This window comes from Plastoroseomonas hellenica, from assembly GCF_018129085.1.
Classification (GTDB): Bacteria; Pseudomonadota; Alphaproteobacteria; order Acetobacterales; family Acetobacteraceae; genus Plastoroseomonas; species Plastoroseomonas hellenica.
Genome location: NZ_JAAGBB010000024.1, coordinates 56,485 through 112,011, shown reverse-complemented (window position 1 = coordinate 112,011; position 55,527 = coordinate 56,485). Strand labels below are relative to the sequence as shown.

Below are 55,527 nucleotides of genomic sequence, written 5' to 3'. Positions count from 1 at the left end.
TGTGCCCGGCATGGGCGCCGACCACCGGGCCGCGCCTGGCGTTGATCGCGAAATGATTGGCCCAGAACGATGCCAGCCGCTCCCGGAAAGGTGTCTCGGTGGTCAGCAGCAGCGCCGCCTGTGCCCGCTGCTCGGCCTGTTCGAGGAGAATCGCCCGCGGCGGGCCAATCCGCGCCATGGCCTGCACCGGGGGCGGCTCGGCGGCGGCGGCGAGCGCCACCCGGTCATTCCGGTCCTCGGCGAAGGCGGCCGCGATTGCAGCGAAATCCGGGAGGTCCGGCGCTTCCTCCGGCAGCGGCGCGGCCTGCAGCTGGCCGGTCAGCCAGGCCTCGGGGTCGCCGGGCACCGGCTCGCCCGGCCGGCGCCCGAGCCCGAAGCGGATCGCGGCGATGGCGGCGCGGGGCTGCATGGCGCTAGGATACCAGCGGCTCGGGGCCGCGGTCCTGTGAGGAAACATTAAGGACCGTCACAAGATCTGAGTTCCGGCCGGGGCAGGGATGCGGCCGAATTGGCGGAGCCGGCTTGCAAAATGGTCGCGGACAGAGCATTTAGCGCGCCGACCGGACGATTCTGACTATGTGACCCTCTCGCGGCCGGCTCGGGCGAAAGCCAGGGCCCGGGCCCGTTCATGCTTATGGAGGCCCATCGTGGCGCGCACACCGCTCGACAAGATCCGCAATATCGGCATCACCGCACATATCGACGCGGGCAAGACGACCACGACTGAGCGGATCCTCTATTACACCGGCAAGTCGCACAAGATCGGTGAGGTCCACGACGGCAACACCACCACCGACTACATGGACCAGGAGCGCGAGCGGGGCATCACCATCACCTCCGCGGCCGTGACCGCGGTGTGGAACGACACCCGCATCAACGTCATCGACACCCCGGGCCACATCGACTTCAACATCGAGGTGAACCGGTCGCTGCGCGTGCTCGACGGCGCGGTCTTCATCATCGAGGGCGTGGCCGGCGTGCAGCCGCAGTCCGAGACCAACTGGCGCCTCGCGGACCGCTACAACGTCCCGCGCATCATCTTCATCAACAAGCTCGACCGCACCGGCGCCGATTTCTATCGCGCGGCCGCGACGCTGACCGAGAAGCTCGGCATCAACTGGATCGCCTTGCAGCTTCCGATCGGCATCGAGGATACCCTGAAGGGCATCGTCGACCTCGTCACGATGAAGGCGCTCATCTGGGAAGGCGACGATCTCGGCGCCCAGTACCATGAGGAGGAGATCCCCGCGGATCTCAAGGACAAGGCCGCCGAATACCGCCAGCTCCTGCTCGACACCGCGCTCTCCGTCGATGACGAGGGCATGGAAGAGTATTTCGACAAGGGCGACGTCTCGGTCGAGACCCTGAAGCGCGCGATCAAGAAGGGCACCATCTCCGGCGCCTTCCGCCCGGTCTTCTGTGGCTCCGCCTTCAAGAACAAGGGCGTGCAGCCTCTCCTTGATGGCGTCGTCGATTATCTGCCGAGCCCGGTCGACATTCCCGGCATCAAGGTGGCGCTCGAGGAAGGCCAGGAAGAGGCTGATAACCCCGACCGTCGCATCATCCCCGCGAAGGAGGATGCGCCCTTTGCCGGCCTCGCCTTCAAGATCATCAACGACAAATACGGCAACCTGACCTTCGTGCGCGTCTATGCCGGCGTGCTGAAGCAGGGCGACATGGTCATGAACACGACCAAGGGCCACCGGGAGCGCATCGGCCGCATGTTCCAGATGCATGCCGACAAGCGCGAAGAGATCAAGGAGGTCAACGCCGGCGACATCGCCGCCTTCGTCGGCCTGAAGGACACCGGCACCGGTGACACTCTGGCGTCGTCCGACGATCCGGTGGTGCTGGAGCGCATGGCCTTCCCGGTGCCGGTCATCGACATCAGCGTCGAGCCGAAGACCAAGGAAGGCGTCGAGAAGATGACGCTCGGCCTGCAGAAGCTGGCCGGCGAGGATCCCTCGCTCCGCCTCAAGACCGACCAGGAAACCGGCCAGACCATCCTGTCCGGCATGGGTGAGCTGCACCTCGAGATCATCATCGACCGCCTGCGCCGCGAGTATGGCGTGGACGCCAATATCGGCGCCCCGCAGGTTGCCTATCGCGAGACGATCACCAAGGCGCACACCGAGGTCTATACCCACAAGAAGCAGTCGGGCGGCTCGGGTCAGTACGCCGAGGTGAAGATCACCTTCGAGCCGAAGGAGCGGAACACGGGCATTGAATTCGTGAACGCGATCGTGGGCGGCTCGGTGCCGAAGGAATATATCCCGGCGGTCGACAAGGGCATCAAGGTCCAGGCCGACACCGGCGTGCTGGCCGGCTTCCCGACGGTCGACTTCAAGTACAGCCTGATCGACGGCAAGTACCACGACGTCGACTCGTCGGCACTGGCCTTCGAGATCGCCGCCAAGGCCTGCTTCCGCGAAGGCATGAAGAAGGCCGGCCCGGTGATCCTGGAGCCGATCATGGACGTCGAGGTGACGACGCCGCAGGACCATGTCGGCGATGTGGTCGGCGACCTGAACCGCCGCCGCGGCGTGATCCAGAACCAGGAGATGGCCGGCACCTCCGTGCTGGTGCGCGCGCATGTGCCGCTGAAGGAGATGTTCGGCTACATCTCCAACCTGCGCGGCATGACCAAGGGCCGCGCCTCCTTCTCCATGCAGTTCCACCACTACGATCCGGTGCCGCGCAACGTCGCGGAAGAGATCATGAAGGCCAGCGCCTGACACTGGCATTGCGGGAGGGCGCCGCCCTCCCGCATGGATCGCTTCGCAGGACGGCCGGCCCGGTTTCGGGCCGGCCGTCTTCGCGTTGACAGGGTATGCGTCGCCCCCCAGTCTGACGGCAGAGCGCTTCGGGGCGCCTCCTGTCCGCGGCAAGGGAGCCTGCTCCCACCCGATCGAAACGGCCCGACCTTTTCGAACCCTTCTTCCGGCCTGATTCAGCGGACGCCAGGCGAACGGAAGGAAGGACGCCCATGAGCCGCCGGCTCACCCCTGATTCCAGCCTCGAGACCTTGCGGAAGGAAGCCAAGCGCTGGCTCCGCGACCTGCGCGCCGGCGATGCCGAGGCGCGGCAGCGCCTGGCCGCGGCGCTGCCCGCCGCGCCCGCCATGCCTGGCCTCCGCGACGTGCAATGGGCACTGGCGCGCGAGCATGGCCTGCCGGGCTGGCCAGCGCTGCGGGAGGCGCTGGCCGATCTGGCGCTGGCGCGGCGCTCGCTGGCGGAGCAGGCCGAGATCCTGCTCCGCTCCGCCTGGGAGGGTGACCCGGTGGCGGCGGCGCGCCTCCTGGCGCGCTCTCCGGAGCTCCGGGCGCATAGCCTCTACACTTCCGTCGCGACCGGCGACCGTGCCGCGGTCGAACGTCGCCTCGCCACCGATCCGGCCGCGGCCGGCCGCAAGGGCGGGCCGCTCGGCTGGGAGCCGCTGCTCTACCTCGCCTATGCGCGGCTGCCGGGCGGGGATGCCGAGGCCCTGGCCATCGCGCGGATGCTGCTCGACCGCGGCGCCGATCCCAATGCCGGCTTCTCCGATGGCTGGGACAATCCCTTCACCGTCCTCACCGGCGTGATCGGCGAAGGCGAGGGCGACAAGCCGCCGCATCCGCAGGCGGCGGCGCTGGCCACGCTGCTGATCGAGCGCGGCGCCGATCCCTATGACACTCAGGCGCTCTACAACACCTCGATCACCCGTGACGACACCACCTGGCTGGAGTTTCTCTGGAGGCACTGCGAAAGCCGCGGCAGGACCGCGGACTGGCTCGCCGAGCCGTCGAAGCTCGGCGGACGGGTGCCGATGGCGGCCATCGACTACCTGCTCGGCAATGCCGTGGCCTACAACCATGTACGGCGCGCCGAATGGCTGCTGGCGCATGGCGCCAAGGCGGATGGCGTGCATGCCTATTCCGGATCCCCGCTGCGGGAGGAGGCGCTGACCTACGGCCATGCTGCCATGGCCAATCTGCTGGAGCGCCATGGCGCGGCCGCGGCGCCGCTGGAAGGTCTGGCGGGGTTCCGGGCGGCCTGCATGCGGCTCGACCGCGACGCCGCCCAGGCGCTCGCGGCGCAGCATCCCGAATGCCTGCAGGATGCCTGGACCATGCTGACCGCGGCGCGGCAGGGAAGGGCGGATGTCGTCGCGCTGCTGCTCGAACTCGGCGTCGATGTCGATGTCTGCGATGCGACGGAACAGCGCGGCCTGCACAATGCCGTCGCCAGCGGCGCCATGGAGGTGGCGAAGCTGCTGATCGCTGGAGGCGCCGACATCGACCGGCCGACCACGCAGTTTGGCGGCCCGCTCGGCTTCGCCGCGCATTTCGGTCGGCGCGACATGGCCGAGCTGCTGGCGCCGCTCAGTCGCGATGTGCTCGATCTCACCTGGCTCGGCATGACGGAGCGGCTGCGCGCGCTGCTGACTGCGGAACCGGGGCTCGCCAACCATGCCGATCCGCGCGCCGGTGTCACGCCGCTCTTCACCCTGCCCGATGACGAGGATATGGCGGTCGAGATGGCGGAGCTGCTGCTCGCGCATGGTGCCGACCCGTCCCTGACCAACAAGGACGGCCTGACCGCCGAGCAGGTCGCCCGCCGGCGCGGCCTGGTCGACGCCGCCGAGCTGATGCACGGCGGCGGCGCTGCGTCAGGATAGCGGACCGACGACCGGCGCGTGGGCTACTCACCTTCCCAGTAGTCCACGCCCTGGCCCTCCCGACCGATCACGGCGAAGCTCCGCGGCTTGCCATCGGCGCCGGGCGCGAGTTCGGCGAGGATCCCGTATTTGCCGCTGTCCGGATACTCGCAGATCTCGGGCGTCACTTTGGTGCTGATCGCGAGGTAGCGCAGCTCCTCCTCCCCCGTATTGATGATCTGGTGCGCGGTCTCGGGGCCGCCGGGCGGGCAGGCGATGACGTCGCCCTGGCGGATGGGGTGGGAGCTGTCGCCGATGCGGAGCGTGCCGGTACCCGCGAGTACGAAGAACATCTCCTCGTTCACCTGGTGATTGTGGAAGGGGAAGGCGCGCTTGCCGGGCGGCACCGCGGTCAGGTTGTAGCCGAGCTTCCGGGCGCCGATCCGCGCGCCGATGACGCCCATCCTGGCGTCGTAGCGCTCCGCCGCGGCGCCGGTTGGCGCGAAGTGCGGCGGGCGCGGCTCAGGGTCGATATCGGTGATGTTGATGATCGGGTGCGTCATGATGCTTGCCTCCTGCCGTGTGCGGATGCGCCGCCGTTACCAGAGGTTCTTCCCGTCGATGACGGAGACCGGCACCGCCTCGAGATCGAAGTCATCGAAGAGGCGCGCATTCACGCCAATCTTGGGGTTGCTGCGGTCGGGCCGGCCGGTCGACCAGTCGGGCGATTCCGAGAAGGTGCCGCAGCCGCAGACCGAGCAGAAATTATGCGCCACGAGCTTGGTCTGCCAGCGATAGGTGGCGACCTGCTCGTGCGGGGTGGTCAGCCGGAATTGCACGGGCGTGTAATAGGCCCAGAGCGCGCCGCGCTTCGAGCAGAGGGAGCAGGTGCAGCGCACGACCTGCTCCGGTGCCTCAGCGACCTCGAACCGCGTCGCGCCGCAGTGGCAGCTTCCCTTGATCGTCATCAGCACCCCCTCTCTGTCTGTGGATCAGTGTGTGAGGATACGCGCCCATACCTGTCAGTTTCTGTCAGGTTGGGGCATCATGCGCGCGTCATGCGGGCGAGCCGGCTGCTCTCCATACTCACCACCCTGCAGGCGCGCGGCCGGGTCACGGCCCAGGCGCTCGCCGATGACTGCGAGGTGTCGCTCCGGACCATCTATCGCGACATCGAGGCCCTGAGCGCCGCGGGCATCCCGGTCTACAGCGAGCGTGGGTCGGAGGGCGGCTACCGCCTGCTCGACGGCTATCGGGTCCGGCTGAACGGGCTGTCGCCGCAGGAGGCCGAGGCGCTGTTCCTGACCGGCCTCTCGGGCCCCGCCGCCGATCTCGGCCTCGGCGCGGTGATGGCGGCGGTGCAGGTGAAGCTGCTGGCGGCGCTGCCGCAGGAATTGCGGATGGGGGCCGAGCGGATGCGCGCGCGCTTCCATCTCGATGCCCCCGCCTGGTTCGGCGAGGCCGAGCAGCCGGCGCATCTGCCGGCGATCGCCGATGCGGTCTGGCGGCAACGCCCGATCCGGATCCGCTACCGGAGCTGGAAGGCGGAGAAGGAGCGGCGCGTCGAGCCGCTCGGCATCGTGCTCAAGAGCGGCGCCTGGTATCTCGCCGGCCAGGTGGAGGGCAGCGTGCGGACCTACCGCATTGCCCGCATCCTCGATCTCGCATCGCTCGACGGGCATTTCGAGCGGCCGCGGGATTTCGACCTGGCTGCCTTCTGGAAAGCAACGACCGAGCGCCTGGATGCCGAACTGCATCCGGGCACGGCGAAGCTCCGGCTGTCATCCTTGGGCGTGAAGCTGCTGGCGGCCTTCAGCTCCCCCTATGTCCGGGCGGGCACCCGGATCGAAGCGGCGGCGGATGCGGATGGCTGGCGCATCGCGACGCTGCCGATCGGCACGCTCTGGGAAGCAGTGGTCGATTGCCTGCGCCTTGGCGCGGAGGCGGAGGTGCTGGACCCGCCGGAACTGCGTGCGAAGATGGCCGAGGTCGCGGCCGGCATGACAGCGCTCTACCGCGAGCCGGGGGCCGGCAATGCATCGCGCGGGTGACGCTCCCGTCTCTGGCAGGTTGAACCGGGCCCGGCCCGTGTCCAAGCTGCGTCCGAGCAACATGCATCAACCGCAACACCGATCGCCGGCGGCTTGTTGGCCCCGGCCCGGAATGCACCCTGTGGGGCCGCGCCATGACCAGCCGGATCATCGTCACCGAGCCGTTCGACTATGTCGTCTTCGGCGGCACCGGCGACCTCGCCCGGCGCAAGCTCATGCCGGCGCTCTATCATCGCGATCTGGCCGGGCAGTTGCCGCCCAGCGCGCGGATCATCGGCGTTTCGCACCGGCCGGGCTCCACCGACGCCTATCGCGAGGAGATCGGCAAGGCGCTCACGGAAGCCAGCGCGCGCACCGATGATGCCCGCGCCGCGATCGACCGCTTCCTGCAGCGGCTGTTCCTGGTGACCGCGGATGGGCGCAGCGACGACGGCTGGGCCGAGCTGCGCGTCCTGTTGCAGGCGCGTCCCGACAGCATCCGCGCCTTCTATCTGGCGACCGCGCCCGATCTCTTCGACCAGATATGCCGCCGCATCGGCGCCCATGGGCTGGTGAGCGAGCGCGCCCGGCTGGTGGTGGAGAAGCCCTTCGGGACGGACTTCGCTTCGGCGCATGCGCTGAACGAGGCGATCGGCCACATCTTCCACGAAACCCAGATCTATCGCATCGACCATTATCTCGGGAAGGAGACGGTGCAGAATCTGCTCGCGCTGCGCTTCGCCAATGCGCTGTTCGAGCCGCTGTGGAATGCGGGCCACATCGACCATGTGCAGATCACGGTGGCCGAGGCCTTGGGCGTCGGGCAGCGGGTCGGGTACTACGACACCGCGGGCGCCATGCGCGACATGGTGCAGAACCATCTGATGCAACTGCTGTGCCTGGTCGGCATGGAGCCGCGCAGCGCGCGCGATGCCGATGCGCTGCGCGACGAGAAGCTGAAGGTGCTGCGCTCGCTGAAGCCCATTGATGGCAGCCTGGTGCCTGCGCTGACCGTGCGCGGCCAGTACCGCGCGGGCATGGCCGATGGCGCCGCGGTGCCGTCCTACCTGGAGGAGCTCGGCGAACGCGCGCAGCCGAGCCAGACCGAGACCTTCATCGCCCTGAAGGCGGAGATCGCCAATTGGCGCTGGGCCGGTGTCCCCTTTTATCTGCGCACCGGCAAGCGGCTGCCCGAACGGGTCTCGGAAATCGTCATCACCTTCCGCGCCATCCCGCATTCGGTCTTCGATGGCGCGGCCGGGCCGATCTCGCCCAACCGCCTGGTGATCCGGCTGCAGCCCGATGAAGGCATCAAGCTGGAGCTGATGATCAAGGATCCCGGGCCGGGCGGTATGCGGCTGCGCCAAGTGCCGCTCGACATGAGTTTCTCCGACACCTTCGGCGTACATGTGCCGGAGGCCTATGAGCGCCTGCTGCTGGATGTGATCCGCGGCGACCAGACGCTGTTCATGCGCCGCGACGAGGTCGAGGCGGCCTGGGGCTGGGTCGATCCGATCATCGCAGCGTGGCAGGCGAGCGGGGAACCGCCGCGGCCCTATCCGGCCGGCACCTGGGGCCCGTCGGCTGCGATCGCGTTGATCGAGCGCGATGGTCGTACCTGGCACGAGGACGGCGCGTAAGGGCCGCCCGGCGGCTCCGGATGGCCACGCGATCGTTCTGCCATTGTCATCCCACTGACCCTTGCCATGCGGTACCCGTCGCGGGTCACCGGCTGGGGAGCGCGCCATGAAGCCCGATCGCGATATCGACAAGATCTATCCGCTGCCTGACTTCATCGCGAAGCTGCGCCGTCTCGCCGATGCGCTCGAGGCGGACGAGCCCTTCGAGATTCAGATCGCCGGCGAGAGGATCTACGTGCCGGCGCGCGCGGTGGTCTCGATCGAGCATGAACGCGACGAAGGGCGTGAGGAGATCGAGTTCCAGGTGAGCTGGCGGAGCCGGGAAGCCTGAACAGATCCCGATCGCGTGGCCGCCGCAGGATGTCGGGTTTTCGTAGGGCCCGGCCGCCACACGGAGCGTGCCGCCGGTCGGCCGACTGACACGACGTGAGGTCAGGCAAGCGCGGGCGACGCCGACATCCATGATGTCGGCCGGCGCCGCCCGGCGGGCGCTGTCGGCGATGGAGCGTCACTGGCGCTGCCGGTAGCGGACGACACGTGTGCGCGAAGCGTTGGGCGGAGTGATTTCCATCACTGCGAGACAGTAGAGATTCCAGGAGACTGCATCAATCAGAGGGCGATTCATTCGGGAGCGTCGCGATGGTCGAACCATTCGATTCCGCAGGCGCCGCAATGTTCAGGACCACACTCGCGGAACTTGGCTTCACGATCGGCGGCTTTGCCAAATTCATGATCCGCAATGGCGACTGCCGGCCGGCATCGAACATCAAGCGCCGCCTGCGGCGAATGGCCACCGGCGAGGTCCATGTGAGCGGCGAGATGCACGTCATTCTCGGGATGCTGCGCAATGGCCGTGCAAGGGCCGTCAGGCGGGACGCGGAAATGCAGGAGTGCCCGCCACCGACCAATGAAGAAGCCTGTCGTGATATGGATTGATGGCGAAATGGGGCGCATAAAATAAATCCACTCTACCATAAGTAGAGTCGTGCGGCCTTTGGCTGACACCATTCCCGCACCGGAGGCAAGCGGCCGCCCATTGCACCTGCCGGCTGCCAACCGGCACTGGATCATTGCCCGAGAGGGGATTCATGCCGCGGAAATCACGTCTGCCGCGCCCTGAGCCAGGGATTCGCGCGGTTGGAGACGTATTGTCCGCCAACCAGGAATCGTATACCGATTTTCTTCGTCCGCCGGAGTTGGCGAGTGTCGCCGCTATTGATCTGCGTGGCTTGCGCCGGCGCGGCGGTGCCGGAAGTCCCTCTGTCTCAGCACCGCAGGGGTGGGCGACGGTAAGTGCCGATACGTCGACGGACAGCAGCCGATCAGCCTGCATCGCGCGCCGACCGCAGGCCGCGCGACGCCGCCTGGGAGGAATTGCGGCGCCTCTGGCGCAGGCTCGACCCGCAGGGGCGGAAGATGGTGCTGTGGTTCGCCCAGGAGATGGCCCGCCAGCCACAGGCGACATCCGCCGCCGGTCAGGTGCGGCAGGGGCCGGCGGCAGGCGCGGCCCAGGCGACCGGGCGCAAACGGCGGGCGGGTCCCGGGAAGGCCTGATCACGTGGAGGAGGCGCCCGGGTGCGATCAGCTCTCGCGGCTGCCCCTGCGTTTTCGGCGACGGCCCAAGCTGCTGCAACGTCGCGAACCGTGGCGATCCTCACGGCGACGACGCGTCCGGCTGTCAGATCGAAGACCAGATAGCTGCCGAACGGCGTCGCCGGGCCGCGGCAGCTACGCTGGAGCATGCTCGCTTGGAGACGGGCGCATCCGTGGCTCGGCGGCGAAGGGGCTGAGGCCGAGCCATTGCTGCATGGTCTTCGCGAGCTGGATGTCGCCGAGTAGCTCGAGGCGCCCTGCCGCGACCTCCCGCGGGACCGCCGAGATCCCCATCCAGATCGCCGTCATGCTCCGGAGCGAGCCGGTCACGAACAGGTCGACCTCGAAGCCCGGATCGAAGCTGCAGAGATCGACGGTGCCGCGATCCACCACCAGCCACCATTTGCGCCGGGCTTCGGAAAGCTCGGGGTACTGAAACTGTATCGTGCAGCGCTTCTCCGGCAGCGGCTTCGGATCGAGGTTCCGGCGCATGTCCCACATCAGCAGCGAAGGATCGAGGTTCTTCAGGGACAATTCGGATTCCACCCAGCGCTGGCCCCACTGGCCCATGCCGAGCACGATCGGGCGCAGATCCTCCCCCGCCTGGGACAGGCGGTATTCGGTCAACCCCCGGCCGTCCGGCCGCGCGACGATGACGCCGGCGCGCTCCAGCTCCTTGAGCCGCTTCGACAGCAGCGTCGGCGACATCCGGGGGACGCCGCGGCGCAGGTCATTGAAGCGGGTCGTGCCGCAGAGAAGCTCGCGGATCAGCAGCACCGTCCAGCGCGAGCACAGGATTTCCGAGGTCATCGCCACCGGACAGAACTGGCCGTAGCTGCCTTGATCGCCCATGGACCCCTCCGTCGCCGGACGCCCTCCGCATCATAGCGCCAAGCGGGCCGGGACAGGGGTCATATCGATACAGTTCCTGCACTGGTTGCGCCCGAAAGCACTTGCCACGGTCCCCCAAGGCCAGACCAAAAAGGGAGACGACCATGAGCGCCGCGGAAATGACCGGGACTATCGAGAGCAGCGCCGAAATCCTTGCCGACAGGGTGGGCCGGCTTGTGCCGATGCTGGCGGACCGGGCGGCGGAATTCGACGCGGCCGACGGCTTCGTCGCCGACAACTACGCCCTGCTGAAAGAGGCCGGGCTGATCGAAGCCGGGGTGCCGCAGGAGCTCGGCGGCATGGGCGCCGGGGTGCGGGATCTGGCGGAGATGCTGCGCCTGCTGGCGCATGGCTGCAGCTCGACGGCGCTCGCTTTCTCCATGCACACCCACCAGGTCGCGATCCCGGCCTGGCGCTGGCGTCACCAGAATGTGGCGGCCGTCGAGCCGCTGCTGCGCCGCGTCGCCAAGGACCGCATCATCCTGCTCTCCAGCGGCGGCTCCGACTGGATCGGCGGATCGGGCGAGGCGGTGAAGGTCGAAGGCGGCTATCGCATCTCCGGCAGGAAGGTCTTCTCCTCCGGCTCGCCGGCCGGCGACCTGCTGGTCACCGGCGCGATCCTGCGCGACGGCGCCGATGACAAGGTCATCCACTTCGCAGTGCCCATGAAGGCGCCGGAGGTCACGGTCCTGGACAACTGGCGCGCGCTCGGCATGCGCGGCACGGGATCGAACGACATCGTCATCGACGGGCTCTTCGTGCCGGACGCGCAGGTCGCCTTCCAGCGCAAGGCGGGCGAATGGCATCCGGTGTTCCAGATCATCGCCACCATCGCCTTTCCCTTGATCTACGCCGCCTATCTCGGCGTCGCCGAACATGCGCGGGACATCGCGATCGGGATCGCCACGCAGAAGCCGCCCAGCGAAGACCTGCTCCATTGTGCCGGCCGGATGGAGACGGCGCTGCGGGCGGCGCGGCTGGCCCATGGCTGGATGATCGACACGGTCGAGCGTAACGCGCCCTCGGCGGAGAGCGTCAACGACGTGATGACCGGGCGCGCCCTGCTGGCGGAGCATGCGATCCGGACCGTCGAGCTGGCGATGGAACTCGCGGGAGGCGCGGGCTTCCAGCGGAAGCATGGGCTCGAGCGGCTGTTCCGCGACATCCAGGGCGCGCGCTTCCATCCACTGCAGGCGGGTCCCCAGGCCCGCTATGCCGGTGCGATGGCGCTCGGCTTGCCGGTATCGCAGATCTTCTAAGGGAGCTCCCGTTCGGGTGGCATCGCCCGAACGGGATGCGCATTCAACCCGCCGTCGCGAGCGACGGCCCGCGCGGGCGGCCGAGCGCGAAGCCGATCTGCACCACGCCGGCGAGCAGGCCGAGCCCGACGCCAGCGCGCCAGGCGAGGTCATAGGAGCCGAGCGCGTCGAAGATCAGCCCGCCGCCATAGGCGCCGAGGAAGCTGCCGAGTTGATGCGACATGAAGGCGATGCCGCTGATCATCGCCTGCCAGCGCAGCCCGAACATCTCGGCGACCGATCCCGCGACCAGCGGCCCGACGCCGAGCCAGAGGAAGCCCATCACCGCCGCGAAGACTAGCGTGCTCGCCTCGCTCGGCGGCCAGGCGAAATAGGCGCCGAGCGCCAGCGAGCGCAGCAGGTAGATCAGGCCGAGCAGCGCCTGCTTGTTCCAGCGCCCGCCGGCCCAGCCGAAGAACAGGCTGCCGAGCACGTTGAAGCCGCCGATCACGCCGAGCGCCTCGGCGCTCAGCATCGGGTCCATGCCGCAGATGGTCAGGTAGCTCGGCAGATGCGTGGTCAGGAAGATGAGCTGCATGCCGCAGACGAAATAGGCCGTCGTCATCACGACGAAGGCCGGCGTGCCGAGCGCGATCCGCGCTGCTGCCGCCGCGCCGCCCGATGCGGCAGCCGGGATCGCCTCGCCGCGCCCGGCTTCCGGTATCGGCACCCGATCGGCGCCGCCGGCCACCCAGGCCGCCGGCAGCATCAGCATGGCAAGGGCCGCGAAGCCGAGGATGCCGGCACGCCAGCCATGATCCTCGGCCAGGATCTGGCCGAGTGGCGCCGCGAGCAGCGATCCGAGCGAGCCGACGGCGGAGATGATGCCGAGCGTCGTGCTGCGCAGCGCCGCCGGCACCACCCGCGTGCCGACCGCGAGCGCGATGGCGATCGCCGAGCAGGCCAGCGACAGGCCGATCAGCAGGCCGGCACCCAGCACCACGCTGACCTGGCCCTGCGCGCCTGCCAGCAGCAGGAGGCCCGCCGCATGCGCGGCGGCACCAAAGACCATGACCGGCCGGAAGCCGAGGCGCACCACCAGCGCACCCGCGACCGGCTGCAGGAAGCCCCAGGCGAGGTTCTGCACGGCGATCGCCAGCGTGAAATCGGCGATGCTGATGCCGATGTCGCGGGTCAGCGGCTGCACGAAGATGCCGAGGCTCTGCCGCAGCCCCATGCCGATGCTCAGCATCAGCGACGCCCCGATCAGGATGGGAAGCACCGGCCGCAAGGCCGCCAACTTGCTCATGTGCATCCTTCCCTATCCGCTTGGGTGAAGGCCCTTGTTTATACCGGTCTGTGTTGGCATGTTTTCTCCATAAGGCCATAGAGTCAATACTAATTACACAGATCGGTGTATCAATGAAACTGCCCTCGGCGAAGCTCCCGATGAAGCAGCGGATCCTCGAGACCGCGGACCGGCTGTTCTATGGCCGCGGCATCCGCGCAGTCGGCGTCGACACCGTCGCGGCGGAGATCGGGATCAGCAAGCGCACGCTTTACAACCACTTCCCGTCGAAGGACGCACTGGTGCTCGCCTATCTCGAGCGGCGCCTGCAGCCGCTGCCGGATTCCGACCGGCCGCCGCTCGAGCAGATCCTCGGCACCTTCGACCGGCTGGGGCGCAGCTTCGGGACGGCGGAGTTCCGCGGCTGCGCCTTCGTCAACGCGGTAGCCGAGCTCGGCGAGGAGAGCGCGGCGGTGCGTGACCTCGCGATCGAGTTCAAGGAAGCACGCCGGCTCTGGTTCCGCGGGCTGCTCGACCGCCTCGGCATCGCGGACCCCGATGGGCTGGCGACGCAGCTTGCGCTGCTGGTCGATGGCGCCATTGCCGCATTTCTGGTGCGTCGCGATCCCGCCATGGCGCTTGCCGCCAAGGATGCCGCGATGGCGCTGCTGGCTCAGGCCGGCGCGCGGCAGGCGCCCGCCGACCGGTAGCTGCCGGCGCGGCAGCGCCGATGCCCTGACGCATGCGGGCTGTTCCCCCCGGAACATCGTCCCGGCCGCCGCCGTCGCCATGGTGCCGCCGCCCTGCGTTCCAGCCGGGCGGCGACAGCGAAGGATGCCAGCCATGGCAACGGACACCTCTTCCCGGCAGGCGCGCATGCGGCCGGCCGGTCCTCTCGACGGCCCTGAGGCGATGCCGCTCTTCGAGGCTGCGACTGTCCCGGTCGCCGCGGACGCGGCCGCCCCCGGCGGTATCGTGACCCGGGCTGTCACGGGCAGCTTCGCCAACGGCATCCTGACGCTGCTCGGCGACAGCCAGGACAATGCGGTGACCGTCAGCCGCAATGCGGCGGGGCAGATCCTGTCCAATGTCCCGGTCGCCGGGGCGCCGACCGTCGCGAACACCAGCCTGATCCAGGTCTTCGGCCAGGGCGGCAATGATGTCATCACCCTGGACGAGAGCAATGGCGCGCTGCCAAGGGCCAACCTGTTCGGCGGCGCGGGCAATGACACGATCACCGGCGGTTCGGGCGGCGACCAGCTCTTCGGGCAGTCCGGCAATGACGTGCTGCTCGGCAAGGGCGGCGTCGACTTCCTCTTCGGTGGCGACGGCGACGACGTGCTGACCGGCGGCGATGCCGACGATCAGATGTTCGGCGAAGCCGGCAATGACCGCATCATCTGGAATCCCGGCGACGACACCGACCTCGCCGAAGGCGGCAGCGGGACCGACACGCTGGAGGTCAATGGTGGCAATGGCGCAGAGAATTTCGCACTGACCACCAACGGCACCCGCTTGCGGGCGGACCGGCTGGATCCGGCGCCCTTCAGCATCGATGCCGGCACCATGGAGAAAGTGGTGATCAACGCCAATGGTGGCGATGACGTGGTGAATGCCAGCGCCCTCGCGGCGGCTTCCGCCACGCTCACCATCGATGGTGGCACCGGCAATGACACGATCACCGGAAGCCGGGGCGCGGATCTGCTCCTCGGCGGCGACGGCAACGACCTGGTGACCGGGGGCGATGGCAATGACGTCGCGCTGCTCGGCGCCGGTGATGATGGCTTCGTCTGGAATCCGGGCGACGACAATGACGTGGTCGAAGGCCAGGACGGTGTCGACCGGCTGATCTTCAACGGTGCCAATATCGGCGAGAGCATGGACATCTCCGCCAATGGCGGGCGCGCGCGCCTGTTCCGCGACGTCGCGGCGGTCACCATGGACCTCGATGACGTCGAGCGCATCGACATCGCGGCCTTGGGCGGTGCCGACAAGTTCCAGGTCGGCGACCTCTCCGGCACCGACGTCACCCAGGTGAACATCAATCTGGCGGGCACGCTGGGCGGCAGCACCGCGGACGGCCAGGTGGATCAGGTGACGATCGCCGCGACCAACGGCAATGACGCGGTCGATGTGGTGGGGGCCGGCGCCAGCCTGATCGTCACCGGCCTCGCGGCGGCGGTCAGCCTGTTCAATGTGGATGCCGGTACGGATGCGCTCCTGCTGAACATGGGCGCGGGCAACGATGTGATCAGCGCGGCGACGCTGCCGGCCGGTTCCGTCAAGCTCACCATCGACGGCGGTGCCGGCAATGACACGATCACCGGCGGGCAGGGCGCGGACGTGCTGCTTGGCGGCGATGGCAACGACCTGGTGATCGGCGACGACGGCGATGACATCGCGCTGCTCGGCGCCGGCGACGACGATTTCGTCTGGAACCCCGGTGACGACAACGACGTCGTCGAGGGGCAGGCCGGCTTCGACCGGCTGATCTTCAATGGCGCCAATATCGGCGAGACCATGAGCATCTCGGCGGTCGGCGAGCGCGCCCGCCTGTTCCGCGACGTCGCCGCGGTGACGATGGACCTCAACGATGTCGAGCGCATCGACATCGCGGCGCTCGGCGGCGCGGACCAGTTCCAGGTCGGCGACCTGTCCGGCACGGATGTGAAGCTGGTGCGCATCGCGCTGGCGGGTGTGCTGGGCGGCGCTGCGGGCGACGGCGCCGCGGACAAAGTGACGGTCTCCGGTACCGCCGGCATCGACCAGATCGATGTCGACGCCCTCGGGACCCAGGCCAGTGTGACCGGCCTCGCCGCAACGACCATCCTGGCCGAGGCGGAGGGCGCGAATGACCAGCTCGTCATCGCGGCGGGAGCAGGGGCGGATGTGATCGACGCCAGCGGCGTCGCGGCGGGGGCCATTCGCCTCGTGGTCGAGGCTGGCGCCGGGAACGACATCATCCTCGGCGGCGCCGGCGGTGATCTGGTGCTGGGCGGCGATGGCAACGACATTGCCCTGATGGGGGCCGGCGACGATACCTTCGTCTGGAACCCGGGCGATGACAACGACGTGGTCGAGGGTCAGGCTGGCTTCGACACGTTGGTGTTCAACGGCGCCAACGTCAACGAGACCATCAATCTCTCCGCCAATGGCGGGCGTGTCCTGCTGTTCCGCGACATCGCTGCCGTGACGATGGATCTCAATGATGTCGAGGCCACGCGCGTGGCGACCCTCGGCGGCGCCGACACGGTGACAGTCGGCGATCTCTCGGGCACCGACCTCGCGAAGCTCACCATCGATCTCGCGGGCACGCCCGGCAGCACGGTCGGGGATGGCGCGAGGGATACCGTCGTGATCAATGCGACCAATGGCGACGACGCCATCACCCTGTCGCTGGTGAATGGCGACCTGGTGGTGGATGGGTTGGCGACGCAGGTGGTGATCGCGCATTTCGACCTCAACGACACCATCCAGATCCTCGGTCTCGGCGGTGAAGACGTGATCGATGCCTCCGGCCTCGGCGCCAACGGCCCGAGCCTGGTGATCGATGGCGGCGCCGGGAACGACCTGATGTTCGGCGGCGGCGGTGCCGATGTTGTCCTCGGCGGCGATGGCGATGACGTTGTGCTGGGCGGCGGCGGCGCGGATGTGCTGCTCGGCGGCATCGGCGCCGACGTGTTGGATGGCCAGGCCGGCGATGACGTCCTCGATGGCGGCATTGGCGACGACGTCCTGATCGGCGGTCTCGGGAGCGACATCCTGCTCAGCGGCGGCGGCACCGACATCTTCATCAACTGAGGCAGTCCGTGCGGGGGTGACCTGATCGCCCCCGCATGCCTGGACCGGCCGGACCGCGGGGCGCCGGCCCTTTCCGCTGCAAATTTCTGCTGCACGAATTACCACTGCAAAGGAGGGGCCATGTCCCTGCATCGGCGCTTCCTGTCCACACTGCTGCTCTCCGCGGCCTTGCCACCCCGGGCTCTCGCATCGGTCCGCATGCGGGTGGGCGAGGTCTCGGAAGTGACGGGCGAGGCGACGGCCCATTTCCCGGATGCCGCGCCGCGCGCACTGGCGCCGGCATCGGTGCTGCTGCGGCAGGACCTGATCACCACGGGCCGCGCGGCGCGGCTGGTGGGGCGGCTTGAGGGCGGCATCGAGTTCCGGCTTGGCGAGCGGGCCAGCCTGCGCGTCGATGCGCTCACATCGCATGGCCCGCGCGCTGGTACAGTTCTCCGGATCTTCGACGGGCCGGTGCTGCTCGATCGGCATCCGGGCGGGGGCCATGGCACGGCCCCGCCGATCATCCTGAACTTTCCCTGGGGCCGCATCGGCGTGCGCGGCACGCGCTTCTTCGCGGGGCCGCTCGACGGGCGGCACGCCGTCTTTGTCTTCCGCGGTCTGGTGGCGGTGGAGAGTGGCGGCGGCGCGGTGCTGCTCCGGGAAGGGGAGGGTGCGGAGATCCGAGGGCAGGGCGCGCCGCCTGGCCCGGTTTCCCGATGGACCCGCGCGCGCATCGATCGCGCCCTGGCGCTGGTGGCTTGACCGTGCCGCCGATCGCCACCGCGCAGCCGGACCGCGCCGCGCATCGTGACGCCCCGGCCACGATCTGGGCGCGGAGCCTCGACCGCTGGTTGGCCCGGCCGGGTGGCGCGATTGTGCGGATGCAGCCTTGCGACGGGAGACCAGAATCCGGTTGTCCTTGCCCGACGCAACCCCATGCTCTGGAGGGTGGTTCTCAGGGGTGAAGTGGCGGAGCCAGGCATGAGCATGACATCGAGGCCGGATCACAGCACCGGTATCACATCGGATTCAGATGCCGCTCCGGCGCCGCCCTGCACCTTCGTCATCTTCGGGGGCACTGGCGACCTGACCCGTCGCCTGCTGATGCCGGCCCTTTACAATCTCGCCCGCGCCGGACTGCTCGATCCGGATTTCCGCGTCATCGGCGTCGGGCGCAGCGCGATGAGCGACGCGGCGTGGCGCGACGGGCTGGACCGGGACATCCGCAGCTTCGCCGCCGATCCCAGCGCCGAGTTCCATGCCGAACGGATTGATGAGCGGAGTTGGGGCTGGCTCCAGGACCGGCTGCACTATCTTCAGGGCGATATCGGCACACCGGAGTTCTTCGCGGCCCTCGCCGATCGGTTGACGGGCAATGTCGTCTTCTATCTCGCCATCCCCGCGAGCGCCTTCGGGCCGGCGATCGACCGCCTGGGCGATGCCGGGCTGCTGCGGGAAGCGCCCGGCGTCTTCCGGCGCGTCGTGATCGAAAAGCCCTTCGGCGAGGATCTCGCCTCCGCCTGCGCGCTCAACCGGCGCATCCTGGCGGTGGCGCCGGAGCGGCAGTTCTTCCGCATCGACCATTTCCTCGGCAAGGAGAGCGTGCAGGCGATCATGGCGCTCCGCTTTGCGAATGTGATGTTCGAGGCTGCGCTGCATCGCGATTATGTCGACCATGTCGAGATCACCGCCGCCGAGACCATCGGCGTCGAGCAGCGTGGCAGCTTCTACGAGCCGACCGGCGCGCTGCGCGACATGGTGCCCAACCACCTGTTTCAGCTTCTCTGCATGGTGGCGATGGAACCGCCGGAATCGGCCGCGGCCGAGGCGGCGCGGGACGAGCGGATGCGGCTGTTGCGGAGCATCCGCCCCGTGACGCCGCAGAATGCGGCGCGGGGACAGTATGCGGCAGGTGCCGTGGCCGGCCTGCCCGTGCCCGGCTATCGGCAGGAGGTCGAGGTCGCGCCGGACAGCCGCACCGAGACCTATGCCGCGCTGGTGCTCGACATCGACAACCGGCGCTGGGCAGGCGTGCCCTTCTTCCTCCGCACCGGCAAACGCCTCGGCGCACGGCGGACGGAGATTGCGGTGCATTTCCGGCGGCCGCCCGCCGATCCCTTCTCCTCGCTCGCCTTCGCGGGCACGGCCCCGAATACTCTTCGCTTCCAGATCGATCCCGAGCATCGCCTGGCGCTCGGCTTCAGCGCCAGGGCGCCAGGCGCGGCGATGCGGCTGCAGGCGGCCGAGGCGGCCTATCAGGCGCCCGATGCCGAGGCCGAAGGATCCGATGTTGGTTACGAGGCGCTGCTCTATGGCTGCATGCGCGGCGATGCGACGCTGTTCCAGCGTGGCGACATCATCGAGGCGAGCTGGGCGGTGGTCGACCCGCTGCTGCGTGCCTGGTCGGAGGGTACGCCTGAGCGCTATGCGGCAGGCAGCGACGGGCCGGCCTCGGCCGATGCGCTGTTCGCGCGCAGCGGACGAGGCCGGCGCGCGGTCGGCCAGGCATGACCGCGGCGACGGAAGCAGCCGGGGGGCCGCTGCCGATCGAGGATTACGGGCTGATCGGCGATTGCACCACGGCGGCGCTGGTCGGCAGGAACGGATCGATCGACTGGCTCTGCTGGCCGCGCTTCGACAGCGCCGCCTGCTTCGCGGCGCTGCTCGGCCGGCCCGAGCATGGCCGGTGGCTGATCGCGCCTTGCGGCCCAGAGATGCGTGCGACGCGATCCTATATCGGCGAGACGATGGTGCTGGAGACGCTGTTCGAGACGGAGGAAGGAGACTTCGCCGTCATCGACTTCATGCCGACGGGGCAGGCCGGATCCTCCGTGGTGCGCATCGTCGAAGGCCGGCGTGGCCGGCCCCGCGTGCGGATGCATCTGACGCTCCGCTTCGACCATGGCTCCTCGATCCCTTGGGTGACGCGGCTGCCGGAGGGCGACGGCATTAGCGCGATCGCCGGACCCAACCTTGCGGTGCTTCGTGCCGCGGTGCCGCTCCATGGCGAGGATTTCTCGACCACCGCCGAATTCACGGTCGCACCGGAGGACCGCTTCCCCTTCGTGCTCAGCTACGGCCCGTCGCATCGGCCACCGCCGGACGCCATCGACGCCGAGGCGGCCCTCTGCGACACCCTGGCCTTCTGGCGCTCCTGGTCGAAGCACTGCACCTGCCACGGCCGCTGGCGCAAGGTGGTGATGCGGTCGCTGTTGACCTTGAAGGCGCTCACTTATGCGGAGACCGGCGGCATCGTGGCGGCGCCGACCACCTCTCTCCCGGAGAAGCTCGGTGGTGTCCGCAACTGGGATTACCGCTTCTGCTGGCTGCGCGACGCGACACTCACTCTGGTCGCGCTGATGCGCGGCGGCTACTACGAGGAAGCGAAGGCGTGGCGCGACTGGCTGCAGCGCTCGGTCGCCGGCAGTCCTTCCGACATCCAGATCATGTACGGGATCGCCGGCGAGCGGCGCCTGGCGGAATGGGAAGTCCCGTGGTTGCCGGGCTATCAGGGCGCGGCGCCGGTCAGGATCGGCAATGCCGCCTCCGGCCAGCTCCAACTCGACGTCTGGGGCGAGGTCATGGATGCGCTGCGCCTCGCGCGCGATGGCGGCCTCGCTTCGCCGGGCTCGGCCTGGGCGCTGGAATGCGGCGCCTTGCGACATCTCGAGGCGATCTGGCGGGAACCGGATGACGGCATCTGGGAAGTGCGCGGCGGCCGCCGCCAGTTCACCCACTCCAAGGTCATGGCCTGGGTCGCCTTCGATCGCATGATCCGCGATGCCGAGAAATACGGCTTCGAAGCGCCGCTGGAGCGTTGGCGCGCGACACGGGACGAGATCCATCGGACGGTGTGCGAATTGGGATATGATGCCGCCCGCGGCAGCTTCACCCAGAGCTTCGGCAGCCCGGAGCTCGATGCCAGCCTGCTGCTGATCCCCGCAGTCGGCTTCCTGCCGATCGAGGATCCGCGGGTCGCCGGGACCATCGCGGCGATCGAGCGGGAACTCGTCACCCATGGCTTCGTTCTGCGCTACCGGACGGAAAGCGGCGCGGACGGGCTGCCGGCGGGGGAGGGCGTGTTCCTCGCCTGCAGCCTCTGGCTCGCCGATGCCTATGCGATGCAGGGCCGCTGGGATGACGCCTATGCGATGTTCCATCGCGTGCTGAGCCTGCGCAACGACCTCGGCCTGCTGAGCGAGGAGTACGATCCGCGCGCCGGGCGCCAGGTCGGCAATTTCCCGCAGGCCTTCTCGCATCTCACCCTGGTGAGCACGGCGATCGGCCTCGGCGAGCACGGGCCGATCCGGCGGTCCTCGGAGCGCAAGGCGGAGGGCAAGCCGCCTGAGAGTCAATCCGTGAGCGCGAAGCCCTCATAGCCGCGCGCGGCGACGCCGTCGCAGATGCTGCGGTAATGCGCCATGCCGCCGGTATAGGGCATGAAGACGCGCGGCTTGCCCGGCACATTGGCGCCGAGATACCAGGAACTCGCCGCCTGCGGCAGCAGGGTCGCATCCGCCGCTTCGTTGACCTGCGCGACCCAGCGCTCCACGGCTTCGGGCTTCGCCTCGATCCGTTGCAGGCCGCGGTCGCGCAGATGCGCGATGCAATCCGCGATCCACTCCGCATGCTGCTCGATCGCGACCGGCATGTTGCAGAGCACGGATGGGCTGCCGGGGCCGGTGACGGTGAAGAGATTGGGAAAGCCTGCGACCTGCAGGCCGAGATAGGTGCGCGGCCCGGCATCCCAGGCCTCCTGCAGCGTCAGGCCGCCGCGGCCGCGGATATCCATGCGCAGCAATGGGCCGGTCATCGCGTCGAAGCCGGTCGCGAAGACGATGATGTCGAGCGGGTATTCGGCGTCGCGCGTCCGGATGCCGCCGGGCGTGATGCGCTCGATCGGGGCGGTGCGGACATCGACCAGCGTGACGTTGTCGCGGTTGTAGGTCTCGAAATAGTCGGTGTCGATCGGCGGGCGCTTGGTCGCGTAGGGATGGTCGAAGGCGGTCAGCAGGGCCGCCGTCTTCGGATCCTTGACGATGGCGCGGATCTTGGCCTTGAGGAAATCGACGGCGGTGTCGTTCGCCGCCTTGTCGACCAGCAGGTCGCGGAAGGTGGCGCGGAACTGCAGCCCGCCCTTCTCCCAGGCCTGCTCATACAGGGCCTGACGCTCCTCCGGCGTCACCTCCAGTGCGGAGCGGTCGGAGATGGTGAAGGGATGGCCATTGGTGGTGGCGCGGGTGACGTCGCGGATCGCGTCGTAGTTGTCCTTGACCCAGCGCTTGAACGCCGCGTCGAGCGGCGCGTTGCGCGCCGGCACGCTGTAGTTCGCGGTGCGCTGGAAGACGGTGAGATGCTGCGCGGTCGCGGCGATGACCGGAACCGCCTGGATGCCGGTCGACCCCGTGCCGATCTGCCCGACGCGCTTGCCGCGGAAATCCACCCCCTCGTGCGGCCATTCGCCGGTGTGGTACCAGCTTCCGGCGAAGCTCTCGAGGCCCGGGATCTTCGGGACATTCGCGGTCGACAGGCAACCGACCGCGGTGATCAGGAAGCGGGCCGAGAGATGGTCGCCGGAAGCGGTGGTGACATGCCAGAGGTTGCCGGCCTCGTCATAACGCGCCGCGGCGACGCGGGTGCCGAGGCGGATGTCGCGCCGCAGGTCGAAGCGGTCCGCCACGTGATTGAGGTAGCGCAGGATCTCCGGCTGCTCCGGGTAGCGCTCCGTCCATTCCCACTCCTGCTGCAACTCCTTCGAGAAGGAATAGCAATAGGAATGGCTCTCGGAGTCGCAGCGGGCACCCGGGTAGCGGTTCCAGTACCAGGTGCCGCCGACCCCGTCGGCCGCCTCCAGCACCTGCGCCTTGAGGCCAAGGCGATCGCGCAGCAGGTACAACTGATAGAGGCCGGAGAAGCCGGCACCGATGATCAACGCGTCGAGTGCATCCCCATCAACCCGCTTCGAGGGCGTCATGTCTGGCATCGCTTCCGATCCTTCCTGCTGCGATCTCAACGCGCAGCGAAGCTGCGCAGCGCCGCCGGGCTGGCCAGGCGCCCGCCATCGATCAGGTACTGGCCGCCGGTGATGCTGGCCGCGAGGTCGGAGCTCAGGAACAGCACGAGGTTCGCGATCTCTTCCGGCACCGCATAGCGGCCGATCGGGATCGCCGACTGGTAGCGTTCCCGGACGCTGTTGCTGCCGCCCGGCGCCGACTGCTCCTCCAGGGACCGGATCATCCGCGTGTCGGTGGGGCCGGGGCAGACCGCGTTGATCCGGATGCCGGCATGGCCGTATTCGCTCGCCGCCGTGCGCGTCAGCCCGATCACCCCGTGCTTGGAGGCGACATAGGCGGAGAGCCCCGGCGAGCCGGCGACGCCGGCGGTCGAGGCGGTGTTCACGATGGCGCCGCCGCCCTGGCGCAGCATCACCGGCAGCACGTGCCGCAGCCCGAGGAAGACGCCCTTCAGGTTCACCGCGATGACGGTGTCGAAAAGATCCTCGTCGTATTCGGCGGTGGGCGCGACCTTGCCCTCGATGCCGGCATTGTTGAAGAAGCAGTCGATCCGGCCGAAGGCATCGAGTGCTGCCTGCGCATAGCCCCGCACCTCGGCCGAGCGCGTCACATCGGCCGCCACGAAGCGTGCTTCGCCGCCGGCATCGCGCACCTGCCGCGCGGTCTCCTCGCCACCCGGCGCATCGCGGTCGACCACGACCACGCGCGCGCCCGCCTTGGCGAAGGCGAGCGACGTCGCGCGCCCGATGCCGCCGGCCCCACCAGTGATGAGCGCGACCTTGTTCCGGAAATCCATGCTCATCCTCCCTGAACCGTGCCTCGGCGGGGCTTCCCGCATCAGCTTGCCATGTAGCCGCCATCGGCCGTCACCGTGGTGCCGGTGATGAAGCCCGAACGGTCCGAGCAGAGCCAGACCACCGCCTCCGCGATCTCCTCGGGCTGGCCGAGGCGCCGCATCGCCGCCCGGGCCAGGATGCGCTCGCCCCGGCGCGCCATCGAATCACCGATCATCGGCGTCTCGATATAGCCGGGGCAGATGGCGTTCACGCGGATGCCGGCCTCGGCATGGTCGATGGCGGCGGCCTTGGTGAGGCCCACCACGCCGTGCTTCGCCGCGACATAGGCGTGGGTGCCGGGCAGCCCGACCAGGCCGGCGATCGAGGCGGTGTTGACGATGGCGCCGCCGCCCGTGCGTTCCATGGCCGCCAGCTCGTGCTTCATGCAGAGCCAGACGCCGGTCAGGTTCACCGCGATCATGCGGTCCCAGACTTCCTGGTCGATGTCGCCGACGCGCTGCCCGCCGGCGCCGAGCGTGCCCGCCGCGACGCCGGCATTGTTGTGCGCGCAGTCGAGGCGCCCATAGGCGGCGACGGCGGCATCGACCATCGCCGCCACCTGGTGCGGGCGCGTGACGTCGGCGACGACCGCCTGCGCTTCGCCGCCCGCCGCACGGATGGCCGCGACCGTGTCGCCGGCGCCTGGGCCGGCGAGGTCGGCCACGGTCACGCGGGCGCCCTCGCGCGCCATGGCGATCGCGGTCGCGCGTCCGATGCCGGAGCCGGCACCGGTGACCAGCGCGGATTTGCCCTCGAGCAGGCGGGTCATGGCGTGGCCCCCGGTGGTGTGCGCCAGGCGTCGCTGAGCGCCGCGGCGACGAAGGTGGTGATGCCGTCGGCCATGCCGATCAGCCGGCCCATGGTCAGCAGGCCATGGATATGGTCGCCGAGATGCAGCGCCGTGACCCGCACGCCCTCCGCCGCGAGCCGCTCGGCATAGTGCCGTGCCTCGTCGCAGAGCGGATCCAGCCCGCAGCTCAGCACCAGCGCCGGCGGCAGGCCCGCGAGGCTCGTGGCGCGAAGGGGCGAGGCGCGCCAGTCCTGCCGGGATGCGGGGTCCGGCGTGTAGTGGTCGATGAACCAGCGCATGGTCGTCGCGGTCAGCGGCACGCCTTCCGTGATCCGTGCATAGCTGCCGCTGGCCATGGTCAGATCGGTGGCGGGGTAGAGCAGCGCCTGGAAGACGCTCCGCGGCAGGCTGCCGTCGCGCCCCATCAGCGCCAGCACGGCGGCGAGGTTGCCGCCGGCGCTGTCGCCGCCGACCGCGATCCGCGCGCCGTCGATGCCGAGCTCCGCCGCGTTGCGGGCGACCCAGGCCAGGGCGGCGGCGGCATCCTCGATGGCGGCGGGGAAGGGGTGCTCCGGCGCCAGCCGGTAATCCACGGAGACGACGCAGCAGCGCGCATCATTCGCCAGCCGCCGGCAGACCCCGTCATGGGTGTCGAGGTCGCCGAACACCCAGCCGCCGCCATGCAGGTAGAGCAGGCAGGGCAGCACCTCGGCCGGCATGGTGCCGACGCCCCGGTAGAGGCGAAGCGGGACGGTGCCCGCCATCAGCGCGCGCGTCTCCGCGACATCCACGGGATCGGGCTGCAGGACGGTCCGCCCGGCCGCATAGACACGCCGCGCCTCCGTGGGCGACAGGGTCTCGAAGGCCGGCCGGCCGGCCGCGCGGATCAGCTCCAGCAGCGCTTCGGCATCGGGATGGGCAGGCGGCAGCGGGACGACCTGCACGATCGCTTTCCTCCGGTTCCTCCGGCGTGGCTTCGGCAGGCATCCGGGAAACCCGGAACTCTCCTGCTGATAGCGCTAACGCCCCGTCGATCGTTAGCGCTATCAAGATAGGGGCGCAACCCTCGTTTTCCGGGATGCGGGCCGGTGGATCATGGATGGCGGCATGGTGAGGCAACACAGGCGGCGGAACGCCGACAGGGGAACAATGCCGGCAACCGGCACGGACACGCTGCCGGCGGCGCCCATGGCGCCGCGCATGGAGGATGTCGCGCGGTTGGCTGGGGTGTCGATGATGACCGTCTCCCGCGCCCTTCGCGCGCCGGGGACAGTGTCGGCGCCGATGCTCGCGAAGGTGCGCGCCGCGCTCCGGCAGACCGGCTACCTGCCGAACCTGGTGGCAAGCGGCCTCGCCTCCTCCCGCACCCAGGTGGTCGCGGCCATCATCCCGCTGATCAGTCAGCCCTTCGCGCCGACCCTGCAGGGGATGACTGACGTGCTGCGCGCCAGCGCCTATCAGCTCGTGCTCGGCGTCACCCATTACGATCCGCGGCAGGAGGAGGCGCTGGTGCGCGCCTTCCTGTCACGCCGCGTCGACGGCATCGCGCTCTTCGCCGGCGGGCATACGGAGGAGACCGTCGCGATGGTGCGCCAGTCGGGCGTGCCGCTGGTGGAGATGTGGGCCGATCCGGCGACCGAGGTGCTGGTCGATTCCGTCTGCGTATCGCAGCGGCTGGGCGCGCGCGAGGCGGTCCGTCACCTCCGCGCGCGCGGGCGCCGGCGCATCGGCTTCATCGGCGGCGCGACCGCGAATAACATCCGGCAGCAGGCGCGGCTCCGCGGCTATCTGGATGGCCTGGACGAGGCCGGGCTGCCCGATGACCCGGCAGCGCGGGAGGTGGCCGGCTGCTTCCTCATGGAAGCCGGCGCCGAAGCGCTGGCGCGCCTGTTGACGAGGCGCCCCGATCTCGACGCCGTCTGCGTCGCGAGCGACATCCTGGCGGTCGGCGTGGTCTTCGAAGCGCATCGGCGCGGCCTCATCGTCCCTGATGACCTCGCGGTGACCGGCTTCGACGACGCCGAGATCGCGCGCGCCATGTACCCCTCGCTCACCACCATCGACATGAAGGCGGAGGAGATGGGCCGCCAGGCCGCGGCGATGCTGCTGGAGCGCGCCGGTCAGGGCGGCCGCGTCGATCTCGCCGCCATGCCGTCGCGGCGCTGCGATCTGGGCCACGCGCTGATCCTGCGTGAGAGCAGCTGACAGGCCGGGCATCACCCGTTTCATGCGGTCCTCGGTTTGTCTTGTTTCGATTTCGGCATGGCTTCATGCTCGGCCCGGCCGCCCGATCCCTGGCGCGGCCGCCGGGAGGACTGGATCATGCGCATGCTGCTTGCTGCCATTGCCGGCGGCTGCCTGCTGGCACCGACCGCGGCGCTCGCCAACTACTATGTCTACTGCGCCAATGACCGCATCGAGGTGGAGTCGCGCAATCCGGAGCAGATGCGCATCGCCCGCGGCTCGGGTGTCTGTCAGATGGGGCCGACTTTCGGCTTCCTCTCCGACGCGCAGAACTTCGCGCAGCGCAACTTCGGCGGTGCCGGCCGGTCCTGCTCCTGCCGGTGACGGCCTGCTGCGGCTGCCTTCGCTTCAGTCGCGCCGCAGGAAGCGCTCGAAGGACTCCAACGTCGCCTCGCTGACGTGATGCTCGATGCCTTCGGCATCCGCTTCGGCGACCGTGCGCGGCACGCCGACCGCGACCAGCAGATCGACCACCAGCCGGTGCCGCGCGCGGACGCGCTGCGCCAGGGCGCGCCCCTCTTCGGTCAGGAAGATGCTGCGATAGGGCTGGGAGACCGCGAGGCCGAGGGCCTTCAGCCGGGCGATGCTCTTGATCACCGTCGGATGCGCGACGCCGAGCCGGCGGGCGATGTCGGTCGTCCGGGCCTCCCCGGTCTCGGCCTGCAGGTCATCGATCAACTCGACATAATCCTCCAGCACCGCTGAGGCCCGGCCGGCGCGGGCGCTCGAGTGCCGGGCGGCCTGCGCCTCCTCAGCCGGGAGGGGGGAAGTGGCGGTAGGGCCGGCCGCGGACTTGGCGCGCGGTTTGGGCGGGGCTTGCATGGTCGATAGGTGCCGCCTCCCGCGGCTGATCGCAATCACTCGTTTGCAATCGGTTCGCATCTTGCCGCCAGCCTTGGCCACTTGCCAGTAGCATAGGCTACATGTTTATGTTCAACCATCACCCTGAAGCCTGACACACATCCGTCTGGCTCTGTCCCGGCAAGGAGCGAAGCGGCATGCCCTTCTCCCGTTCGCGTCGTCTGTTCGGCCTCGTTGCCCTGGCGGGGCTGATGGCCTGCGGCCTCTCCGGCACCGGCCAGGCGCAGCCCGCCCGGCCCAAGCGCATCGTGACGACCTTCACGATCATCCAGGACATGGCGCAGACCGTCGCCGGCGAGGCGGCAATCGTCGAATCGATCACCCGCCCGGGTGCCGAGATCCATGACTACGAGCCGACGCCGCTCGATGTGGTGCGGGCCCAGGCGGCCGACCTCGTGCTGTGGAACGGCATGGGGCTGGAGCGCTGGTTCGAGCGCTTCTTCCAGCGCGTGCGGGACGTGCCTTCGGCGGTGCTGACCGAAGGCGTCACGCCGATCAACATCACCGAAGGGCCTTATGCCGGGCGGCCGAACCCGCATGCCTGGATGTCGCCCGCCAATGCCGTGATCTATGTCGAGAATATCCGCCGCGCGCTGGTGGCACTCGATCCTGACAATGCCGAGGTCTACAACCGCAACGCTGCGGCCTATGCCGAGCGGCTGCGCGCGCTCGACGCGCCGATCCGCGCCCGGCTGGAGCGCATCCCCGCCGATCGCCGCTGGCTGGTGAGCTGCGAGGGTGCCTTCTCCTACCTCACGCAGAATTACGGCATGCAGGAGCTCTCGCTCTGGCCGGTGAATGCGGATGACGAGGGCACGCCGCGCCAGGTGCGCCGGGTCGTCGACACCGTGCGCCGCAGCCGGATCCCGGTGCTGTTCTGCGAGAGCACCGTCAGCGACCGCGCGATGCGCCAGGTGGCGCGCGAGACCGGCGCCCGCTTCGCCGGCGTCCTCTATGTGGACAGCCTGACCGCGCCGGATGGCGAGGCGCCGACCTATGTCCAGCTCCTGGAATACAACGCCAATGCCATCGTCCGGGCCTTCGACCAGGCGCTGCCGGCATCCGGCAGGACGCGCTGATGCCGATGGATGATTGCGCAGGCTGGCAGGCGATGCCGACACCAGAAACCGCCCCTCGCTTCGAGTTGGTGGTGGAGGGCGTCACCGTCGCCTACCCCAATGGCCAGGTGGCCCTGCGCGACGCCTCGCTCCAGCTCGACGGGCCGACGATCTGCGGCTTGCTCGGCGTCAACGGCGCCGGCAAGTCGACGCTGTTCAAGGCGATCATGGGCATGGTGACGCCGGCTGCCGGCCGCGTCCGCATCGCCGGCGGCAGTGTGCGGGAGGCGCAGCGGCGCAACTGGGTCGCCTATGTGCCGCAATCCGAGGAGGTCGACTGGGCCTTCCCGGTCAGCGTGCGCGACGTGGTGATGATGGGCCGCTACGGCTACATGAACATGCTGCGCATCCCGCGCGCCGCCGACCGCGTGGCGGTGGAGGCGGCGCTGGCGCGCGTCGGCATGCTCGATTTCGCCGACCGCCAGATCGGCCAGCTCTCGGGCGGGCAGAAGAAGCGCGTCTTCCTGGCCCGCGCGCTCGCGCAGGACGGCAGGCTGCTGCTGCTCGACGAGCCCTTCGGCGGCGTCGACGTCACGACGCAGGAGCAGATCACCGCGCTGCTCCGGGAATTGCGGGAGGAAGGGCGGATCATCCTGGTCTCCACCCATGATCTCACGAGCGTTCCAGGCTTCTGCGATCAGGTGGTGCTGGTGAAGGGCACGGTTGTCGCCGCGGGACCGACGGCGGTCACCTTCACCGCGGCCAACCTGGCGCGCGCCTTCGGTGAATCGGTGGGCGGGCAGGCGCTCGGCGGCGAGACGGCGCTGCTCGTTCCGGCCCAAGGCGGCGGCACCCTGGTGGTCTCGGCAGAGGGCCATGTGATCGGCCGGCTCGCGCCGGCGGAGCGGCCATGACCGAGTCGCTGCTGATCCCCTTCGACTACGAGTACATGCGCAATGCCATGTGGGTCAGCGCGCTGGTCGGCGGCGTCTGCGGGCTGCTCTCCTGCTTCGTCGCACTGAAAGGCTGGTCGCTGCTCGGCGACGCGCTGTCGCATGCGGTGGTGCCGGGCGTGGCCGTGGCCTGGATGCTCGGGCTGCCCTTCGCGCTCGGCGCCTTCGCCTCCGGCCTGGCCGCCGCCTGGCTGATGGTCTTCATCCGCCGCAACAGCCGCATCCGGGAGGATGCGGTGATCGGCGTGGTCTTCACCGCCTTCTTCGGCCTGGGTCTCGTGCTGCTGTCGCTGTTCCCGAGCAATATCCGGCTGCAGACCATCGTCTTCGGCAATGTCCTTGGCATCGCGCAGGGCGACATCCTGCAGATGCTGATCATCGCCGGCGGCGTGCTGGCGGTGATGGCGCTGCGCGGGCATGACCTGATGCTCTGGGCCTTCGACGCGGCGCATGCGCGGGCGATCGGCCTCAACACCGCGCTGCTGCAGGCGCTGCTGCTGGGTTGCGTCGCGGCGGTCGCGGTGGCGGCGATGGTGACGGTCGGCGCCGTGCTGGTGATCGCCATGCTGGTGGCACCCGGCGCCACCGCCTATCTGCTCACCGACCGCTTCCGGCGCATGCTGGCCGGCGCCTCCGCCATGGGCGCGGGCACCGCCTTCGCGGGCGCCTATCTCTCCTATTTTCTGGATGGCTCGACGGGCGGCGTCATCGTCAGCCTGCAGGCACTGATCTTCGTCGCGGTGCTGATCCTGGCGCCGCGGCACGGGCTGCTGGCGGGACGCCGGGCGCGCCGCGCCGCACAGGCGACCCTGCAGGGGGCGGCGTGATGGGCGGCCTCCTCGCGCCCTTCTCGCATGGCTTCATGCTGGAAGCGATCGGCGTCGGCAGCGTGGTCGCCATCGCCTGCGCGCTGCTTTCCTGCTTCATCGTACTGAAGGGCTGGTCGCTGCTCGGCGACGCCATCTCGCACGCGGTGCTGCCGGGGGTGGTGCTGGCCTCGGCGGCGGGTGTCGCGATCGGCATCGGCGCCTTCATCGCCGGCATGGCCTGCGCGCTCGGCGCCGGCTTCATCCAGTCGCACAGCCGGGTGAAGGAGGATGCCGCGCTCGGCGTCGTCTTCACCGGCATGTTCGCGGCCGGCCTGGTGCTGCTCGCCTTCGTGACGACGGAGGCGCACATCACCCATATCCTGTTCGGCAACATCCTCGGGATCGAGCCGGAGGATCTCTGGCAGACCCTGATCGCCGCCGGCGTCACGGTCGCGGTGCTGGCGGTAAAGGGACGCGACCTGCTGCTCTTCTGCTTCGACGCCGCGCAGGCGCGCAGCATCGGGATGAACATCGCGGCGCTGCGCTATTTGTTCCTGGCGCTGCTTTCGGCGGCGGTGGTGGCGGGCGTGCAGGCGGTCGGCGTCATCCTGGTGGTGGCGCTGCTGATCACGCCGGGCTGCATCGGCTACCTGCTGGCCGACCGCTTCGGGCGGATGTCGGCGATCGCGGTGGCCGCGGCGCTCGCCGCGAATCTCGTTGGCATCGTCGCGAGCTACCACCTGAACGCATCGCCGGCCGGCTGCATCGTGGTGACGCTGTCGCTGATCTTCGCGGTCGTGCTGGTCTTCGCGCCGGTACATGGGCTGCTCGCCGCACGACGGCGCGCGCCGCCGTCGAGGGCCTAAGAGACCTTTTGGGAATGGCTGCGGGTCGGTCTGGCGGGTCTTTTCCGCCCCTGGCGTGCCGTCTTCCTCGCCGATGCCACCAGCATCGGCTGCGTCAGCCGCCACACCAGGGACGAAAAATCCCTCGCCAGACCTCCGCCGCCGCCATTCCCAAAAGGTCTCTAAGGCGGCACCGCAGCGGCCTGCTGCGCGCCGAAATGTAGCAATCGCAACGTTATTGAGCCTGAACGCTCTCTCTTGCCCAGGAAGGATCCCTTCGCGTGCAACGACGCTACAGGCCGGCATGCCGGCGACGCCGAGCATCACACGGGCAGGCCGCTCTCCTGGTTGCGGCGCTCAGCCTTCCGGCGGCCTTGCCGGCCCAGGCCGAGGAGGGATGCGAGGAGGGCCGGCCGCTGGCCGATGGCCTCTGCGTCTCGGCGGAGGCAGCGCTGGATCTGCTCGGCAATATCAGGGGCGGTGTCCGGCGCGGCGTGGCGGCGAGCGGCCAGATCCGGCTTGGCCTGGATGCCGATCTCGATGCGCTGGCCGGGCTCGAGGGCTGGCGGTTCCATATCTCCGCCTTCGGCATTTATGGCCGCCAGCCGGGCCTGACCCTGACCGGCGGCCTGGCTCCGCCGAGTAATATCGAGGCCCTCTCCACCTTTCGCCTGAACGAGATCTGGCTGCAGCGGGATCTCGGCGGCTGGGGCTCGATCCGCTTCGGTCAGCTCGCCGCGGACAGCGAATTCACCGGCGCCGAGGCAGCGGGCAAGCTGATCAGCACTGCCTTCGGCTGGCCCGCCATGCTGGCGAACGCCTTGCCTGGCGGCGGCCCAGCCTATCCCCTGGCGGTGCCCGGCCTGCGGTTGGCGCTGGGCGATCCGGAGGCCGGCAGCGGCCTGCGCCTTGGCCTCTTTGCCGGCGATCCCGCCGGGCGCCCCGGCGAGGGGACCGACCCGCAGCGCCACAACCGCTACGGCACGAATTTCTCGCTTTCCGGCGGCGCCCTGATGATGGCGGAGGCGGTGACCGGCGGCGCGGCGCCCGGCAGCGGGCCGCGCCCCTGGGTCGCGAAGCTCGGCGCCTGGTATCACACCGCTGATGTCGATGCGCAGCGCCGGGGCGCGGACGGCTTCTCGCTCTCCGATCCCGCCGGCAGCGGCGTGCCGCGGCGCTATGGCCAGAATTACGGGGGCTATGCGGTCGGGGAGGCGACGCTCTGGCGTGGCGAGGCGGGCAGCCTCGGAGTTTTCGCGCGCCTCTTCGCGGCGCCGCCCGACCGCAACCTGATCGGGCTGCAGATGGATGCCGGGCTCGCCTGGCGCGGCGCCTTCGGCCGCGCCGATGACACCCTGTCCTTCGGCGTCTCCCTGGCGCGGATCGGCAGCGCCGCCCGCGGCCTCGACCGCGATCGCCAGTCCTTCGGGGAAGAACGCACGCGGCGCGACCGCGAGACGGTGCTGGAGGTGAATTACGACTTGGCCGTCGTGCCGGGGCATCTGTCGCTGCGGCCGGTGGTGCAGTGGATCGGCCATCCCGCCGCGCGCGAGCCGGACGAACGGGTCAGCGCGACGCGGCCGCTGAAGGACGCCTTGCTGCTCGGCCTTCGGGTGACCGCGACGTTCTGATCGACGGTTGCGCTACCGTGCCGATCGGCGGCAGGATTGGCGCGCGGCCACCGGGGCCGCATCGGGCGAGGGAGGGGCCGCGATGCGTCGCCGCACCATGCTGATCGGCGGCGTTTCGGTGCTCATGCTTGGCGGCCTCGCCACCTGCGTCTTCTGGCCGGAGGACGAAGCCGAGCAGGGCCTGCCGGTCACGCTCGGTTTTCCGCGGCTCATCCCGCCGCTGGTGCGCGCCACGATCGCGGGCCAGGACCGGGTCTTCATGCTGGTGCGCCGCACCGAGACGGAGAACAACCCGAACGTCCCGCCCGGCACCGGCTGGCGCGGGGAGCGGCTGGAGATCCGCGCCTATGACGCCGCGACCCTGGCGCCGATCTTCGCCGCACCGGTGATCTCCGGTCGCACTGGCGGCTTCCGCACGGCTGGGCTGATCGGCGAACAGGCGGCGACGATCTGGCTCTATGGCGATGCGCTCGGCGCGGTCTCGGCGGTCGACGGGCAGGTCTTCCTGGGCGGCGAGGGCTTCGCGGCAGTGACGCCGCAACTCGGCGGCGCCTTCAATCAGGCCCGCGACACCTACCGAATGGAGGAGGCGCTGGTCTTCGCCTTCCTTGGCGCGCGCTACCGCATGGATCCGCGCAGCTTCGCCGCGACCCCGGCGCCGGAGCGCGACCAGGGCGTCATGGACGCGGCCTTCCCGCCGCCGGCACGGCCCGCGCTCTTCGGCGCCGGCGGCCCGGCCGCCTTCCGGGTGGCGGAAGCGCTGCTGGACGATGCCTGGTTCGGGCTGCCGCTCGCCGCCGGCCGCCCGAATGACGGCCAGCCGCAGGGTGCGGAGCGGCGCTTCCTTCCCGCATCGCTGCAGCCCGATACCCGCGGCGCGCCGCAGCGCCTCTGGCGCGCTGGGATCCGGCGCGGTGTGGCGCCGATGGCGGCCGAGAGCGGCAGCTTCCAGAGCAGCGGCCGTGGCGATCCGGCTCCGGGGGATCGCCTGCTGCTCGATCGCCCGACGGAGGTCGCGACCACGCCCGCGACCCTGCAATTCGCCGGCTTTCTCACCGCCGGGACGGCGGAGCCGCTGCGGCCGGCTGGTGCCCCGGGCTTGCTGCTGCTTCAGCAGCCGACCAATGCGCCGCCGAGTCTGACCCGCCTCGGCGCCGATGGCCGGGCGTTGTGGACGACCATGTTCGGCTTCCCGCGGCTGATCTCGGTCCTGCCGGGCGAGTCGACGCTGGTGCTGGTAGGGCAGCGCGGCAGCGGGACGACGGAGCAGGACGTCATCACCTCGATCGCGCTGGCCGACGGCCAGGCGCGGGAGTTGGTGCTCAACTTCGGCAGCGGCTGAGGGTCTTCAGAGATTGTCGCGCAGGAAGGCCGTGATCCGCGCCTCCATCGCGCGATGAATGGCGGCGCGATCGACGCCCGCAGCGTCGCGGCACACCACGGCCTCGGCCTGCAGCACCGGCGGGCAGGGGTCGACGAAGACCCAGTGATTGCCCGGCACCACCACCTGCTCCGGCGTCCGTGGCAGGGCATCGGCCAGTGCCATGGCATTGCCTTCCGGCCGTATGACGCCGCTACGGGCCGGTCGGTACAGCAGCACCGGCATGGTTAGGCCGACGAGGCCCGGCGGCCCGAACAGGGCAGCGAGCGGGTCGAGCAGGACGAGGGCGCGGAGCGGCAATGCCGGCGCCACGTCTGCCGAAGGGGCGGGGGCGTTGGTGCCGCCGCCGCCCTCGCAGGGGCCGATATCCTCCGGATGCTCCCGGCAATAGGCGGTGTAGCGCGCATAATCCGGGGTGGCGCCGGCCACGATGAGGGCGGTGGCGCCGCCGAGGGAGAAGCCGATCGCGCCGAGACGCGCCGGATCGGCCGCCGCCGAGAAACTGGGATCGGCAAGGGTCGCCGCCAGCGCCCGGCGCAACTGCTGCGGCCGCACGACAAGGCGGGGCGGCTCGTTGCCATGCGCCGGCATGACCACGATGAAGCCGTTCCGCGCCAGCTGCGCGCCGAGGTCGCGGTGCAGCAGCGGGTTGCCGCCGCCGGGGCCGCCGCCATGGGAGAACAGGATCACCGGGAAGCGCTGTCCTGGCGCGATCGGGGCCCCCGCGCTCGCCGCGATCGGCCAGGGACCTGCCTGCCAGGGCTGCTCGGCCACGTCGCTCGGGTACCAGACAAAGATCGCCAATGCTGGCTCGGTGAGCGTGATGCGAACCATGCCGGCCCGGAAAGGCGGCGGGCCGGCTGCCGCCGGCGTGGCAAGGCCAAGGGCAAGCAGGAGCGTGACGAGCACGGCGCGCATGGATCGGATCCTGGTGTGCGCGGGGGCTTGTAGCACCATGCCCGCGTCACCGCTGGTTACCGCTTCAGGAAATGCGTGCCGATCGCTTCCAGCACCAGCACGCCGTCGGCGGTGCGGGTCGCGGTGTGGCGCAGCCTGGCGACGCCGAGTTGCCGGCCGGAGCGGGAAGGGCGGAGCTCCACCACCTCGGTGCGGATCGCGATCTCCTCATCCGGGCGGAGCGGCGCCGGCCAGCGCGTGTCGATCTGGTTGCCGCCGAGCGAGATCGCGTTGAAGACGCCGCTGCCCATGATCCGGCCGAAGGCGGCCGAGAGGGTGTGCAGCCCGCTCGCCACCAGCTCGCCGAAAATGCTGTCCTTCGCGGCCTCAGGGTCCAGGTGGAAATATTGCGGATCGAAGCGGCCGGCGAAGTCACGGATCTCCGCCTCGGAGAGGCGGAGCGTGCCGAAATCGAAGACCTGGCCGATGACCAGGTCATCCAGCGAAGCGACCGGCTGCGTCTGGCGCGGCCGATTCAGATCTCCACGCCTTCCGGCGCTCCGATCATCGGACGCGCTCACGCGAGGAACTGGATGTCGCCGTCGATGCTGAGGGCTTGGCCGCTGATGCTGCGGCCGAAGGGCGAGCAGAGGTAGAGCGCCATGTTCGCGATGTCCTGCTGGGTCACATAGGTGCGGAGGGAATTGGCGGCCAGAAGCTGCGCTTCCTTGTCGCGGAAGGGAATGCCCTCGGCCTGGGCCTTGGCTTCGATGACGCGGCGGATGCGGTCGCCGGCAACGAGGCCGGGCAGGATCGCGTTCACCCGGATGCCATCGGGACCGAGCTCGATCGCCAGCGATTTGGTGAAGCCGATGACGCCCCATTTCGCGGCGGCATATGGGGAGCGCAGCGGGAAACCGAAGCGGCCGGCGGCTGACGAAAGATTGACGACGGCGCCGCCGCCCGCCGCGCGCAGTGCCGGCACCGCGCGGCGGGCGCAATGGAAGAAGCTCTCGATGTCGATGCTCATGGTGCGCTCGAGGTCTTCGGTGCGCACATCCTCGACGCGGGCGGTCGGGCCCGCGATGCCGGCGTTGTTGACCAGCACGTCGAGCCCGCCGAGCGACGCAAGGGCAGACTCGACGAAGCCCTCGCAGGCCGCGGCATCGGCCATGTCCGCTTCCATCTTCGGATGCGGGCAGGCATCCAGCGCTTCCCGGTCCACGTCGCAGACGAAGACGCTGGCGCCGCACGCGGCGAAGCTGTCGGCCATGACGCGGCCGATGCCGCCGGCGCCGGCGCTGATCGCGACGCGGAGCCCGGTGAGATCGACGGTGAGCGGCGTGGTGCAGGGTTGGATCATATTTGCTCCTCTTCCTTGACCTCAAGCGCCGGCGCCGCCTCCGGCCGCTTGGCTTCCGCGCTGTCGGGGCGCGCTGGCGGCAACTGTTGGTCGTGCGCGGGGCCGCATTCGCGGCCCCGGGGTATCGCTTCGCTCACCCCGCTGGAACTATGGGCGGCCTGCGGCCGCATGGCCATGCGTCGGACATCGTCAAGTTTTGCCGGACAACAGACGGGCGAAAGCCGGCGTGGTGGACCCGGCGGTGCCGGACGGGGTAGCGTGCCGTGACGGGAACGCATCGAGAGGGACCATGGATATCGGGATCGGATTCGGCACGATCGTGCTCATCGCCTTGTTGCTGCTGGCGATCATCACGGCGGCCAAGGGTATCCGTACCGTGCCGCAGGGCGAGGTCTGGACGGTGGAGCGCTTCGGCGCCTTCACCCATGCGCTGCAGCCGGGGCTGAACTTCATCATCCCCTACATCGATACGGTCGGTCACCGCATCAACGTGCAGGAGCAGGTGCTCGACATCCCCGAGCAGAATGTCATCACCCGCGACAACGCCTCGGTCACCGTGGACGGCATCGTCTACTACCGGGTGATGGACGCGGCGAAGGCGTCCTACGCCGTGCAGGATCTGACCCAGGCGCTGCAGCAGCTCTCGATGACCAATATCCGCGCGGTGATCGGCGAGATGAACCTCGACGACACACTCTCCGGCCGCGACCGGATCAATTCCGCGCTGCTGATCATCCTGGACGGCGCGACCGAGCCCTGGGGCGCCAAGGTGAGCCGCGTCGAGATCAAGAAGATCGAGCCGCCGGAGAACCTGATCCGCGCCATGAACCTGCAGATGACCGCCGAGCGCGAGCGCCGCGCCACCGTCGCCAAGGCCGAAGGCGACCGGGAGGCGGAGGTGAAGCGCGCCGAGGGTGAGAAGGCGGCGCTGGTGCTGTCCGCCGAGGGCCGCAAGGAAGCCGCCTTCCGCGACGCCGAGGCGCGGGAACGCTCGGCCGAGGCCGAAGCCAATGCGACGCGCATGGTCGCCGAGGTCGCGGCGGGCAGCGGCGTGCAGGCGCTGCAATACTTCATCGCCGATAAATACGTGAAGGCCTTCGAGGTGCTGGCCGGCAATCCCGCGCAGAAGCTGGTGCTGGTGCCGATGGAGAGCACCGCGCTCGCCGGCGGCATCACCGCCGCGCTGGAGCTGCTCCGTGGCGGCGGCATGGGTGAAGACGGCGCGCCGCCCGCCCCGCCGCGCAGCCCGCCGCCGCGGCCGGGCGCGCCGCCGGCCGGCAATCCGCCGCTTTCCGGCGGGGCCACCGCCCTGCCGCCTTCCGCACCGGGGTCGCCATGGATCCGGGCCTGATCTGGATTCTCGTCGGGCTGGTGCTGCTCGGCGGCGAGCTGGTCCTGCCGGGCATCTTCCTGCTCTGGATCGGGCTGGCCGCGATCGGCACCGGCCTTCTCATGCTGGTCGCGGTGCCCTCGTTCGGGGTGACGGTACTGGTTTTCATCGTGCTGCTGGCGGCCGGTATCGCCGCCGGCCTCCGGCTGCGCCCGCGCCGGCGCGGGCATGCCACGATGAACACGCCGGTCTCGGGTCTGGTCGGCCGCGCCGGGACGGTGCTGACCGCCACGCCGGAAGGGTTGCGCGTCCGGGTCGGCGACAGCGACTGGCCGGCCCGGCTGCCGCATGACGCTGCCGCGCCGGCACCGGGCGCCGCGGTGCGGGTGGAGGCGGTGGACGGCATGACGCTGATCGTGCGGCCGGCCGGCTGAGCTCCGGAGCGGATGCGGGCGATCAGGCGGTCGTCCGCGCTTCCGCGGAGCGGCCGGCGTGCCAGGCGCCGGGTATGGCATCCCGGACGGTCTGCAGCATGATCGCGGCAAGCCTGGCTGCCGCCGGGCCAAGCTCCCTGTCCGCACGGTGCAGGACCAGGCCGAGCGAGGGCAGTTCCGGCAAGCCATTCTCCCGGGCTACTAGAGCGTGGACGCTGGCCGGCAGGCCGATCGGCGTGCGCACAGTCACGCCCAGCCCCGCCGCGGTCGCGGCCCATAGCCCGCCGAGGCTCGGGCTGACGAAGGCGAGCCGCCACGGAATGCCGGCCCGGTCGAGGGCATCGGTGGCCGCCTTGCGCAGCAGGCAGGGCGCTTCCAGGGCCGCGAGCGGCAGCGGCTCTCGCCCCGACGGCTCCCAGGCCCTCCTGCCCTCCGCGGGTCCGATCCAGCGCATCGGCACCTCGGCGATCGTCTCGCTGTAGGGGGTCGCGGTGCCGTCGCTCCAGGCGAGCGCGAGGTCGAGCCGGCCGGAGGTCACCCGGTCGATCAGCTCGACATTGCGCACGACCCGGCCTTCGATGCGCAGCTTCGGATGCGCGCGCGCGAAGCGGCCGAGCATCTGCGGCAGCAGGGTTTCGCCGAAATCCTCCTGCAAGCCGAGCCGCACCCAGCCTTCCAATGCGACGCCCTGGACGGCCGCGGCGGCCTCGTCATTGAGGTCGAGCAGGCGCCGCGCATAAGCCAGCATGGTCTCGCCACCCTCGGTCAAGGCGAGCCCTCGCCCCGCCTTGCGGAAGATCGGGATGCCGGCCTGCTCTTCGAGCTTCTTCAACTGGGCGCTCACGGCGGAGGTGGAGCGGCCCAGCCGGTCGGCCGCCTTGGCGAAGCTGCCGAGCTCCATGCCCGTCACGAAGCTGCGCAGCACATCCAGGTCGAAGTTCACCCGTCGCATCGGAACTATCCTGATTTGTGGGATGATACATCCATTATTTTCTGATTTTCAGGACAACGCTGCAGCGCCAGATATGGGGGCGTCAAGCGCCCCGCCGCGGGCGCAGAAGCGAGGAACCCCAGATGCCCTTCACCCGTATTTCCCTGCTGCGCGGCAAGTCGCCGGACTATCTCAGGGCCCTGTCCGACAGCCTCCACCAGGCGCTGGTCGAGAGCTTCGAAGTGCCGCCCGATGATCGCTTTCAGGCCATCCATCAGCACGAGCCGGGCGAGCTCGTGTTCGACCGGCATTATCTCGGCGGGCCGCGCTCGGATGACTTCGTGCTTTTCGCCATCACCGCCGGCAAGCCGCGCACGGTCGAGGTCAAGCGGCGCTTCTACGAGCGCTTGGTCGAGCGGCTGGCCGAGGCGCCCGGCCTCCGGCCTGAGGATGTCATGGTGATCATCACCACGACCCAGCGCGACGAATGGTCCTTCGCCAAGGGCGAGCCCTGGATGAACGAGGCCGAGCCATGATCGCGATGCAGTACAGCATCACCCTTCCGGCCGATTACGACATGGGGATCATCGATCGCCGCATCGCGGAGAAGGGGCCGTTGCTCGACGATTTTCCGGGCCTTGCCTTCAAGGCCTATCTCACGGCGCGTCGAGATGCCGGTGCCCTGGGGAGCCGGGACAATCTCTACGCGCCCTTCTACGTCTGGCGTCGCACCGATGGCCTGAACGACTTCCTCTGCGGCCCGGGCTTCGCCGCACTGACGCAATCCTTCGGCCGGCCGGAGGTGAAGACCTGGATCCCCTGGCGGGCCGAGCTGGCGTCCGGGATAACGCATGCCGCCGTCGCGACGCGGGAGATCCAGGCGGTGCCGCCATCCGCCGACCTCGAGGCGCTGCGCCGCCGCGAGAGCGAGGACGCCGTCGCGGATGTCGAACGCCGCGGTGCCCTGGCGTCGGTCGCAGGCTTCGAGCCGGCTGGCTGGACGCGGCTGCGCTTCCGGCTCTGGCGCGAGGCGCCGCGCGACCTCCCCGATGGCGTTCAGGCCTATCAGGTCGGGCACCTGTCGCTGTCGGCAGCCTGACGCCGCTTCGCCGCAGGGGCGGGCGCCTTACTTCTTCTCGCCCGTCGAATCCTCGCTGCCGTGCAGCCGGTCCATGATCGCCAGCGCCAGGGCGGCGGCGATGAACAGCCCATGCAGTGCCATGCTCCAGGCGATGTCGCGGTCGTTGTAGCTGCCGACCCGCATGAAGATCTGCAGCAGGTGGATGGAGGAGATGGCGACGATCGCCGTCGCCAGCTTGATCTTGAGATTGCCGGGATCGAGCTTGGCGAGCCAGCTCACGCGATTGGGCGCCGTCTCGGCATCGAGCCGCGACACCAGACTGTCCCAGGACGAGACGACCAGCATGACGATCAGGGAGCCGATCAGCGCCGAATCCACCAGATGCAGCAGCGCGATCAGGAACACGCTCTCATCCGGCTCCAGGATCGCGCCGGCGAGCTGGCCGAGCTTCCAGAGGAAGCGGAGCGCATAAAGCGCGAGCCCGACGCCGAGGCCGAGGAAGAATACCGCGAGCACGTAGCGGGTCGCGACGATGGTCTTGTCGAGCATGTCTTGCATGTCATGGTCCCGGCTGGCCGGCGCATGATGGCGTGCCGCAGGCCGCCGCGGGAAGCGGCATGCTGGGGATTGCGGAGCGATGATGATCCAAAGACTGGCCGAGGAGGGGCGCCTGTCAGGCGCCGTGGTGGCGGGGGGCATGATCTGGCTGGCCGGCCAGGTGGCGGATGACGCGTCGCTGGATGCGGAGGGCCAGACCGCGGATATCCTGGCCCAGATCGACGCGCTGCTGGCCGAGGCCGGCACCGACAAGCGGGCGCTGGTCAGCGTGACCGTGGTGCTGGCCGACATCGCCGATGCCCCGGCGATGAACCGCGCCTGGGATGCCTGGCTCGACGCCACGGCCAAGCCGGCGCGCATGACGATCGAGGCGAAGCTGGTCGATCCGCGCTGGCGGGTCGAGATCACCGGCGTTGCCCTGGCGCCCACGGCGCCGTGAAGCGGCGGCGGGCCGGGCCGCGGCTGCCCTGGCTGGCGCCGCTGCTGCTGACCCTCGCTTTCGCGGGACTGGTGGGGGCGGCGGTCGCCGACCGCAACGACTGGTCGCCACCGGCCTGGACCATGGGCCTGGCGGCGGTGGCGCTGGGCGGGCTGCATTTCCTGCTGCCGCGCGGGCTGCAATTCGCGATCGGCACCACCGCCGGGCTCGCCATGTACATGGCGCTCTTCGTGGTGATCGGCCGCGCCGCCTTCCCGCGCGCCGGGGAAGCGGCGATGGGGCTCGGCTTCCTGCTGCCGGTCGCGACCTTCCTCACCGCCGTGGTGCTGCGCCGCCGCCCGCTCCGGGCCATGGCGGAGCGTGGCGGGCCGGTCGATATCCGCCACCTCCGCCGCATGGCACGCTGGATGGTGCCGGCCTTCGCAGTCGGCGCCCTCTGCATGGCCTTTCCGGTCAACCGCCTGCCGGAGGAGGCGCAGGGCCTGGCGCTGCTGGCGGCCATGGGCGCCATCGCGATCATCGTCGCGGCCTCGGTCCATGGCGTCGTGCTGCTGCTGGTCGACACCGCCCTGATCATGGAGGAGCTTGGCGGCCGCATCGCGGTGGTGGCGCTCCGCATGGTCGCCTTCACCATGGTCTATGTGGTGCTGGTCGTCGCCTTCGCGGCGCTTTACCGCATCGCCGACGGCCTCTCGCACGAGCCGCTGTTCCATACGCCGGCCGGGGCGCATTGGCTCGCCTTCCCGGACGCGCTCTACTTCAGTCTGGTGAGCCAGGCGACCGTCGGCTATGGCGATCTGGCGCCTCGGGATGACGGGGTCAGGCTGCTGGCGGCGGTGCAGGTGGTGCTCGGGCAGCTCCTGCTGCTGTTCGGCTTTGCCGAGCTGATGCGCGGACGTGGCGAGGATGCGGCGCCGCGCCCGGAAGCCGCCGATCCTCCGGCGATTTCCCGCCGCAATCAGGCGCCAGAGTAACGGGATCGGGAACGCGAAGGTGGTGGCAATGGCGGCGCAGCAATTCTGGCGCGGCAAGCGGGTGCTGGTGACGGGCGGCGCGGGGTTCCTCGGCGCCGGGCTGTGCCACGCGCTGGTCGGGCTCGGTGCGCGGGTGACCGCGCTTGACGCCATGATGCCGGATGGCGGCGCCAACCCGGCCAATCTCGAAGGCGCCGGCGTGTTGCTGGTGCGCGGCGACCTGCGCGATGCGGAGCTGCATTCGCTGGCCCAGGGCTGCGACGTGCTGTTCAACATGGCGGCGCAGACCAGCCATATGGGCGGCCAGAAGGACCCGGTCGCCGATATCGGCATCAATGCCGTCGCCCAGGTCCGGCTGATCCAGGTGATGCGGGAGGCGGCGCCGAAGGCCGCCGTCGTGCACGCCTCCACCCGGCAATTCTACGGCCGCCCGCAATATCTGCCGGTCGACGAGAAGCACACAGTGAACCCGCCGGACGCCAACGGCGTCTCCAAATGGGCCGGCGAGCAGTACTGGCTGCTGGAGAGCCGCGTGCATCACCGCCCGGTGGTCTCGCTCCGGCTGACCAATTGCTACGGGCCGCGGCTGCGCATCAAGGATGCGCGGCAGACCTTCCTCGGCATCTGGATCCGCCGGGTGATCGAGGATGAGCCCTTCGAGGTCTGGGGCGGCGAGCAGCTCCGCGACCTCACTTATATCGACGATGTGGTCGATGCCTTCCTGCGTGCCGCCGAGAAGGCGGCCGAGCCCAAGGTGATGGGCCAGGTCTTCAACATCGGCGGCTCGGCGCCGATCCGCCTGGTCGACCTGGCGGAGCGGCTGATCGCTGCCAATGACGGCCGCGGCCGCTACGAGATGAAGGAATTCCCCGCCGACCGGGCGCCGATCGACATCGGCAGCTACGCCGCCGACGACCGCGCCTTCCGCGCCGCCACTGGCTGGTGGCCGCGGGTCGAGATCGATGAGGGGCTGCGTCTCTCGCTCGACTGGTACCGCGCGCGGCTCGCCGATTATCTCTGAGTCTTGTTTGATCGCGTGATTCAGACTTTTCGGCCGACCGGCCTCAAGTCATCACGCTCACCCGGGAGCGAACTCCATGAACGCAGGAATCCCCATGGTTCCCCAGGCCGATCCCGGCGCCGCCTACCGCGCCCAGAAGGAGGCGATCGATGCCGCCGTGGCGCGCGCCCTCGGCTCCGGCTGGTACATCCTCGGCAAGGAGGGCGAGGCCTTCGAGCGCGAATACGGCGCCTGGCTCGGCCGTAACGCCGGCGGCGCGCCGATGACGGCGGTCGGCTGTGCCAATGGCACCGACGCGCTGGTGCTGATCCTGCGCGGCCTCGGCATCGGGGAGGGGAGCACGGTCGTCACCGTCTCCCACACCGCCGTCGCGACGGTCGCGGCGATCGAGATGGCTGGCGCCACGCCCCTGCTGGTCGATATCGACCCCGAACACTACACGATGGATCCGGACGAGCTGGTCGCGGTGCTGGAGGATCCACCGCCCGGTCTGCCGCCAATCCGCGCGGTGATAGCCGTCCATCTCTACGGCCAGGCCTGCGACCTCGATCCCATGCTCGCCGCCTGCGAGCGCAACGGCGTCGTGCTGATCGAGGATGTGGCGCAGGCGCATGGCGGCAGGCTGGACGGACGCATGCTCGGCACCATGGGCCGGGCGGCCGCCTTCAGCCTCTACCCGACCAAGAACCTGGCGGCGCTCGGCGATGGCGGCGTGCTGGCGACGGGCGACGAGGCGCTGGCGAAGCGCATCGCGGCGATCCGGCAATATGGGTGGCATGAGCGCTACATCAGCGCCGAGGTCGGGGTGAACAGCCGGCTCGACGAGCTGCAGGCGGCGATCCTCCGGGTGCGGCTGCCGCTGCTCGATGCCGGCAATGCCCGGCGCCGCGTGATCGCCGATGCCTATGACGCGGCGCTGGCCGGCGGGCCGATCGCGCCGCCGGCGCGCCGCGCGGGCGTCGAGCATGTTTTCCACCAGTATGTGCTGCGCAGCGCCGACCGCACCGCGGTCCAGGCGCGGCTGAAGTCGCAGGGGGTCGGCACCGGCATCCACTACCCGATGCCAGTGCATCTGCAGCCCGCCTATAAGGGCCGCGCGGCGCTCGGCCCCGCCGCCTGCGCGGAGACGGCGAGGGCGGCGCTGGAGGTCTTCTCCCTGCCGATGTACCCCGAGTTGACGGATGCCCAGGTGGAGCAGGTCTGCGGGGCGCTGAAAGGGCTGGCGGGGTAGACGCCGTCACCGCCCGACGGAATGATGGGAATCGTTCCGCTGGGTGCCGTTATCAGAGGCTGCCGCAGACCCGGCGCGTGGTGACCAGCACCGAACGCTGCCGGAAGCGCTCGCGATAGGCATTCTCCACGGGGTTGAAGCGGTCCCGGGTATCCTCGCCGGCCAGGATGGTCAGCACCCGGGTCGCCTCTCGAACCTGGCGGCCATTGTCCGGATTGCGCCACTGGCCGCGCGCCCAGGCGACGGTCATGCCCTCTGGGAAGGCCGGGGTCAGGATCTGGGTCTGGAAGCGCTGCCAGTCCGCCTCGGAGACATTGCCGCCAAGATAGGCGTTGAGCTCGACCATCGGCCGCGTGCCGGCCAGGCATTCGCTCTGCTGCTGCGGGGCGCAGCCAGCGAAGGCCAGAACCGCGGCGAACAGGATCGCCGCGCCCCCCGGCCGGGTCAGGCGCTGGCCAGCAGCACCACCCCCCCGCAGATCAGCGCGATCGCCAGGGCCTGTTGAGTCCCCAGCGGTTCCCCGAAGACGAAGCGGCCGATCAGGGCGATGACGACATAGCTCGCGGCGGTGCACGGTAGAGCGACTCCCATCGGTATTCGACGCAGGGCCACGATGTACAGCAACGCGGCACCACCATAGCATATCAGTCCTACAACCGTCGCGGGACGGAAGAGTTGGGCCAGGAACCCACCCCCGGCCGCGACTGCACCCGAGGCGCCGTATTTTAGCAACACCTGGCCGCCGAGCGAGGTGCTGATCGCGGCGACCAGGGCAAGCCAGTAGGCTGTCACGATGCCACCCGCACCGGGGACCGCTGCCCGCCATCGTCGCGCGGCGGCGTCTCGCCCCCGGACTTCGCGTCGCGCAGGGCCACATCGCGCGGGAGCAGCACCTCGCGCACCACGCCCTGCGGCTTGCCGTTGGCCGACATGAAGGCGCGGCCGACATATTCGCCGAGCACGCCGAGGATCAGGAACTGCACGCCGGCGATCAGCAGGGTCACCGTCATCAGCGAGGCCCAGCCGGAGGGGGTATGGCCGCTCAGCCCCTCGATGACGACATAGAGGGCGGCCAGCAGGCCGAGGGCGCCCATGGCGGCGCCGGCGATCACCGCGAGGCGCAGCGGCAGGACCGAGAAATTGGTGGCGAGGTTCATCCAGAGCCGTACCAGCCGCTTCAGCGTGTAGTTGGAGCGGCCCTCGGCCCGGGCGAAGTGCTTCACCTCGATGCTGTCGAGCCGCTGCGTCACCTGCATCAGCAACCCGTCGACATAGGGATAGGGGCCGGAATACTTCACCACCTCCCGCACCGCGAGCGCGCTCATGCAGCGGAAGGAGGAGAGGTAGAGCCCCTTCGGCTTGTCCATGAGTTGGTCGGCGACCCAGTTCGCGAAACGGCTGCCGAGGTTGCGCCAGCCCTCATGCTCCTTCACCGCATAGCGCGTGTAGACGACGTCGAAGCCGCCGAGCCGCGCATGGTCATAGAGGCGCACCACCTCCTCGGGCGGGTTCTGCAGGTCGTCATCCATGGTGATGACGTAATCGCCGCGGGCCTGGCGCAGCCCGGTCATGACCGCGTTGTGCTCGCCGAAATTCCGCGCGTGCTCGACATAGGTCAGCGGCACCGTCGCAGTGGCGGCGATCGCCCGGCAGACCTCGCCCGAATTGTCCGGGCTGCCGTCATTGACCAGCACGATCTCGAGGCCGCCTTCGGGGCGCAGCGCGGAGAGGGCGTCGACCAGGCTGCCGACGGTGGCGGCGCCATTATAGACCGGGACGACGATGGAAAGTCCTGTTGGCATTGGGTTCTGATCCTCGGTCACGGCCGCGTCGCCACCGCCAGGATGGAGCCGCCCGCCGGGTAGCGGAGGCCGAGGCGTGCGAGGCCATGTTCGACCACCGTGACGCCGTGCAAGGTGGCATCCAACCATGGCGGGAAGGCGGCGACATCGCTCGCGGCATCCGGGCCGCGGGCCAGCAGCTTGCGTTGCACGATCATCATGGGCAGCAGCAATGCGTTCCAGTAACGGGTCTCGATCGCTCCGAAGCCGGCCGCGGCCAGCGCCGTGCGGATGCCGCCCGCGGTGAAGCGCCGCGCGTTGTGGACGCGGGCGTCATGCGCACTCTTAAGCCAATCGAAAGCCGGCAGGTTCAGGATCAGCGTGCCGCCGGGGACGAGGACGCGAAAGATTTCGGCCAGCGCCGCCCCCGGATCGACGGCGGCATGGCTCAGCACATCGAGGCTGATCACCGCCCCGAACCGCGCTTCGGAGAATGGCTGATGCGTGATGTCCCCGACCGCGACCGGCGCCCCTGTCTTGGCCCGCGCCCGCCGCGCCGCCTCCGGCATGAAGTCGAAGCCGGCGAGTGGCCGCGTGACCCCTGCCGCGCGGAGCGCCGCCAGCATGCCGCCGGTGCCGCAGCCGGCATCCAGCACCGGGCCGGGCGCGCCGGGCCGCGCCGCCAGCGCCGCCACGATCCGGGCCCGCAACGCGCGATACCACCACATCCGGTCCTCGACCGTGTCCATCAAAGCGTATTCGGCGGCATCCATGGCCAGGGTTTCTGGCAGGGCCGCCCCGGCCCGTCCAGCGCTCTGCGTCAGGGGGGATGCTGCGTTGCGGCGCGCATTTTCACCCCGCCCGCGCCTCGCCAAGGCCGCAATGCCGGGGCAGGATACAATCTCGCCGGCTCCATTGCGCGGCGATCGGGATCATGACGCCGCCACCCGCCAAATCCGCCGAGACCGTGCTGCCGCCCGATGCCGTCGCCCCGGCCACCACCGCCGCTGCGGGCGTGCGCGGTCGGCTCGGGCTGCTGCGCGCGCTGGCGCTGCTGCCGGCGCTGGCCTTCCTCCTGGTCGTGCTAGCGCCGCCGCTGAACCATGACGTCTCCGCCGTCCTGAATTTCTCGGAGCGCTGGCTCGCCGGCGAAGGCCTCTACCGCGACCTGATCGACGTCAACCCGCCGCTGATCTTCGTGCTGACCTTGATCCCGGCGGCGATCGCGGCCTGGACGCCGCTCGACGGACCGCAATCCCTGCTGCTCTGCATGCTGCTGCTCTGCGCCTTCGTCTGGCGGCTCACCGTGCGGCTGCGGGCCGGGCGGGAGGAAGGGCCCATCGAGGCCGCGGCACTCTCCGCCGTCGTGCCATTGCTGATGCTGATGGCCGGCTATGATTTCGCGCAGCGTGAGCATCTGATGGCGGTCGTCGCCATCCCCTACGCGATGCTGGCGGCGCGCCGCATTCAGGGGCCACCGGCCTCACGCCGGCTTGCCGTGGCGGTCACGGTGTTGGCCGCTCTCGGTTTCGCCCTGAAGCCGCACTTCCTGGCGGTCCCGGCCCTGGTCGAAGGTTTCGTGCTGCTGCGGCGCGGGCCGCGCCGGGCGCTCGTCGATCCGATGCCCTGGCTGATGGCGGCCATCTGGCTCGCCTATCTCGCCTGCATCCCGCTGCTGTTCCCGGATTATTTCGGCTACGTCGTGCCGCTGGTCTGGCAGTTCTACGTCGATCTCGGCGTCTTCAGCCCCTTCGACGTGCTGATCTCCCCGGTGCTCGGCCCGGCGCTGCTGCTGATGCTCGGCGCCGCCGCCATCGCCTTCCGCCCGCGCGAGGGGGCGGTGCTGCCGACCGTGTTGGTCATCGCGGCCGCCGGCGCCTTCGCCTCCGCCTGGGTGCAGCACAAGGGCTGGAGCTACCACGCGATCCCGATCGCGATCCTGTCCTCGGCGGCGCTGGCGGCGGGCATCTCGCGCTGGTTCGATGGCGTGGTGACGCCGGTGCGGCGCCCGGGCGTGGCGCCCCTCATCGCCGCCGCCATGGCGGCCTGCATCGGCGTCTACGCGGCGCGCGGCGAAGCGCCCTGGCGCGAGTTCTGGTTCAACTGGGATCGGGCTGGGAAGCTGACGGATCTGCTGCGGCGCGAGGCGTATGGCGAGCGGCTGCTGGTGCTGAGCCCGGATATCTATCCGGTCTATCCGGCGCTGAACTATGCCCGGGCGCAATCGACGCTGCGCACCATGAATCTCTGGCTGCTGCAGGGCACCAACCGGACCTGCCCGGAGAATGGCGAGCGCTATCGCCAGACCTGGGAGATGAGCCGCGCCGAGTTCTTCGTCTACCGCACGGTGGCGGAGGATTTCGCACGCGCCCCGCCGGCCGCGGTGCTGGTGGCCGACAACCCCGGCATTCCCTGGTGCGGGCGGGAATTCAACTTCATCGACTATTTCTCTCGCCATCCCCTCTTCGCGGAGACCTGGCAGCGCTATCGTCTGGGCGGCACCATCGAAGGCTACAAGATCTACGTCCGGGAGGATTGAGTGGCGTACCAGGAGTATCTCGGGCGCACCGAGTTGCGCGAGGACCGGCTCGACCTGCGCCTCGTGCAAGGGCTCGCCGCGACGCTCGGCCGCGCGGCGCCTGAGGGCGACATTCCTCCGCTCTGGCATTGGATGCTGTTCCAGGACTGGCGGGTGCCGGACGAGGTGGGCGAGGACGGGCATCCGAAGCGGGGCGGCTTCCTGCCGCCGGTGCATGACTTGCCACGCCGGATGTGGGCGGGTGGGCGGCTCGATTTCACCGACAATGCGCTGCGCGCCGGCGACGGCGTCAGCCGCCGCTCCACCGTCGCGAAGATTAGCGAGAAGACCGGCGGCTCCGGCCGCCTGGTCTTCGTCACGGTGCGGCACGAGATCGGCAATGACCGCGGCCCGGTGCTGACCGAGGAGCACGACATTGTCTATCGCGGGACGGAGGGCGTCGCGGTGAAGGCGGCGGCGCCGGCGCCCGACTGGCCGGACGCGGCGCGCGCCACCCTGGTGCCGGACCCGCTGATGCTGTTCCGCTATTCCGCGCTGACCGGCAACGGCCATCGCATCCATTACGACCACCCCTATGTGACCGGCGTTGAGGGCTATCCCGGCCTGATCGTGCATGGCCCCTTGCAGGCGACCCTGCTGGCGCGCCACGCGCTGGACCAGGCACCTGGCGCGCGGCTGGCCCGCTTCGCCTTCCGGGGCATGCGCCCCTGCTTCGATGGGCGCGCATTGACCCTGCTTGCGCGGCGCGAAGGGGCGCGCGTGCTGCTCGAGACCCGTGATGCCGAAGGCTGCACCTGCATGGCGGCCGAGGCGGATCTTGCCTGAACGAGGTCCTGAGCGTGATGACTTGAGGCCCTTCGGGCCGAAAAGTCTGAATTACGCGATCAAACGATGCCTTGGTGATGACTTGAGGCCCTGTGGGCCGAAAAGTCTGAATCGCGCGATCAAACAAAGTTCCTACAGCACGGTCGTGAGCAAATGCGAGCGGATCGGGCTGTAGCCGCGCTCTCTGTCCCGACCGGGGCGGAGGCGGTGCGCGGCATCGGCCTGGTCGTCATCGGCTATCTGATCATCACCGGCGCTGATGCCGCGGTGAAATGGGTGTTGCCTGAGATCGGCATCGCCATGGCCATGATCTGCCGCGGCACCATCGGCATGGCGGTGCTCGCGATCATCACGCGCGGGCGCGGCTTCTATCCGGTGGACAAGCGGCTGCTGGCGGCGCGCAGCATCCTGCATTGCTGCGTCTCCGCCTGCTGGTACTGGGCCTGGGTGCGCGCCGTGCCGCTGGCGGATTCTTACGCCGTCGCCTGTGCAACGCCGCTGCTGATGACCCTGCTCGCGATCCCGCTGCTGGGGGAGACGGTGGGCTGGCGGCGCATGACCTCGACCGGCATCGGCTTCGCGGGCGTGCTGGTGATGCTGCAACCCTCCGGCGATCTCTGGAGGATCGAGAGCCTGGTGCTGCTGGGCGCGACCTGCGTCATGGCGCTGACCCGCATCTGGACGCGGCTGCTGTCGCGCACCGACAAGCCGGCCACCATCGCCTTCTGGCTGATGGCGGCGCATGTGCCGATGGGCCTCCTGCTGCTGCCGACCTTCCCGCCGCCGGCCGTGCTGCCTTCGGGCGGCGTGATGCTGGCGCTGCTGTTCTTCGGCGCGGCGAATGCGGTGGCGCATCTGCTGTTCAGCCGCGCCTTCGCGCTGGCGCCGATCGGCGCGCTGGCGCCCTATGAGTATACGCCCTTCATCTACGGCATCGGCATCGGCTTCCTGATCTGGAGCGAGGTGCCGGCCTGGACGACGATCCTCGGCGCGGCGCTGGTGATCCTGGCCGGCATCTACAACCTGCACCGCGAACGGGTGCGCCGCGCGCAGGAGCGGCGCTGATGCCGCTCCGCCATGACATCCGACGCGGCGCCATGCTGATGCTGGGCGCGACGGCCGCCTTCACCGTCATGTCGGCGATCGTCAAGGAAGCCGGGGAACGCCTGCCCTTCGCAGAGCTCATGTTCTTCCGCAATGCCTTCGCGCTGCCGGTCGTGCTGGCGATCGCGCTCCGTCGCGGCAGCGGCTGGACACTGCTGCGCACCAAACGCTTCCCCGGGCATCTGCTGCGCGCCTTCACCGGCACGGCTGCGATGTCCTGCGGCTTCTTCTCGCTGACCATACTGCCGCTCGCCGAGCAGACGGCGCTGAGCTACACGACGCCGCTCTTCGTCACGCTGCTCTCGATCCCGCTGCTCGGCGAGAAGGTCGGGATCCATCGCTGGTCTGCGGTGCTCGGCGGCTTCGCGGGCATTGTCGTGATCGCGCTGGGGCAGGGGGCTTTCCAGGGCGAAGGGGAGATGTCCCGGCTGCTGATGATCGGCACCATCGTCGCGGTCTCGAACGGCATCTTCTCCGCGGCGACGACGCTGCTGGTGCGGGGGCTTTCGGCGACCGAGAGCTCGACCACCATCGTGATGTGGCAGTCGCTGCTTATGACGGCGATCACCGGCCTGGCGCTTCCCTTCGTCTGGGTGACGCCGACCGCGACGGAATGGCTGCTGCTGATCGGCATCGGGCTGTTCGGTGGCATCGGCCAGGTGATGCTGACCGAGGCCTATGCGAGTGCGCAGGTCTCCTCCATCGGGCCTTACTCCTACAGCTCCATGCTGTGGTCGATCGGGCTCGGCTGGCTGATCTGGGGCGACGTGCCGGGTACTACGACGGTCGCGGGCGCGGTGCTGATCGTTGCCGCGGGCCTCTATATCCTGCATCGTGAACTGATCCGGAGGCGCCAATGAGCATTCGTCATGTGCGGGATGACGCGCTGTCCCATGGCGCCGTCGAGCAGACGGCACCTGGCGTGCGCCGCATCCTCTGCAACAATCCCGGCGCCTTCACCTTCCGCGGCACCAACACCTGGATCATCGGGCGCGGCCGGGTCGCGGTGCTGGATCCCGGCCCTGCCGACGCCGATCACCTGGCCGCGATCCTGCGCGCGGTCGAAGGCGAGACGGTCACGCATATCCTGGTCTCCCACACCCATCGCGACCATTCGCCGGGTGTCGCGGCGCTGCAGGCCGCGACCGGCGCGCCGAGCCTTGGCTTCGGCCGGCATGTGACGCCGCCGGAGGCCGGGGGTGAAGGCGGCGATCACGGTTTCACGCCCGACATCCTGCTGCCTGACGGCGCGGTGACGGAAGGCGATGCTTGGCGCGTCACCGCGCTGCACACGCCGGGGCATTGCGCCAACCATCTCTGCTTCGCGCTGGAGCATGACGGACCTGCCGGGATCCTGTTCAGCGCGGATCACGTGATGGGCTGGTCGACCAGCGTGGTCAGCCCGCCGGACGGCAATATGGCGGACTACATGGCGAGCCTCGGGAAGCTCGCGGCGCGTGACGACGCGCTGTACCTGCCCGGCCACGGTCCGCCAGTGCGCGACCCGATGCCCTATGTCGCGGCGCTGGCGGCGCACAGGATGGAGCGGGAGGCGAAGGTGCTGGATGCCGTGCGCAGGCGCGGCCCGGCAACCTCCGCCGACCTGGTGCCGCCGGTCTATGGGCCGGAGCTCGACCCGCGGCTGGTGCAGGCGGCGGCACGCAGCCTGCTGGCGCATCTGGTGAAGCTGGAGGCGGAGGGGTTGGCGGCGCGGGACGGGGAGCGCTGGCGGGGGAGGTAGGACACGCTGGGCGCCAAGCTTGTGCCCAGAAACCTACCGGACCTTCGGCTTGCCTGCTCCGGATGTCTTAGCCCGCGCCGCAAAGATTTCGTTGAGCCGCTTCTCGGCCAGGCGCCCGACATTGGCTGGACTATAGCGCTCGTTGACGAGCGCCTGTGCTCGCTGCGCCCTGGCCGCGGCCTCGTCTCGATTGTGGAAGACGTGGGACATGATCCGCGCGCAGTCGCTCACGCTGGGTTCGGCCCAGACCTGGCCCTCGGCGTGGACATACTCATCCGCTCCGACCTCGGTCAGCCGATAGGGAACGGGGTAGCCGGTTTCCTCCGAGAGGAAGTCGGTGCTGCCGGAGTAGTCGGTCGCGATGACCGGCTTCCCGAACGCCATGGCTTCGACCATGCCCAGGCCGAAGCCTTCTGCGCGATGAAGGGAGACGTAGCAGTCCGCTGCCTTGATGAGGGCGAGCATTTCCTCGCGATTGATCGTCTCGTCGATGATCGCGATGCGATTGTCGTGTTCGGCTTCGCGAAGGAGTTCCTCCTTAATGTCCGGGTAATGGTCGATCGCTCCGGTGGATTTGATGATCAGCCCCGCCCGCGTGGAGACATCGGGGAAAGCGAGCCGGAAGGCCTGTAGCACTGCCTTCGGATTTTTTCTGGCGGGTGAGGAATAATAATCGAAGGAGAATAGGAAATAAAAACGATCTAGCTCGATGTTAAATCGCTGCCGTCCTTCCACGGGCACCGGCGGGAGTTCTAAAGAGGGTGGGATAACTGTGATCTTTTTTCTGAAAATTGGCGTAAAGCTATTGGCAACAAAATTCGTTGGTGCCCATATTTCGTCTATATGGTCAAGGTTCCTTCTCCATGATTCCGGTGCTTTCCCAAGCTCCCAGTATGTCCGAAGAATATTGTAGCTGCGGTCGAAATGTGATTCGCTGATATGGTTGAAGATTTGCGGCAATTCATCGGGCGAGACCTCAATGATATTGGCGGCATGAGCCCTGACCTCATCGTAGCGTTCCGGCATGTAGCTTCCCACCCGGCGGCCTTCGACGCCGACGCCGAATGGATAGATGCGGAAGCTGATCGCCGTTCGCGACAGGGCCAGTGCTAGCCCCCGCAGGGACTGCCCCAGACCGAGCTGGGCGTCGATATAGCCGATGAGCAAGGCCGAGTTGGCGTTTGGTTTGGCGCGGAAGGGACGTGCAGCGGCCTCTGCAGCGGCTTGCAGCCAGTGCGCCGCCCGGCCCTGAGCGATGATGTGGCTAGCTCTCTTCGTGCCAGTTCGCGCGGCCGTCGCGAGCCCTTTTTCGCACCACATCGCTACAAACCGCGAGATCAGATGCCGGGCTGTGCGGATCTTCCGCAGGATCACCTGGGCCAAGCGCCTCTCGTCTTCCCAGTGAACGACCATTCAACAATTGCTTCCGAGGTGGTGGTGGCGGCGAAGGATGGCGGTGCGGCAGTGCCGTAAAGAGGCGTGCGTGGGTCGGATATCCCGCTCGACAAGCGGCGACAAGCCAATACACCAAGGCAGATCGAGAGCTCCGATGGCGGTGTCTGCGGCCGCGGGGATTGGCGGCCTGCATCAGCTCTGAAAGGTCGCGATCGGCGGCAGAGCACGGAGATGGGGGGGGCGCGGTATGCCGTCACTATTCAGCGACAGCCTGCCCAGATGTCGTCGGTCTCTGGAGTGGATTTCGATTGGCGGCACCCACAGGCCGCGGGCTGCCCGCCGTGCCTCTGCCGAAGCTGAGGGGAGCTGACGAGTAGGACAGGGAAAGTATGCCAGGATTGAAGGCAGCGCTCTTTCGCTAAGGGCAGTGGTTATTAGCCGGGGCGCGAGGCCCGGAGGAACTCGTCATAATCAGCTATTCGCTCGCTCGGATCATAGAGTTCGCTCGCGAGAACGAGCAGGGCTGCGTCCGCCGAATGACCAAACTGAAGGGTCCAAATGCCGGGCGGAACATACAATCCACGATCCGGACTCGATAAACAGATCATGTCCCGCTGGCGGCCATTATCCATTGCCACAGTGAGCGTGCCGTGAGTGGCCAGAAGAAATTGATGTGACCGCACGTAAGCGCCGCCTCCTCGTGCCCAGCCGTCAGGTGCGCCGTCGATGACGTACAGCCGCTGCGGCACGAAGGGCAATGTCGAGGCCAGTGACCACGCCGAGAGTCGCCCTCTGGAATCGGTATTGATCTGCGTTGTGAATATCTGCCAATCAGCCTCGGCAGGCAGTTCTGATTGAGACGAAATCACTTCAGAGCCCGCGTAACCGATAATGCGCGCCGGATTCCCGACGACCACCGCATTAGCGGGAACATCAGCCGTAATCACGGTTCCGGCGCCGACCATCGCGCCAACCCCGACCGTTACGCCGGGAAGGATCGTGGCGTTGGCGCCGATGGAAGCCCCGCGCCGGATGAGAGTAGGCGGCATCGCCTTGCGCGGCACCCGGCTTCTTGGAAAGAGGTCGTTCGTAAATGTGGCGTTCGGGCCGATAAAGACATCGTCTTCAACCCGAATGCCGTCCCAGAGCTGGACCCCGCATTTGACTGTAACGCGGTCCCCGATAACGACGTCATTCTCTATGAAGACGTGGTCGCATATATTGTTATCTGAACCGATAACGGCACCCCTCAGAATGTGAGCAAATGCCCAGATCCTGGTTCCAGAACCGATAGCTTTGCTTTCACAGAGGGCGTTTGGATGAAAGGTGGGTGGCGAGCTCATATCGTTCTGTCTCACTCTA

The 55,527-nt window shown here is 69.2% G+C and carries 55 protein-coding genes (2 of these 55 cut by a window edge); 33 read left to right on the top strand and 22 right to left on the bottom strand.

The annotated features are described in order from the left end of the window. Positions 1-409: the start of a DUF1800 domain-containing protein gene (locus GXW71_RS19865; protein ID WP_211854336.1), read on the bottom strand. 959 nt of this gene lie to the left of the window's left edge; the window shows 409 of its 1,368 coding nt (coding positions 1-409); the start codon lies at positions 407-409; its stop codon lies beyond the left edge, outside the window. 238 nt (positions 410-647) lie between these two features. Between GXW71_RS19865 and fusA the strand changes: the two genes are divergently transcribed. Both fusA and GXW71_RS19855 read left to right on the top strand, forming a co-directional pair. Then, positions 648-2,735 carry an elongation factor G gene (fusA, locus tag GXW71_RS19860; protein WP_211854357.1) on the top strand — a complete coding sequence of 696 codons (2,088 nt, stop codon included), beginning with the start codon at positions 648-650 and terminating at the stop codon, positions 2,733-2,735. A 251-nt stretch (positions 2,736-2,986) separates the two neighbouring features. Beyond that, positions 2,987-4,657, top strand: coding sequence for an ankyrin repeat domain-containing protein (locus GXW71_RS19855; protein ID WP_211854335.1), 1,671 nt, complete (start codon positions 2,987-2,989; stop codon positions 4,655-4,657). A gap of 23 nt (positions 4,658-4,680) precedes the next feature. On the opposite strand, the gene GXW71_RS19850 is transcribed toward GXW71_RS19855, so the two are convergent. Both GXW71_RS19850 and GXW71_RS19845 read right to left on the bottom strand, forming a co-directional pair. Further along, entirely contained in the window at positions 4,681-5,199 is a 519-nt protein-coding gene (locus GXW71_RS19850) for a cupin domain-containing protein (protein ID WP_211854334.1), read from the bottom strand. A gap of 36 nt (positions 5,200-5,235) precedes the next feature. Then, positions 5,236-5,604 carry a GFA family protein gene (locus tag GXW71_RS19845; protein ID WP_211854333.1) on the bottom strand — a complete coding sequence of 123 codons (369 nt, stop codon included), beginning with the start codon at positions 5,602-5,604 and terminating at the stop codon, positions 5,236-5,238. A gap of 90 nt (positions 5,605-5,694) precedes the next feature. Here GXW71_RS19845 and GXW71_RS19840 point away from each other — a divergent pair, with 90 nt between their 5' ends. The 4 genes from GXW71_RS19840 (at position 5,695) to GXW71_RS19825 (ending at position 9,242) form a co-directional block, all read left to right on the top strand. Continuing rightward, complete coding sequence (locus tag GXW71_RS19840) at positions 5,695-6,687, top strand: helix-turn-helix transcriptional regulator (protein WP_211854332.1); 993 nt, start codon at positions 5,695-5,697, stop codon at positions 6,685-6,687. Positions 6,688-6,821: 134 nt separating this feature from the next. Further along, complete coding sequence (zwf, locus tag GXW71_RS19835; RefSeq protein WP_211854330.1) at positions 6,822-8,306, top strand: glucose-6-phosphate dehydrogenase; 1,485 nt, start codon at positions 6,822-6,824, stop codon at positions 8,304-8,306. 106 nt (positions 8,307-8,412) lie between these two features. Continuing rightward, complete coding sequence (locus GXW71_RS19830) at positions 8,413-8,637, top strand: amphi-Trp domain-containing protein (RefSeq protein ID WP_211854329.1); 225 nt, start codon at positions 8,413-8,415, stop codon at positions 8,635-8,637. Positions 8,638-8,945: 308 nt separating this feature from the next. Further along, a complete protein-coding gene (locus GXW71_RS19825; RefSeq protein ID WP_211854328.1) occupies positions 8,946-9,242 on the top strand; it encodes a hypothetical protein in 297 nt (98 codons plus the stop codon). Between the two features lie 792 nt (positions 9,243-10,034). Here GXW71_RS19825 and GXW71_RS19820 read toward each other — a convergent pair. Beyond that, positions 10,035-10,751: a winged helix-turn-helix transcriptional regulator gene (locus GXW71_RS19820; protein WP_211854327.1), complete on the bottom strand. Its 717-nt coding sequence runs from the start codon at positions 10,749-10,751 to the stop codon at positions 10,035-10,037. Between the two features lie 143 nt (positions 10,752-10,894). On the opposite strand from GXW71_RS19820, the gene GXW71_RS19815 reads away from it, so the two are divergent. Next, the gene (locus GXW71_RS19815) at positions 10,895-12,049 is read left to right on the top strand and encodes an acyl-CoA dehydrogenase family protein (protein ID WP_211854326.1); all 1,155 of its coding nucleotides are present in this window, start codon (positions 10,895-10,897) and stop codon (positions 12,047-12,049) included. 43 nt (positions 12,050-12,092) lie between these two features. Here the strand turns inward: GXW71_RS19815 and GXW71_RS19810 are convergent, their stop codons facing one another. Then, on the bottom strand, positions 12,093-13,337 hold the full coding sequence (locus tag GXW71_RS19810) for an MFS transporter (RefSeq protein WP_211854325.1): 1,245 nt from the start codon (positions 13,335-13,337) through the stop codon (positions 12,093-12,095). 140 nt (positions 13,338-13,477) lie between these two features. Between GXW71_RS19810 and GXW71_RS19805 the strand changes: the two genes are divergently transcribed. The 5 genes from GXW71_RS19805 to GXW71_RS19785 all read left to right on the top strand — a co-directional run bounded on the left by GXW71_RS19805 (position 13,478) and on the right by GXW71_RS19785 (position 21,478). Continuing rightward, on the top strand, positions 13,478-14,026 hold the full coding sequence (locus GXW71_RS19805; RefSeq protein WP_211854324.1) for a TetR/AcrR family transcriptional regulator: 549 nt from the start codon (positions 13,478-13,480) through the stop codon (positions 14,024-14,026). A 133-nt stretch (positions 14,027-14,159) separates the two neighbouring features. Further along, complete coding sequence (locus GXW71_RS19800; protein ID WP_211854322.1) at positions 14,160-17,117, top strand: beta strand repeat-containing protein; 2,958 nt, start codon at positions 14,160-14,162, stop codon at positions 17,115-17,117. Between the two features lie 120 nt (positions 17,118-17,237). Further along, positions 17,238-17,861, top strand: coding sequence for a FecR family protein (locus GXW71_RS19795; RefSeq protein ID WP_211854320.1), 624 nt, complete (start codon positions 17,238-17,240; stop codon positions 17,859-17,861). Positions 17,862-18,080: 219 nt separating this feature from the next. After that, a complete protein-coding gene (zwf, locus tag GXW71_RS19790) occupies positions 18,081-19,610 on the top strand; it encodes a glucose-6-phosphate dehydrogenase (RefSeq protein ID WP_246526718.1) in 1,530 nt (509 codons plus the stop codon). Continuing rightward, on the top strand, positions 19,607-21,478 hold the full coding sequence (locus GXW71_RS19785; RefSeq protein WP_211854318.1) for a glycoside hydrolase family 15 protein: 1,872 nt from the start codon (positions 19,607-19,609) through the stop codon (positions 21,476-21,478). Before zwf (GXW71_RS19790) ends, GXW71_RS19785 begins: the two co-directional genes overlap by 4 nt. On the opposite strand, the gene GXW71_RS19780 is transcribed toward GXW71_RS19785, so the two are convergent. The 4 genes from GXW71_RS19780 to GXW71_RS19765 are packed head-to-tail and all read right to left on the bottom strand — an operon-like array spanning position 21,451 to position 25,683. Beyond that, positions 21,451-23,082, bottom strand: coding sequence for a flavin-containing monooxygenase (locus GXW71_RS19780; protein ID WP_281417388.1), 1,632 nt, complete (start codon positions 23,080-23,082; stop codon positions 21,451-21,453). The two genes, GXW71_RS19785 and GXW71_RS19780, sit on opposite strands and share 28 nt — an antisense overlap. A gap of 26 nt (positions 23,083-23,108) precedes the next feature. Further along, positions 23,109-23,909 carry a glucose 1-dehydrogenase gene (locus tag GXW71_RS19775; RefSeq protein WP_211854317.1) on the bottom strand — a complete coding sequence of 267 codons (801 nt, stop codon included), beginning with the start codon at positions 23,907-23,909 and terminating at the stop codon, positions 23,109-23,111. Positions 23,910-23,950: 41 nt separating this feature from the next. Further along, positions 23,951-24,718 (bottom strand): glucose 1-dehydrogenase, encoded by a 768-nt coding sequence (locus GXW71_RS19770; RefSeq protein ID WP_211854316.1) that lies wholly within the window; start codon positions 24,716-24,718, stop codon positions 23,951-23,953. After that, complete coding sequence (locus GXW71_RS19765; protein ID WP_367617334.1) at positions 24,715-25,683, bottom strand: alpha/beta hydrolase; 969 nt, start codon at positions 25,681-25,683, stop codon at positions 24,715-24,717. The genes GXW71_RS19770 and GXW71_RS19765 overlap by 4 nt, the downstream gene beginning before the upstream one ends. A 205-nt stretch (positions 25,684-25,888) precedes the next feature. On the opposite strand from GXW71_RS19765, the gene GXW71_RS19760 reads away from it, so the two are divergent. Beyond that, positions 25,889-26,944 (top strand): LacI family DNA-binding transcriptional regulator, encoded by a 1,056-nt coding sequence (locus GXW71_RS19760; RefSeq protein WP_211854315.1) that lies wholly within the window; start codon positions 25,889-25,891, stop codon positions 26,942-26,944. A 117-nt stretch (positions 26,945-27,061) separates the two neighbouring features. Continuing rightward, the gene (locus GXW71_RS19755; protein ID WP_211854314.1) at positions 27,062-27,307 is read left to right on the top strand and encodes a hypothetical protein; all 246 of its coding nucleotides are present in this window, start codon (positions 27,062-27,064) and stop codon (positions 27,305-27,307) included. A 24-nt stretch (positions 27,308-27,331) separates the two neighbouring features. Here GXW71_RS19755 and mntR read toward each other — a convergent pair whose 3' ends face one another. Then, complete coding sequence (gene mntR, locus GXW71_RS19750) at positions 27,332-27,805, bottom strand: manganese-binding transcriptional regulator MntR (RefSeq protein WP_211854313.1); 474 nt, start codon at positions 27,803-27,805, stop codon at positions 27,332-27,334. A 176-nt stretch (positions 27,806-27,981) separates the two neighbouring features. On the opposite strand from mntR, the gene GXW71_RS19745 reads away from it, so the two are divergent. The 6 genes from GXW71_RS19745 (at position 27,982) to GXW71_RS19720 (ending at position 34,482) form a co-directional block, all read left to right on the top strand. After that, positions 27,982-28,923 carry a metal ABC transporter substrate-binding protein gene (locus GXW71_RS19745; RefSeq protein ID WP_211854312.1) on the top strand — a complete coding sequence of 314 codons (942 nt, stop codon included), beginning with the start codon at positions 27,982-27,984 and terminating at the stop codon, positions 28,921-28,923. Between the two features lie 32 nt (positions 28,924-28,955). Continuing rightward, complete coding sequence (locus GXW71_RS19740) at positions 28,956-29,816, top strand: metal ABC transporter ATP-binding protein (protein WP_211854310.1); 861 nt, start codon at positions 28,956-28,958, stop codon at positions 29,814-29,816. Beyond that, positions 29,813-30,682: a metal ABC transporter permease gene (locus tag GXW71_RS19735; protein ID WP_211854309.1), complete on the top strand. Its 870-nt coding sequence runs from the start codon at positions 29,813-29,815 to the stop codon at positions 30,680-30,682. The genes GXW71_RS19740 and GXW71_RS19735 overlap by 4 nt, the downstream gene beginning before the upstream one ends. After that, positions 30,682-31,530, top strand: a complete 849-nt coding sequence (locus GXW71_RS19730; RefSeq protein WP_211854307.1) for a metal ABC transporter permease — start codon at positions 30,682-30,684, stop codon at positions 31,528-31,530. Before GXW71_RS19735 ends, GXW71_RS19730 begins: the two co-directional genes overlap by 1 nt. 353 nt (positions 31,531-31,883) lie before the next feature. Then, positions 31,884-33,140: a carbohydrate porin gene (locus GXW71_RS19725; protein ID WP_211854305.1), complete on the top strand. Its 1,257-nt coding sequence runs from the start codon at positions 31,884-31,886 to the stop codon at positions 33,138-33,140. An 82-nt stretch (positions 33,141-33,222) separates the two neighbouring features. Next, entirely contained in the window at positions 33,223-34,482 is a 1,260-nt protein-coding gene (locus GXW71_RS19720) for a hypothetical protein (RefSeq protein ID WP_211854304.1), read from the top strand. Between the two features lie 6 nt (positions 34,483-34,488). On the opposite strand, the gene GXW71_RS19715 is transcribed toward GXW71_RS19720, so the two are convergent. The 3 genes from GXW71_RS19715 to GXW71_RS19705 are packed head-to-tail and all read right to left on the bottom strand — an operon-like array spanning position 34,489 to position 36,781. Further along, positions 34,489-35,439 (bottom strand): alpha/beta hydrolase family protein, encoded by a 951-nt coding sequence (locus GXW71_RS19715; protein WP_211854303.1) that lies wholly within the window; start codon positions 35,437-35,439, stop codon positions 34,489-34,491. Positions 35,440-35,495: 56 nt separating this feature from the next. Continuing rightward, complete coding sequence (locus tag GXW71_RS19710; protein WP_211854302.1) at positions 35,496-35,999, bottom strand: MaoC/PaaZ C-terminal domain-containing protein; 504 nt, start codon at positions 35,997-35,999, stop codon at positions 35,496-35,498. Then, the gene (locus GXW71_RS19705; RefSeq protein WP_211854301.1) at positions 35,996-36,781 is read right to left on the bottom strand and encodes an SDR family oxidoreductase; all 786 of its coding nucleotides are present in this window, start codon (positions 36,779-36,781) and stop codon (positions 35,996-35,998) included. Before GXW71_RS19705 ends, GXW71_RS19710 begins: the two co-directional genes overlap by 4 nt. A 289-nt stretch (positions 36,782-37,070) precedes the next feature. Here GXW71_RS19705 and GXW71_RS19700 point away from each other — a divergent pair, with 289 nt between their 5' ends. Both GXW71_RS19700 and GXW71_RS19695 read left to right on the top strand, forming a co-directional pair. Next, a complete protein-coding gene (locus GXW71_RS19700) occupies positions 37,071-38,132 on the top strand; it encodes an SPFH domain-containing protein (protein ID WP_211854300.1) in 1,062 nt (353 codons plus the stop codon). Next, on the top strand, positions 38,117-38,545 hold the full coding sequence (locus GXW71_RS19695; protein ID WP_211854299.1) for an NfeD family protein: 429 nt from the start codon (positions 38,117-38,119) through the stop codon (positions 38,543-38,545). Before GXW71_RS19700 ends, GXW71_RS19695 begins: the two co-directional genes overlap by 16 nt. A 22-nt stretch (positions 38,546-38,567) precedes the next feature. On the opposite strand, the gene GXW71_RS19690 is transcribed toward GXW71_RS19695, so the two are convergent. Beyond that, a complete protein-coding gene (locus tag GXW71_RS19690; protein ID WP_211854297.1) occupies positions 38,568-39,497 on the bottom strand; it encodes a LysR substrate-binding domain-containing protein in 930 nt (309 codons plus the stop codon). A gap of 122 nt (positions 39,498-39,619) precedes the next feature. Between GXW71_RS19690 and GXW71_RS19685 the strand changes: the two genes are divergently transcribed. Then, complete coding sequence (locus GXW71_RS19685; protein WP_211854295.1) at positions 39,620-40,012, top strand: tautomerase family protein; 393 nt, start codon at positions 39,620-39,622, stop codon at positions 40,010-40,012. Continuing rightward, positions 40,009-40,575, top strand: coding sequence for a DUF4865 family protein (locus GXW71_RS19680; RefSeq protein WP_211854294.1), 567 nt, complete (start codon positions 40,009-40,011; stop codon positions 40,573-40,575). The genes GXW71_RS19685 and GXW71_RS19680 overlap by 4 nt, the downstream gene beginning before the upstream one ends. Before the next feature lie 27 nt (positions 40,576-40,602). On the opposite strand, the gene GXW71_RS19675 is transcribed toward GXW71_RS19680, so the two are convergent. Continuing rightward, on the bottom strand, positions 40,603-41,115 hold the full coding sequence (locus GXW71_RS19675; protein WP_211854292.1) for a YqhA family protein: 513 nt from the start codon (positions 41,113-41,115) through the stop codon (positions 40,603-40,605). 79 nt (positions 41,116-41,194) lie between these two features. Between GXW71_RS19675 and GXW71_RS19670 the strand changes: the two genes are divergently transcribed. The 4 genes from GXW71_RS19670 to GXW71_RS19655 all read left to right on the top strand — a co-directional run bounded on the left by GXW71_RS19670 (position 41,195) and on the right by GXW71_RS19655 (position 44,780). Then, entirely contained in the window at positions 41,195-41,554 is a 360-nt protein-coding gene (locus GXW71_RS19670) for a RidA family protein (RefSeq protein WP_211854290.1), read from the top strand. Beyond that, positions 41,551-42,528 carry an ion channel gene (locus GXW71_RS35495; protein ID WP_211854288.1) on the top strand — a complete coding sequence of 326 codons (978 nt, stop codon included), beginning with the start codon at positions 41,551-41,553 and terminating at the stop codon, positions 42,526-42,528. The genes GXW71_RS19670 and GXW71_RS35495 overlap by 4 nt, the downstream gene beginning before the upstream one ends. A gap of 28 nt (positions 42,529-42,556) precedes the next feature. After that, the gene (locus GXW71_RS19660) at positions 42,557-43,549 is read left to right on the top strand and encodes an NAD-dependent epimerase/dehydratase family protein (protein WP_211854287.1); all 993 of its coding nucleotides are present in this window, start codon (positions 42,557-42,559) and stop codon (positions 43,547-43,549) included. A 76-nt stretch (positions 43,550-43,625) separates the two neighbouring features. Continuing rightward, the gene (locus tag GXW71_RS19655) at positions 43,626-44,780 is read left to right on the top strand and encodes a DegT/DnrJ/EryC1/StrS family aminotransferase (protein WP_246526717.1); all 1,155 of its coding nucleotides are present in this window, start codon (positions 43,626-43,628) and stop codon (positions 44,778-44,780) included. A gap of 52 nt (positions 44,781-44,832) precedes the next feature. Here the strand turns inward: GXW71_RS19655 and GXW71_RS19650 are convergent, their stop codons facing one another. The 4 genes from GXW71_RS19650 to GXW71_RS19635 form a co-directional block, all read right to left on the bottom strand. Further along, on the bottom strand, positions 44,833-45,126 hold the full coding sequence (locus GXW71_RS19650) for a DUF3574 domain-containing protein (RefSeq protein WP_211854285.1): 294 nt from the start codon (positions 45,124-45,126) through the stop codon (positions 44,833-44,835). Positions 45,127-45,224: 98 nt separating this feature from the next. Further along, positions 45,225-45,572 (bottom strand): DMT family transporter, encoded by a 348-nt coding sequence (locus GXW71_RS19645; protein ID WP_211854284.1) that lies wholly within the window; start codon positions 45,570-45,572, stop codon positions 45,225-45,227. Continuing rightward, positions 45,569-46,582 (bottom strand): glycosyltransferase family 2 protein, encoded by a 1,014-nt coding sequence (locus GXW71_RS19640; protein WP_211854283.1) that lies wholly within the window; start codon positions 46,580-46,582, stop codon positions 45,569-45,571. The genes GXW71_RS19645 and GXW71_RS19640 overlap by 4 nt, the downstream gene beginning before the upstream one ends. Before the next feature lie 17 nt (positions 46,583-46,599). Next, a complete protein-coding gene (locus GXW71_RS19635) occupies positions 46,600-47,334 on the bottom strand; it encodes a class I SAM-dependent methyltransferase (protein ID WP_211854282.1) in 735 nt (244 codons plus the stop codon). A gap of 161 nt (positions 47,335-47,495) precedes the next feature. Here GXW71_RS19635 and GXW71_RS19630 point away from each other — a divergent pair, with 161 nt between their 5' ends. From GXW71_RS19630 to GXW71_RS19610, 5 genes are all read left to right on the top strand, one after another. Next, entirely contained in the window at positions 47,496-49,100 is a 1,605-nt protein-coding gene (locus GXW71_RS19630; RefSeq protein ID WP_246526716.1) for a hypothetical protein, read from the top strand. Beyond that, complete coding sequence (locus tag GXW71_RS19625; RefSeq protein ID WP_211854281.1) at positions 49,101-49,925, top strand: FAS1-like dehydratase domain-containing protein; 825 nt, start codon at positions 49,101-49,103, stop codon at positions 49,923-49,925. Between the two features lie 207 nt (positions 49,926-50,132). Further along, entirely contained in the window at positions 50,133-50,990 is an 858-nt protein-coding gene (locus GXW71_RS19620) for a DMT family transporter (protein WP_211854280.1), read from the top strand. Further along, positions 50,990-51,889: a DMT family transporter gene (locus tag GXW71_RS19615; protein WP_211854278.1), complete on the top strand. Its 900-nt coding sequence runs from the start codon at positions 50,990-50,992 to the stop codon at positions 51,887-51,889. The genes GXW71_RS19620 and GXW71_RS19615 overlap by 1 nt, the downstream gene beginning before the upstream one ends. Then, positions 51,886-52,770, top strand: coding sequence for an MBL fold metallo-hydrolase (locus GXW71_RS19610; RefSeq protein WP_211854277.1), 885 nt, complete (start codon positions 51,886-51,888; stop codon positions 52,768-52,770). Before GXW71_RS19615 ends, GXW71_RS19610 begins: the two co-directional genes overlap by 4 nt. Positions 52,771-52,803: 33 nt before the next feature. Here the strand turns inward: GXW71_RS19610 and GXW71_RS19605 are convergent, their stop codons facing one another. The 3 genes from GXW71_RS19605 to GXW71_RS19595 all read right to left on the bottom strand — a co-directional run. Continuing rightward, entirely contained in the window at positions 52,804-54,144 is a 1,341-nt protein-coding gene (locus tag GXW71_RS19605; RefSeq protein ID WP_367617335.1) for a glycosyltransferase family 4 protein, read from the bottom strand. Between the two features lie 455 nt (positions 54,145-54,599). Further along, complete coding sequence (locus GXW71_RS35230) at positions 54,600-55,508, bottom strand: WxcM-like domain-containing protein (protein WP_211854275.1); 909 nt, start codon at positions 55,506-55,508, stop codon at positions 54,600-54,602. A gap of 11 nt (positions 55,509-55,519) precedes the next feature. Beyond that, positions 55,520-55,527, bottom strand: partial view of a glycosyltransferase family 2 protein gene (locus GXW71_RS19595; protein WP_211854274.1) — the 3' portion only. 943 nt of this gene lie beyond the right edge of the window; only the last 8 of its 951 coding nucleotides appear in the window; the start codon falls outside the window, past its right edge — the gene reads right to left on this strand; it ends in the stop codon at positions 55,520-55,522.

Bases quoted from the DNA above. Each gene is read 5' to 3' on its own strand.
- GXW71_RS19855 (WP_211854335.1), top strand. From the start codon at position 2,987: ATGAGCCGCCGGCTCACCCCTGATTCCAGCCTCGAGACCTTGCGGAAG.
- GXW71_RS19850 (WP_211854334.1), bottom strand. From the start codon at position 5,199: ATGACGCACCCGATCATCAACATCACCGATATCGACCCTGAGCCGCGC.
- GXW71_RS19845 (WP_211854333.1), bottom strand. From the start codon at position 5,604: ATGACGATCAAGGGAAGCTGCCACTGCGGCGCGACGCGGTTCGAGGTC.
- GXW71_RS19840 (WP_211854332.1), top strand. From the start codon at position 5,695: ATGCGGGCGAGCCGGCTGCTCTCCATACTCACCACCCTGCAGGCGCGC.
- zwf (WP_211854330.1), top strand. From the start codon at position 6,822: ATGACCAGCCGGATCATCGTCACCGAGCCGTTCGACTATGTCGTCTTC.
- GXW71_RS19830 (WP_211854329.1), top strand. From the start codon at position 8,413: ATGAAGCCCGATCGCGATATCGACAAGATCTATCCGCTGCCTGACTTC.
- GXW71_RS19825 (WP_211854328.1), top strand. From the start codon at position 8,946: ATGGTCGAACCATTCGATTCCGCAGGCGCCGCAATGTTCAGGACCACA.
- GXW71_RS19820 (WP_211854327.1), bottom strand. From the start codon at position 10,751: ATGGGCGATCAAGGCAGCTACGGCCAGTTCTGTCCGGTGGCGATGACC.
- GXW71_RS19815 (WP_211854326.1), top strand. From the start codon at position 10,895: ATGAGCGCCGCGGAAATGACCGGGACTATCGAGAGCAGCGCCGAAATC.
- GXW71_RS19810 (WP_211854325.1), bottom strand. From the start codon at position 13,337: ATGAGCAAGTTGGCGGCCTTGCGGCCGGTGCTTCCCATCCTGATCGGG.
- GXW71_RS19805 (WP_211854324.1), top strand. From the start codon at position 13,478: ATGAAGCAGCGGATCCTCGAGACCGCGGACCGGCTGTTCTATGGCCGC.
- GXW71_RS19800 (WP_211854322.1), top strand. From the start codon at position 14,160: ATGGCAACGGACACCTCTTCCCGGCAGGCGCGCATGCGGCCGGCCGGT.
- GXW71_RS19795 (WP_211854320.1), top strand. From the start codon at position 17,238: ATGTCCCTGCATCGGCGCTTCCTGTCCACACTGCTGCTCTCCGCGGCC.
- zwf (WP_246526718.1), top strand. From the start codon at position 18,081: ATGAGCATGACATCGAGGCCGGATCACAGCACCGGTATCACATCGGAT.
- GXW71_RS19785 (WP_211854318.1), top strand. From the start codon at position 19,607: ATGACCGCGGCGACGGAAGCAGCCGGGGGGCCGCTGCCGATCGAGGAT.
- GXW71_RS19780 (WP_281417388.1), bottom strand. From the start codon at position 23,082: ATGCCAGACATGACGCCCTCGAAGCGGGTTGATGGGGATGCACTCGAC.
- GXW71_RS19775 (WP_211854317.1), bottom strand. From the start codon at position 23,909: ATGGATTTCCGGAACAAGGTCGCGCTCATCACTGGTGGGGCCGGCGGC.
- GXW71_RS19770 (WP_211854316.1), bottom strand. From the start codon at position 24,718: ATGACCCGCCTGCTCGAGGGCAAATCCGCGCTGGTCACCGGTGCCGGC.
- GXW71_RS19760 (WP_211854315.1), top strand. From the start codon at position 25,889: ATGCCGGCAACCGGCACGGACACGCTGCCGGCGGCGCCCATGGCGCCG.
- GXW71_RS19755 (WP_211854314.1), top strand. From the start codon at position 27,062: ATGCGCATGCTGCTTGCTGCCATTGCCGGCGGCTGCCTGCTGGCACCG.
- mntR (WP_211854313.1), bottom strand. From the start codon at position 27,805: ATGCAAGCCCCGCCCAAACCGCGCGCCAAGTCCGCGGCCGGCCCTACC.
- GXW71_RS19745 (WP_211854312.1), top strand. From the start codon at position 27,982: ATGCCCTTCTCCCGTTCGCGTCGTCTGTTCGGCCTCGTTGCCCTGGCG.
- GXW71_RS19740 (WP_211854310.1), top strand. From the start codon at position 28,956: ATGCCGACACCAGAAACCGCCCCTCGCTTCGAGTTGGTGGTGGAGGGC.
- GXW71_RS19735 (WP_211854309.1), top strand. From the start codon at position 29,813: ATGACCGAGTCGCTGCTGATCCCCTTCGACTACGAGTACATGCGCAAT.
- GXW71_RS19730 (WP_211854307.1), top strand. From the start codon at position 30,682: ATGGGCGGCCTCCTCGCGCCCTTCTCGCATGGCTTCATGCTGGAAGCG.
- GXW71_RS19720 (WP_211854304.1), top strand. From the start codon at position 33,223: ATGCGTCGCCGCACCATGCTGATCGGCGGCGTTTCGGTGCTCATGCTT.
- GXW71_RS19715 (WP_211854303.1), bottom strand. From the start codon at position 35,439: ATGCGCGCCGTGCTCGTCACGCTCCTGCTTGCCCTTGGCCTTGCCACG.
- GXW71_RS19705 (WP_211854301.1), bottom strand. From the start codon at position 36,781: ATGATCCAACCCTGCACCACGCCGCTCACCGTCGATCTCACCGGGCTC.
- GXW71_RS19700 (WP_211854300.1), top strand. From the start codon at position 37,071: ATGGATATCGGGATCGGATTCGGCACGATCGTGCTCATCGCCTTGTTG.
- GXW71_RS19695 (WP_211854299.1), top strand. From the start codon at position 38,117: ATGGATCCGGGCCTGATCTGGATTCTCGTCGGGCTGGTGCTGCTCGGC.
- GXW71_RS19690 (WP_211854297.1), bottom strand. From the start codon at position 39,497: ATGCGACGGGTGAACTTCGACCTGGATGTGCTGCGCAGCTTCGTGACG.
- GXW71_RS19685 (WP_211854295.1), top strand. From the start codon at position 39,620: ATGCCCTTCACCCGTATTTCCCTGCTGCGCGGCAAGTCGCCGGACTAT.
- GXW71_RS19680 (WP_211854294.1), top strand. From the start codon at position 40,009: ATGATCGCGATGCAGTACAGCATCACCCTTCCGGCCGATTACGACATG.
- GXW71_RS19675 (WP_211854292.1), bottom strand. From the start codon at position 41,115: ATGCAAGACATGCTCGACAAGACCATCGTCGCGACCCGCTACGTGCTC.
- GXW71_RS19670 (WP_211854290.1), top strand. From the start codon at position 41,195: ATGATGATCCAAAGACTGGCCGAGGAGGGGCGCCTGTCAGGCGCCGTG.
- GXW71_RS19660 (WP_211854287.1), top strand. From the start codon at position 42,557: ATGGCGGCGCAGCAATTCTGGCGCGGCAAGCGGGTGCTGGTGACGGGC.
- GXW71_RS19655 (WP_246526717.1), top strand. From the start codon at position 43,626: ATGAACGCAGGAATCCCCATGGTTCCCCAGGCCGATCCCGGCGCCGCC.
- GXW71_RS19650 (WP_211854285.1), bottom strand. From the start codon at position 45,126: ATGGTCGAGCTCAACGCCTATCTTGGCGGCAATGTCTCCGAGGCGGAC.
- GXW71_RS19640 (WP_211854283.1), bottom strand. From the start codon at position 46,582: ATGCCAACAGGACTTTCCATCGTCGTCCCGGTCTATAATGGCGCCGCC.
- GXW71_RS19635 (WP_211854282.1), bottom strand. From the start codon at position 47,334: ATGGATGCCGCCGAATACGCTTTGATGGACACGGTCGAGGACCGGATG.
- GXW71_RS19630 (WP_246526716.1), top strand. From the start codon at position 47,496: ATGACGCCGCCACCCGCCAAATCCGCCGAGACCGTGCTGCCGCCCGAT.
- GXW71_RS19615 (WP_211854278.1), top strand. From the start codon at position 50,990: ATGCCGCTCCGCCATGACATCCGACGCGGCGCCATGCTGATGCTGGGC.
- GXW71_RS19610 (WP_211854277.1), top strand. From the start codon at position 51,886: ATGAGCATTCGTCATGTGCGGGATGACGCGCTGTCCCATGGCGCCGTC.
- GXW71_RS35230 (WP_211854275.1), bottom strand. From the start codon at position 55,508: ATGAGCTCGCCACCCACCTTTCATCCAAACGCCCTCTGTGAAAGCAAA.